Origin of the sequence: Neobacillus rhizosphaerae (assembly GCF_050477885.1) — a bacterium.
Taxonomy (GTDB): domain Bacteria; phylum Bacillota; class Bacilli; order Bacillales; family Cytobacillaceae; genus Neobacillus; species Neobacillus rhizosphaerae_A.
On record NZ_JBCNAC010000076.1, the window covers coordinates 1 to 57,671 of the forward strand.

The 57,671-nt window shown below is 39.6% G+C and carries 58 protein-coding genes and 2 pseudogenes (1 of these 60 running past the window's edge); 12 read left to right on the forward strand and 48 right to left on the reverse strand.

The annotated features are described in order from the left end of the window. Positions 1-190: 190 nt before the first annotated feature. Entirely contained in the window at positions 191-727 is a 537-nt protein-coding gene (locus tag ABES03_RS09945) for a ribonuclease H-like YkuK family protein (RefSeq protein WP_430117137.1), read from the forward strand. Positions 728-817: 90 nt separating this feature from the next. Here the strand turns inward: ABES03_RS09945 and ABES03_RS09950 are convergent, their stop codons facing one another. After that, entirely contained in the window at positions 818-2,284 is a 1,467-nt protein-coding gene (locus ABES03_RS09950) for a PAS domain-containing sensor histidine kinase (protein ID WP_430117138.1), read from the reverse strand. Positions 2,285-2,508: 224 nt separating this feature from the next. Here ABES03_RS09950 and ABES03_RS09955 point away from each other — a divergent pair, with 224 nt between their 5' ends. After that, positions 2,509-2,994 (forward strand): hypothetical protein, encoded by a 486-nt coding sequence (locus ABES03_RS09955; RefSeq protein ID WP_430117139.1) that lies wholly within the window; start codon positions 2,509-2,511, stop codon positions 2,992-2,994. A 72-nt stretch (positions 2,995-3,066) separates the two neighbouring features. On the opposite strand, the gene ABES03_RS09960 is transcribed toward ABES03_RS09955, so the two are convergent. The 6 genes from ABES03_RS09960 to ABES03_RS09985 are packed head-to-tail and all read right to left on the reverse strand — an operon-like array spanning position 3,067 to position 7,869. Then, on the reverse strand, positions 3,067-4,086 hold the full coding sequence (locus tag ABES03_RS09960) for a DUF418 domain-containing protein (protein ID WP_430117140.1): 1,020 nt from the start codon (positions 4,084-4,086) through the stop codon (positions 3,067-3,069). A gap of 46 nt (positions 4,087-4,132) precedes the next feature. Continuing rightward, positions 4,133-5,008 carry an aldo/keto reductase gene (locus ABES03_RS09965; RefSeq protein WP_430117141.1) on the reverse strand — a complete coding sequence of 292 codons (876 nt, stop codon included), beginning with the start codon at positions 5,006-5,008 and terminating at the stop codon, positions 4,133-4,135. Continuing rightward, positions 4,980-5,573 carry a histidine phosphatase family protein gene (locus ABES03_RS09970; RefSeq protein ID WP_430117142.1) on the reverse strand — a complete coding sequence of 198 codons (594 nt, stop codon included), beginning with the start codon at positions 5,571-5,573 and terminating at the stop codon, positions 4,980-4,982. The genes ABES03_RS09965 and ABES03_RS09970 overlap by 29 nt, the downstream gene beginning before the upstream one ends. Positions 5,574-5,592: 19 nt before the next feature. Next, the gene (locus ABES03_RS09975) at positions 5,593-6,690 is read right to left on the reverse strand and encodes a threonine aldolase family protein (protein ID WP_430117143.1); all 1,098 of its coding nucleotides are present in this window, start codon (positions 6,688-6,690) and stop codon (positions 5,593-5,595) included. 47 nt (positions 6,691-6,737) lie between these two features. Next, a complete protein-coding gene (locus ABES03_RS09980; RefSeq protein ID WP_430117144.1) occupies positions 6,738-7,238 on the reverse strand; it encodes a hypothetical protein in 501 nt (166 codons plus the stop codon). Positions 7,239-7,263: 25 nt separating this feature from the next. After that, positions 7,264-7,869, reverse strand: a complete 606-nt coding sequence (locus tag ABES03_RS09985) for a class I SAM-dependent methyltransferase (protein ID WP_430117145.1) — start codon at positions 7,867-7,869, stop codon at positions 7,264-7,266. Between the two features lie 120 nt (positions 7,870-7,989). Between ABES03_RS09985 and ABES03_RS09990 the strand changes: the two genes are divergently transcribed. After that, positions 7,990-8,808 (forward strand): PRD domain-containing protein, encoded by an 819-nt coding sequence (locus tag ABES03_RS09990; protein ID WP_430117146.1) that lies wholly within the window; start codon positions 7,990-7,992, stop codon positions 8,806-8,808. A 56-nt stretch (positions 8,809-8,864) separates the two neighbouring features. Here the strand turns inward: ABES03_RS09990 and nagE are convergent, their stop codons facing one another. From nagE to rlmD, 5 genes are all read right to left on the reverse strand, one after another. Further along, the gene (nagE, locus tag ABES03_RS09995; protein WP_430117147.1) at positions 8,865-10,310 is read right to left on the reverse strand and encodes an N-acetylglucosamine-specific PTS transporter subunit IIBC; all 1,446 of its coding nucleotides are present in this window, start codon (positions 10,308-10,310) and stop codon (positions 8,865-8,867) included. A gap of 143 nt (positions 10,311-10,453) precedes the next feature. Further along, positions 10,454-10,936, reverse strand: coding sequence for a PTS sugar transporter subunit IIA (locus ABES03_RS10000; RefSeq protein WP_430117148.1), 483 nt, complete (start codon positions 10,934-10,936; stop codon positions 10,454-10,456). Positions 10,937-11,545: 609 nt separating this feature from the next. Beyond that, positions 11,546-12,460 (reverse strand): Gfo/Idh/MocA family protein, encoded by a 915-nt coding sequence (locus ABES03_RS10005; protein ID WP_430117149.1) that lies wholly within the window; start codon positions 12,458-12,460, stop codon positions 11,546-11,548. A gap of 17 nt (positions 12,461-12,477) precedes the next feature. Then, positions 12,478-12,978: a DUF1456 family protein gene (locus ABES03_RS10010; RefSeq protein WP_430117150.1), complete on the reverse strand. Its 501-nt coding sequence runs from the start codon at positions 12,976-12,978 to the stop codon at positions 12,478-12,480. A gap of 26 nt (positions 12,979-13,004) precedes the next feature. Next, on the reverse strand, positions 13,005-14,375 hold the full coding sequence (gene rlmD, locus ABES03_RS10015) for a 23S rRNA (uracil(1939)-C(5))-methyltransferase RlmD (protein WP_430117151.1): 1,371 nt from the start codon (positions 14,373-14,375) through the stop codon (positions 13,005-13,007). A gap of 136 nt (positions 14,376-14,511) precedes the next feature. On the opposite strand from rlmD, the gene ABES03_RS10020 reads away from it, so the two are divergent. Next, positions 14,512-15,228, forward strand: a complete 717-nt coding sequence (locus tag ABES03_RS10020) for a hypothetical protein (protein ID WP_430117152.1) — start codon at positions 14,512-14,514, stop codon at positions 15,226-15,228. 39 nt (positions 15,229-15,267) lie between these two features. Here the strand turns inward: ABES03_RS10020 and ABES03_RS10025 are convergent, their stop codons facing one another. The 10 genes from ABES03_RS10025 to ABES03_RS10070 form a co-directional block, all read right to left on the reverse strand. Beyond that, entirely contained in the window at positions 15,268-15,417 is a 150-nt protein-coding gene (locus tag ABES03_RS10025) for a hypothetical protein (RefSeq protein WP_430117153.1), read from the reverse strand. Positions 15,418-15,553: 136 nt separating this feature from the next. Continuing rightward, positions 15,554-17,017, reverse strand: coding sequence for a nicotinate phosphoribosyltransferase (locus tag ABES03_RS10030; protein WP_430117154.1), 1,464 nt, complete (start codon positions 17,015-17,017; stop codon positions 15,554-15,556). Between the two features lie 63 nt (positions 17,018-17,080). After that, positions 17,081-17,626 carry a cysteine hydrolase family protein gene (locus tag ABES03_RS10035; RefSeq protein WP_430117155.1) on the reverse strand — a complete coding sequence of 182 codons (546 nt, stop codon included), beginning with the start codon at positions 17,624-17,626 and terminating at the stop codon, positions 17,081-17,083. Positions 17,627-17,763: 137 nt separating this feature from the next. After that, positions 17,764-18,705: a diacylglycerol kinase gene (locus ABES03_RS10040; protein WP_430117156.1), complete on the reverse strand. Its 942-nt coding sequence runs from the start codon at positions 18,703-18,705 to the stop codon at positions 17,764-17,766. A 175-nt stretch (positions 18,706-18,880) separates the two neighbouring features. Then, entirely contained in the window at positions 18,881-19,804 is a 924-nt protein-coding gene (locus ABES03_RS10045; RefSeq protein ID WP_430117157.1) for a hypothetical protein, read from the reverse strand. Then, positions 19,801-19,893, reverse strand: a complete 93-nt coding sequence (locus ABES03_RS10050) for an LPXTG cell wall anchor domain-containing protein (protein ID WP_430117158.1) — start codon at positions 19,891-19,893, stop codon at positions 19,801-19,803. The genes ABES03_RS10045 and ABES03_RS10050 overlap by 4 nt, the downstream gene beginning before the upstream one ends. Then, a complete protein-coding gene (locus tag ABES03_RS10055) occupies positions 19,886-20,968 on the reverse strand; it encodes a hypothetical protein (protein WP_430117159.1) in 1,083 nt (360 codons plus the stop codon). Before ABES03_RS10055 ends, ABES03_RS10050 begins: the two co-directional genes overlap by 8 nt. Continuing rightward, positions 20,965-21,444, reverse strand: coding sequence for a hypothetical protein (locus ABES03_RS10060; RefSeq protein ID WP_430117160.1), 480 nt, complete (start codon positions 21,442-21,444; stop codon positions 20,965-20,967). Before ABES03_RS10060 ends, ABES03_RS10055 begins: the two co-directional genes overlap by 4 nt. Further along, entirely contained in the window at positions 21,441-21,986 is a 546-nt protein-coding gene (locus tag ABES03_RS10065; protein WP_430117230.1) for an RNA polymerase sigma factor, read from the reverse strand. The genes ABES03_RS10060 and ABES03_RS10065 overlap by 4 nt, the downstream gene beginning before the upstream one ends. Positions 21,987-22,152: 166 nt before the next feature. Next, positions 22,153-22,932, reverse strand: coding sequence for a class I SAM-dependent methyltransferase (locus ABES03_RS10070; RefSeq protein ID WP_430117161.1), 780 nt, complete (start codon positions 22,930-22,932; stop codon positions 22,153-22,155). Between the two features lie 109 nt (positions 22,933-23,041). Here ABES03_RS10070 and plsY point away from each other — a divergent pair, with 109 nt between their 5' ends. Further along, entirely contained in the window at positions 23,042-23,671 is a 630-nt protein-coding gene (gene plsY, locus ABES03_RS10075) for a glycerol-3-phosphate 1-O-acyltransferase PlsY (RefSeq protein WP_430117231.1), read from the forward strand. A 41-nt stretch (positions 23,672-23,712) separates the two neighbouring features. Here the strand turns inward: plsY and ABES03_RS10080 are convergent, their stop codons facing one another. Beyond that, entirely contained in the window at positions 23,713-24,267 is a 555-nt protein-coding gene (locus ABES03_RS10080) for a thioredoxin family protein (RefSeq protein ID WP_430117162.1), read from the reverse strand. Between the two features lie 223 nt (positions 24,268-24,490). Between ABES03_RS10080 and putP the strand changes: the two genes are divergently transcribed. Then, entirely contained in the window at positions 24,491-25,984 is a 1,494-nt protein-coding gene (gene putP, locus ABES03_RS10085) for a sodium/proline symporter PutP (RefSeq protein ID WP_430117163.1), read from the forward strand. A gap of 42 nt (positions 25,985-26,026) precedes the next feature. On the opposite strand, the gene ABES03_RS10090 is transcribed toward putP, so the two are convergent. Next, entirely contained in the window at positions 26,027-26,569 is a 543-nt protein-coding gene (locus tag ABES03_RS10090; protein ID WP_430117164.1) for a DUF1697 domain-containing protein, read from the reverse strand. 127 nt (positions 26,570-26,696) lie between these two features. Between ABES03_RS10090 and ABES03_RS10095 the strand changes: the two genes are divergently transcribed. Continuing rightward, on the forward strand, positions 26,697-27,128 hold the full coding sequence (locus ABES03_RS10095; RefSeq protein ID WP_430117165.1) for a VOC family protein: 432 nt from the start codon (positions 26,697-26,699) through the stop codon (positions 27,126-27,128). Between the two features lie 245 nt (positions 27,129-27,373). Here ABES03_RS10095 and gatB read toward each other — a convergent pair whose 3' ends face one another. The 3 genes from gatB to gatC are packed head-to-tail and all read right to left on the reverse strand — an operon-like array spanning position 27,374 to position 30,576. Next, complete coding sequence (gene gatB / locus ABES03_RS10100) at positions 27,374-28,801, reverse strand: Asp-tRNA(Asn)/Glu-tRNA(Gln) amidotransferase subunit GatB (protein WP_430117166.1); 1,428 nt, start codon at positions 28,799-28,801, stop codon at positions 27,374-27,376. A gap of 11 nt (positions 28,802-28,812) precedes the next feature. Continuing rightward, positions 28,813-30,270, reverse strand: a complete 1,458-nt coding sequence (gatA, locus tag ABES03_RS10105) for an Asp-tRNA(Asn)/Glu-tRNA(Gln) amidotransferase subunit GatA (protein ID WP_430117167.1) — start codon at positions 30,268-30,270, stop codon at positions 28,813-28,815. 12 nt (positions 30,271-30,282) lie between these two features. Beyond that, on the reverse strand, positions 30,283-30,576 hold the full coding sequence (gene gatC / locus ABES03_RS10110) for an Asp-tRNA(Asn)/Glu-tRNA(Gln) amidotransferase subunit GatC (protein WP_430117168.1): 294 nt from the start codon (positions 30,574-30,576) through the stop codon (positions 30,283-30,285). Between the two features lie 218 nt (positions 30,577-30,794). Here gatC and ABES03_RS10115 point away from each other — a divergent pair, with 218 nt between their 5' ends. Continuing rightward, positions 30,795-31,457, forward strand: a complete 663-nt coding sequence (locus ABES03_RS10115) for a lysozyme family protein (protein WP_430117169.1) — start codon at positions 30,795-30,797, stop codon at positions 31,455-31,457. 5 nt (positions 31,458-31,462) lie between these two features. Here the strand turns inward: ABES03_RS10115 and ABES03_RS10120 are convergent, their stop codons facing one another. Then, complete coding sequence (locus ABES03_RS10120) at positions 31,463-31,945, reverse strand: VanZ family protein (RefSeq protein ID WP_430117170.1); 483 nt, start codon at positions 31,943-31,945, stop codon at positions 31,463-31,465. A 99-nt stretch (positions 31,946-32,044) separates the two neighbouring features. On the opposite strand from ABES03_RS10120, the pseudogene ABES03_RS10125 reads away from it, so the two are divergent. Continuing rightward, positions 32,045-32,494, forward strand: a pseudogene (locus ABES03_RS10125) (OsmC family protein); the annotation flags it as partial. Here the strand turns inward: ABES03_RS10125 and fosM are convergent. Beyond that, entirely contained in the window at positions 32,481-32,936 is a 456-nt protein-coding gene (gene fosM, locus ABES03_RS10130) for a FosM family fosfomycin resistance protein (protein WP_430117232.1), read from the reverse strand. The pseudogene ABES03_RS10125 and the gene fosM sit on opposite strands and share 14 nt — an antisense overlap. Positions 32,937-33,021: 85 nt before the next feature. Beyond that, entirely contained in the window at positions 33,022-33,453 is a 432-nt protein-coding gene (locus ABES03_RS10135; protein ID WP_430117171.1) for a YueI family protein, read from the reverse strand. A gap of 226 nt (positions 33,454-33,679) precedes the next feature. On the opposite strand from ABES03_RS10135, the gene ABES03_RS10140 reads away from it, so the two are divergent. Further along, a complete protein-coding gene (locus ABES03_RS10140) occupies positions 33,680-34,528 on the forward strand; it encodes a nuclease-related domain-containing protein (protein ID WP_430117172.1) in 849 nt (282 codons plus the stop codon). A gap of 458 nt (positions 34,529-34,986) precedes the next feature. Here the strand turns inward: ABES03_RS10140 and aceA are convergent, their stop codons facing one another. The 9 genes from aceA to ABES03_RS10185 form a co-directional block, all read right to left on the reverse strand. Beyond that, positions 34,987-36,270: an isocitrate lyase gene (gene aceA / locus ABES03_RS10145; RefSeq protein ID WP_430117173.1), complete on the reverse strand. Its 1,284-nt coding sequence runs from the start codon at positions 36,268-36,270 to the stop codon at positions 34,987-34,989. A 54-nt stretch (positions 36,271-36,324) separates the two neighbouring features. Continuing rightward, a complete protein-coding gene (aceB, locus tag ABES03_RS10150; protein WP_430117174.1) occupies positions 36,325-37,917 on the reverse strand; it encodes a malate synthase A in 1,593 nt (530 codons plus the stop codon). A gap of 187 nt (positions 37,918-38,104) precedes the next feature. Next, the gene (locus ABES03_RS10155; RefSeq protein ID WP_430117175.1) at positions 38,105-38,731 is read right to left on the reverse strand and encodes an NAD(P)-binding protein; all 627 of its coding nucleotides are present in this window, start codon (positions 38,729-38,731) and stop codon (positions 38,105-38,107) included. 11 nt (positions 38,732-38,742) lie between these two features. After that, positions 38,743-40,194 carry a uroporphyrinogen-III C-methyltransferase gene (cobA, locus tag ABES03_RS10160; RefSeq protein ID WP_430117176.1) on the reverse strand — a complete coding sequence of 484 codons (1,452 nt, stop codon included), beginning with the start codon at positions 40,192-40,194 and terminating at the stop codon, positions 38,743-38,745. Between the two features lie 81 nt (positions 40,195-40,275). Then, positions 40,276-40,596: a nitrite reductase small subunit NirD gene (gene nirD, locus ABES03_RS10165; RefSeq protein ID WP_430117177.1), complete on the reverse strand. Its 321-nt coding sequence runs from the start codon at positions 40,594-40,596 to the stop codon at positions 40,276-40,278. After that, positions 40,593-43,025, reverse strand: coding sequence for a nitrite reductase large subunit NirB (gene nirB, locus ABES03_RS10170; RefSeq protein WP_430117178.1), 2,433 nt, complete (start codon positions 43,023-43,025; stop codon positions 40,593-40,595). The genes nirD and nirB overlap by 4 nt, the downstream gene beginning before the upstream one ends. A gap of 292 nt (positions 43,026-43,317) precedes the next feature. After that, positions 43,318-43,623: a hypothetical protein gene (locus tag ABES03_RS10175; protein ID WP_430117179.1), complete on the reverse strand. Its 306-nt coding sequence runs from the start codon at positions 43,621-43,623 to the stop codon at positions 43,318-43,320. Between the two features lie 196 nt (positions 43,624-43,819). After that, positions 43,820-44,806: a hypothetical protein gene (locus ABES03_RS10180; RefSeq protein WP_430117180.1), complete on the reverse strand. Its 987-nt coding sequence runs from the start codon at positions 44,804-44,806 to the stop codon at positions 43,820-43,822. Between the two features lie 22 nt (positions 44,807-44,828). Beyond that, entirely contained in the window at positions 44,829-45,056 is a 228-nt protein-coding gene (locus ABES03_RS10185) for a hypothetical protein (RefSeq protein WP_430117181.1), read from the reverse strand. Positions 45,057-45,214: 158 nt separating this feature from the next. Here ABES03_RS10185 and ABES03_RS10190 point away from each other — a divergent pair, with 158 nt between their 5' ends. Next, positions 45,215-46,027, forward strand: a complete 813-nt coding sequence (locus ABES03_RS10190; RefSeq protein ID WP_430117182.1) for a hypothetical protein — start codon at positions 45,215-45,217, stop codon at positions 46,025-46,027. Between the two features lie 42 nt (positions 46,028-46,069). On the opposite strand, the gene pruA is transcribed toward ABES03_RS10190, so the two are convergent. The 7 genes from pruA to ABES03_RS10225 form a co-directional block, all read right to left on the reverse strand. Then, the gene (pruA, locus tag ABES03_RS10195; RefSeq protein WP_430117183.1) at positions 46,070-47,617 is read right to left on the reverse strand and encodes an L-glutamate gamma-semialdehyde dehydrogenase; all 1,548 of its coding nucleotides are present in this window, start codon (positions 47,615-47,617) and stop codon (positions 46,070-46,072) included. Between the two features lie 112 nt (positions 47,618-47,729). Continuing rightward, complete coding sequence (locus tag ABES03_RS10200) at positions 47,730-48,890, reverse strand: CamS family sex pheromone protein (protein WP_430117184.1); 1,161 nt, start codon at positions 48,888-48,890, stop codon at positions 47,730-47,732. A 14-nt stretch (positions 48,891-48,904) separates the two neighbouring features. Further along, a complete protein-coding gene (gene ligA / locus ABES03_RS10205) occupies positions 48,905-50,524 on the reverse strand; it encodes an NAD-dependent DNA ligase LigA (protein WP_430117185.1) in 1,620 nt (539 codons plus the stop codon). A gap of 585 nt (positions 50,525-51,109) precedes the next feature. After that, complete coding sequence (locus ABES03_RS10210; RefSeq protein WP_430117186.1) at positions 51,110-52,636, reverse strand: zinc-ribbon domain-containing protein; 1,527 nt, start codon at positions 52,634-52,636, stop codon at positions 51,110-51,112. Between the two features lie 858 nt (positions 52,637-53,494). Further along, positions 53,495-54,019: a hypothetical protein gene (locus ABES03_RS10215; RefSeq protein WP_430117187.1), complete on the reverse strand. Its 525-nt coding sequence runs from the start codon at positions 54,017-54,019 to the stop codon at positions 53,495-53,497. Next, positions 54,007-54,960: a tyrosine-type recombinase/integrase gene (locus ABES03_RS10220; protein ID WP_430117233.1), complete on the reverse strand. Its 954-nt coding sequence runs from the start codon at positions 54,958-54,960 to the stop codon at positions 54,007-54,009. The genes ABES03_RS10215 and ABES03_RS10220 overlap by 13 nt, the downstream gene beginning before the upstream one ends. A gap of 54 nt (positions 54,961-55,014) precedes the next feature. Next, complete coding sequence (locus ABES03_RS10225; RefSeq protein ID WP_430117188.1) at positions 55,015-55,236, reverse strand: GmrSD restriction endonuclease domain-containing protein; 222 nt, start codon at positions 55,234-55,236, stop codon at positions 55,015-55,017. 198 nt (positions 55,237-55,434) lie between these two features. Between ABES03_RS10225 and ABES03_RS10230 the strand changes: the two genes are divergently transcribed. Continuing rightward, positions 55,435-55,797, forward strand: coding sequence for a helix-turn-helix domain-containing protein (locus ABES03_RS10230; RefSeq protein ID WP_430117189.1), 363 nt, complete (start codon positions 55,435-55,437; stop codon positions 55,795-55,797). 202 nt (positions 55,798-55,999) lie between these two features. Here the strand turns inward: ABES03_RS10230 and ABES03_RS10235 are convergent. Both ABES03_RS10235 and ABES03_RS10240 read right to left on the reverse strand, forming a co-directional pair. Next, positions 56,000-56,821 (reverse strand): annotated as a pseudogene (locus ABES03_RS10235) (RNA ligase family protein). A gap of 239 nt (positions 56,822-57,060) precedes the next feature. Then, positions 57,061-57,671, reverse strand: the 3' portion of a protein-coding gene (locus tag ABES03_RS10240) for an HNH nuclease (protein WP_430117190.1). The gene runs 340 nt beyond the window's last position; only the last 611 of its 951 coding nucleotides appear in the window; the start codon falls outside the window, past its right edge; it ends in the stop codon at positions 57,061-57,063.

Genomic DNA, 57,671 nt, shown 5'->3' on the forward strand with positions numbered 1-57,671 from the left:
CTGTTCTTTAACACAGCCAATTAATAAAAAACCACCTATCAATAATTCGCTGCTGAATAGATGGATACCTGCCCATCCTTTCCACACAACCTCACTAAAGATGGCACGACAACACACCTCTTCCCATAAGATAGCAATAAGAGTTGAGTCTAAACTTTTCAAACGGAAAGGAAAGATGTGGTGCTTTTTTATGAAAAATTATTCAGTTCATTCCCCTACATTTCAGAACCTTCAAGAAACTGGAATGACATTTGAACAGGTATTTGAACGGATTATTACATTTATGCAGTTCGATCCCAACGGAAACTACCGCCTGATGGTGGGCACAGACTCACAGGTACACAAATCGAATACTGTCTTTATAACTGGAATTGTGATACAAAATGAGGGAAAAGGTGTATGGGCTTGTATTAGAAAAGTGATTGTTCCCCGAAAAATGACGCATCTTCATGAACGTATTTCACTGGAGTTGTCTTTAACAGAAGAGATCGTCTCGCTGTTCACGGAAGAAAGAAAAAATGAACTAATCTCTATTGTCCTTCCTCATTTGTACCATGGGGCTACTTTTACTATGGAAGGCCATATTGATATCGGGGCAGGAAAACGGAATAAAACGAGTGAATTTGTCAGGGAAATGGTCACTAGAATGGAATCCATGGGAGTCGAGCCTAAAATTAAGCCAGACGCCTTCGTCGCCTCAAGCTATGCAAACCGTTACACAAAATAAGGGTGTCAGGCACCACGCAAGGACACTTTGTCCATGAGCGGTGCCTGACACCCTTATTTATTTGCCCAGACCGTTTTATATAAATTTTAATTAAATATAGGTGAGTTGAACTTTTACTGTCGTTCCTTTGCCCAGTTCACTTTCAATTTTCATGATTCCGTTATGTTCTTGGATGATTTTGTTGCTGACGGTTAGGCCAAGCCCAATTCCCTTGTCCTTGGTTGTATAGAATGGCGTTCCTAAATAGCCCATTACATGCGTGTCAATTCCAATGCCTTCATCGGAAAAACTAATCTGAACTCTTTTCCCCGCTAATTTTTCTACATAAACATGGACATTCCCTCCACTCGGCATGGATTCGATGGCGTTTTTAAGAAAATTAACAAAGACTTGTTTCAGTTGATTAGGGCTACATAATAATTCAATATCATTTGCTTGATTATAATCATGGTTGATAATTTGAACATTATGCAATAACGCTTGAGGATGCAAAATATTCACCGTACTATCTAAAATGGAATGTAAGCCCATCCTTTCAAATTGAATGGCTTGGGGTTTTGCTAGAGACATAAACTCATTGACGATCATATCGATTCGGTCAAGCTCATTCATAATAATGGACAAATAATTATCCTGCTTCTCTTTATCAGGCGTACTTTTTAATAGCTTGGAAAATCCTTTTAATGAAGTCAAAGGATTACGAATCTCATGCGCTACCCCTGCTGCTAATTGGCCAATGATTGAAAGGCGGTCTAAATTCCGTAAAGCATCATCATTTTTTACCCTATCCGACACATCTCGTCCAACTGTAACATAGCATTCTACCTCATTTTGCTCATTAAAGATGGGTGTAATTGTAGTCTCGGAATCTATAACTTTATTATCCCCCGTCTTTAATTTCACTTGAAGTAGTTGAGGTTCACCTGTTTCAATTAACATTTGGTATACTTGTTCAAAGTTTTCCTTTTCCTCCGGAACGATGAGATCATACACATCTTGACCAATTAGCTGTTCTGGTTTTACGCCAATCCCTTTTTCATGAGAAGGGCTTGCATAGAGGATCCTTTTATCTTTGGAATAAAGTTTAATCATATCTGTAGTGTTCTCGGTAATTAATCGATACAACTCACGCGTTCTTTTTAATTCTCTTTCTGTATTTATATGCTCCGTTATATCTCTGTAAATAGCTATTACGGCAATAATTTCCCCCGCTACGTTTCGAAAAGGAGAATAGGACACAGCTATATCAAGAATTCGTCCATCTTTATGATAACGTTGTGTCACAATGTCATGAAAAAATTCCCCTTGTTTAACCGCGCTTATTATTCCACTTACGACGTCAGGGTTAGGGAATTCCTCAAATCTCCGCCCAAGGATCTCTTCCTCTGTATAACCGAAAATCTTCGTATACATGCCATTCACTCGAATAAACCGATTCTCCATATCAACAATACAGATTCCATCAGCCGTACAATTAAGAAAAAGATCGATTAATTCATCAGGATTATAGACAACAGACTCATTCTCTTCTCCAAAAATAGGGAAACTCTTAGCCACAAATATCTCTCCAAACACATTAATCTCTACCTTCCATTTTACAGAACTTTGCGACAAAGAAAAGAAGTATTTTTTGGTGGGTGTCAGGCACCACAGAAAGACACTTTAAACCACTTCGTCCATTCCACACGGACATTTTCTTTTAAATTACAATAATTAATTTTTTCTCCCTATCATATTGGACTTCCTTTCCCTCATAAATTTTGAATGAAGGGGGTGGCTAATTGAAAAAATGTCTATTGGCATTGATTTTATTACCATTTATTTTTTTATTATCAGGATGCGGCGGGGATCCTGTACATGATGATTTGCTTAATTATGTGAATAAAGAGATGAAAGAAGCAGGGAAATTGGAAAGTGCAGCCGTTTCTGCATATGAAGGCGTTTCTGGAGCAAATTATACCGATGATCAAACGATGTATGATGCTTTAACCAATGACGTTATACCTAATTACAACGAGTTTATTAAAGAGCTAGATTCTGTAAGCATCGAAACGGAGGAATTACAGGATATTCACGAGATTTACATCGAAGGTGCGGACATCCAATTTAAAGCCTTTACCACAATTAAACAAGCTTTAGAAGAACAGGATCCAGCCCTCATTCAAGAAGCGAACGATATGCTGGCAGATGCAAGAAAACATATTCGTGATTATCAGAATAAGCTTGATAAACTAGCAAAAGAACATGATGTAGAAATTAAAAGATAACAATAAGAAGAAAGGCCAGTCCTCCCCATTCAATGGGAGAACTGGCCTTTTATTCTGCCAAAACATTTCAAGCTAAGCTGTTTTACGGTTTCTAAATGGCAGGCGTTCGAAGTAAGTTGCCATTCTCCACAGCCATTCCAACGGGCCAAACCTATAGAACCTTAGCCAAATGGTGCTGAAAACTAACTGACTTGTTAGTATGGTTAAACAAAGGTACAGTGACTGAATGTAGGTTAGCTGCTGGAACAAATGAAACACTTTTCCCGCCAGTAACAGGAATACAGTTTGTAAAATATAGTTTGTTAACGCCATCCGGCCAAAGCTTTTTAATGGTGATAAGACTCTACGAACGAAAGATAATTGTAACAGCAACACCATCATTCCCACATAAAACGCAGAAACAATCGGTCCGATGGTAATTCCGAAGTTTATAAACTGCCGCATTTCGTAGGAATGACTATAACTAACTGGTTCAAACACCATCGGACTGAGTTGATATTGATACAAAAGGCTAACCATACTTAATACAAACATACTCCCTGTGAAAATAGCTACCTTCTTCCACTGTTGCGAGATCCACTCGAACACTCGGTACTGCCCAGCTGCGATACCTAGTAGCATTAGTGGAACTACCATAAAAATTTTCGCCAAAAAAAGACTTAAAGCTAGCAGCATAGCTAGACCAAATAGAAGATTGACCCACTTAGGTGCCCTATAAAAAGGTAAAATAATGAAGCCGCAAACGGCATAAATGGTCAACGCTTCTCCAGGATGAAACTTTATATGAATCAACCCAAAAAGAAAAAGTACAATCATGCGTCGTAAAAACAGCATGGTTCCCTTTTTTCCTTTCGCCTCGGCACGTGAAATAAAGATAAAAAACCCAACGCCAAATAAAAAAGTAAATATAGTATAAAAGCGACCTTCAACAAATAAATAAAGAAATCCCCAGTACGCAGCATTCACGGTGCCAGGCTCAGGGTTCTTAACAGACAACAACGGAATGATATTCACTAAAATAATCCCTAATAAAGCAAACCCCCGCAAATAATCGAGCACATCTAACCGCTTATTTAATCCCGTCGAATTCATCTCTTACTCCTAATGGTGCCTGACACCGTTCATACTTTTACCCCTCTTAAAACCTTTGTAAGGGTAAACCCTCTTTTGGTTTAGGAAACAGCCATTCTATCTGTTCTACATCTTCATCAGATAATTCCCAACCCAATGCTTCTAAATTACTTTTTATGTGAGTAATATCTCTTGCCTTCGGGATTGCCACAAGCCCATTTTTCCTGAGAATCCAGTTTAAAGCGACTTGGTAGGCGGTTTTCCCGTATTTGGCAGCCAAATCATCTAGTGCCATTCTCTCTTTTGATCCTGGTTGCGGAAATCCCTGGTTTCCAAAAAACTTTGGTGCATAACCAAAAGGAGAATAGGCCATAACAGTAATCCCTTTTGCCTGGCAGTAAGGCAGGACATTGTTTTCAATCCGCCGGTCATTTAAATGATAGCCCACTTGGTTGCATGCGAGCAAACGGTTACCCAACTCCGCCTGGGCTTCATCAATTAATTCCGGCGTAAAATTGCTCACTCCGATATATTTCACTAGTCCTTTTTCTACTAGGTAAGCCATCACTCGCATTGTTTCCGCTACCTCATGTTCAGCACTAGGCCAATGCTGCAGGTATAAATCAATATACGTTGTCTGCAGCCTCTCTAAGCTTGCTTCCACTGCGTCAATTACACCTTGAAAAGAGCAATGTTTCGCAGAAACCTTTGTCGTGAGGAAAACTTCCTTCCTGCAGTCTTGAATGGCCTCACCGACAATCCGTTCCGCACCACCCTGGGCATACTCTTCCGCTGTATCAATCAAAGTCATTCCATTTTCCATTCCGAATCGTAATGCTTTGATTTCTTCCTTTGCCTCATGCTTATTTTCTCCATATTTCCAAGTGCCCTGGCCTAGAACTGGTATGTTAACCTCAGTTTTTCCTAGTTTTTGATATATCATGAGAAGCCACGATCACCTCTTTATCCTGCCATAATCGCTTCAGCAAAACTTCATTTTCATCAAACTCCAAAAGAAAGACATCCGGATTACTAAGCTTTTGCCATTGTTCAAAACCAAAATCAGACTGATAGTTTTTCAGTAGTAAAGACATCAAATTCCCATGTGTGACGATGATGGTATTTTCAACTTCACCATTTAATACCTCTTCAACCACACTTACAACCCTCGCCATTGCTTCACGCGTCGACTCGCCTCCATCAAACTTTAAATCTAAATCATTGTAGGTCGCTTGTAGCTTTTCCAGCCAATCCTCTAATACCTTTGTACTTAAGATTCGCTCAGATAACCGTTCATCAGTTTCCACTTCGATCTGTTTCAATTCAGCTATCGAATTCACGGAATGAACCGTTCGTACAAATGGACTGGAAACAATTCGGTTGATTTCAATTTTCGAAAAAAATTCCGCTAACTCAGCTGCCTGCTGGACTCCTTTATCCGTCAAGCGAGCCTCCCTTGGCTGCCCCTCCGCCTCACAATGCCTGACCACATAAATCCTTCGAACCATCCATTCCTTCCCCCAAACTCTACTTTTTAATTGCTTTTATTTTTTCATCGAGGACTTCAAACGTCTTTCTGATTTTCTCTTTGGGAATGGCCGCATATCGATCGCCCATATTCACCTCGAAATAGCATTCCTCCGCGTGGATTTCTCGTAAATAGCTTGTCAATCCTAGCCCAGTTTCCTCATAAACAGCTAAAAGAACAAGCTCCAGTTCTTGTTTGGCAACACTCACATGTACATGAAACATATTAGAAACCGGTACGGCCGGCTTGGTTGAAACGGAATGGCACTGATTATAAAGAGATGCCAGCTCCTTCGCTTCCTCAAAATACTGGGCCATTTTTGGAATCCTTTGATCAAAATAATAATCGGCACTGATTATGTATGGGTAAAGACTAATTAAATCTCCACCATGACGTCTTTTCCACACTTTTGATTCCTCTGTAAAGTCCTTTCCACCTGCAAGAATGGCTCCAGCAATACCTCCAAGCCCCTTATAAAAAGATACATACACACTATCAAAAAGAGAACATATTTCCTCAGCGGACTTTTGATAGTAAGGGATAATTTCAAAGAGTCTTGCCCCATCTAGATGCAATTTAATGCCCTTTTCACGACAATAAGCTGATATTGCCTCAAGCGTTCGATAATCCGGCAATTGACCGCCAATCTCACGCTGTGGTAATTCTAGCAATAAACAAGCAATATCCTCATCCATACCATGGACATCTTCCAAACTAATAACTCTACTTTTATCTGCCAGCAATACTGGCTCGATATGATGCAATTCCTTTAAACCATCTTCTTCATGGATTTCCAAATGACTCAATGGATGATAAGCAACCTTTTTGATGCCCTTTTGATCACACCAAATCCGTAAAGCAATTTGCTGTGCCATCGTTCCACTTGGAAAAAAAACAGCCGCTTCCTTCCCTAAATAGGCGGCCATTTTCACTTGAAAATCCTCGATGAGTTTGCCTTTCCCATACATATCACTATCCATATCCCCATCCACATTCGCGAAAGCCTCTTTTAGGACCTGAATGTCTCTATTTCCGTGACCCGGTAATTGATATTCCGTCTGTTTAAAAGCATCTAATAATGTCTTCTTTTCATTCATAGTCAGTGTTCCTCCCCACTTTTTCCCCTTTAATAAAATACATTCACTTAAGTTAATACAAACATATGAAGCACAAAGGCTGCAAGGAAAATCATCGCAGATATAAGGTGGAATTTCCGCCTGAATCCTGAAGCTTTTTTATGTCGCAAATACCCGGCAGCTAGAGTAATACCTAGGAATACCAACGCCAGGTATCCGCTTAACAATTTCACATGATTGAACCCAAGTATTCGGCCAAACTCATACAGGTTAATCCAAGCGTGTCCCAAAATGATCGTAGTGGCTAACAAAGCAATTTTAATATGCCATTTCATTAAGTATCGGGAAAACTTTGCAAGGCGTATTTTTACCATACGGATGGATGTATTCCTGATAACTAGAAATATGAAATACATGTTGATATTAATCAAAAACAAGATGACACCCAGCTGTGCTAATGTTTGACCTGTTATAACTAATGTGCTATCATGCGGGCGGAAGAACCATATATACACAACCGATAGAACAATTAATAAAATGTTGGCTACCGTCCAGATACGGTGATACATGAAAGTGCCTCACTCCTTTCGCCCACTATCCTAATCGATAAATTAAAAAACGTTCATTCGGATTCTTTTCATAAACATATGGGAGAACCACTTCCTCAATCATTTCAAAAGCTGTTTCCTTTTCTAAAAAATATATATAATCTTCCGCTGGATAATATAATACCAACTCTATTTCCCTTGATGACTGTTCGAAAGAATGCAAAATATTATTAATAATTTTTCTGAAAACTTGGACAGAAAAAGGGTTAAAGAAGTAAAATCGATTGTCTTCTGGCTGCACCTCATATTCTTCTGCTAAGCAGCATAGGAAATGTATCTTTTCCTTATTGCTCTTTGCCTTTTTCAAATAACTTTTTTGATTTTGAACAGCATCGTGATAGAGTTCATCATCCATTTCTACCCCGACCACCGAGGCACCGAAGAAATAGTGGATATAAAAATTAAGACGTCCTTTTCCACAGCCAAAGTCCACAATATGATCCTTGTTTTTTATCTTATATTTTTCAAATAACACCTCAAGCGCACTATAGGGTGTTGGTTCATAGCGATGATAATGCAAAGATTTATGAAATCCCTGTTGTACCTCTTTTGTTTTTATGTTTAGTAATTTATCATAATAATGTTCCTTCATGATTTCTCCTACCTATTTAAAAATCGAACCTCTTTTCATATTATCCCATATCAAAGAAGGAAAAAGGAGAACCCTGTAGAATTGTAGAATAAATCGGATCAATAAGGAGCTGACGCCCTTTTGAAAATTAAAAAAATCTTAAATAATAATGCCGTTGTGGTTTCAGATAACAATGAAGAGAAAATTGCGATCGGGGCAGGCATCGCTTTTCAAAAGAAAAGAAATGACATTATTAATCCAAACAAGATAGAAAAGCTATTTATTATGAAAGAAAATGAGAAGTTCCAGCAGCTGCTGCTTAAAATTCCTGAAGAACACTTCGCCCTATCTGAAGAAATCATCACATATGCAGAGGAAACCCTGGGATCTAAATTAAATGACCATGTGCACATTGCTCTTACCGATCACTTATCCTTTGCAATTGAAAGGGTAAGTCAAGGCATTCAGCTGAAAAATAAACTATTTCATGAAATAAAATCGCTCTATAGAAAAGAGTTCGATATCGGAATGTGGGCCATCAAACATATTGAGAATAGGACCAATATCAAAATGCCTATTGATGAGGCAGCCTACTTGGCGCTTCACATTCATACAGCTAAGCTGCATGGTGGAGATATGAAGCAAACACTGCGGCTCACGGCGATTATTGGTGAAATGATACAGACGATTAAAGAGTGCCTTCACGTATCCATAGAGGAGGACGATCTATCGTATCAACGATTACTGACTCATCTCCGTTTTACACTTTCTAGAAGCAGCCATCCTGTGCAGCCGATTATGGATGATGAGATGCTGACAATGATTAAAAAGAAGTTCGCAGACTCCTATCAATGTGCCAAAAACGTTGCGAAGCTTCTCACAGAACAATACAGCATTCACCTTCCAGAACATGAGCTTGGATACATTACCATCCATATTGAAAGATTAAGAAATCTATAATGACAAAAAAACGCTTAGACTATTCGTTCGTCTAAGCGTTTTTCCATACCCTATGATTATTTCTTGCGAATCTTCATGATTTCATCCGCTACGAATTGGACATTTGTTCCCACAATGACTTGAATGCTTTGTTTTCCAACAATATTAATCCCTGGAACACCAGTTGCCTTTATTTTCTTTTGGTCCACCACATCCATGTCTTTTACTTCTAAACGTAAGCGTGTTACACAGTTATCGACAGAAACCACATTGGCGTCGCCGCCCAATCCTTCATAAATCTGAGCTGCCATCACTGCAAATTTGCTTTCACCTGTAGCAACACTCACTTCTTCAGCTTCGTCCTCATCTTCCTCACGACCAGGAGTCATTAGGTTGAACTTAACGATAATGCAGCGGAATAAGAAGTAGTAGATCACTGCAAATACGAGACCCTGCACAAGTAACATATATGGCTGATTGGCAATTGGAATTCTTAAGCTTAGTACAAAGTCGACTAGACCCGCACTAAAACCGAAACCAGCAGTCCAATGGAACGCTGCTGCAATTGCTAATGATAGACCTGTCAAAATCGCATGGACAAGGTAAAGCATTGGTGCAACAAACATGAAGGCAAATTCAATTGGTTCTGTTACGCCCGTAAAGAACGCTGCGAAGCCCGCAGCTAACATCAAGGAAGCTACTTGTTTTTTCTTCTTTGTTTTTGCTGTATGAACCATAGCTAACGCTGCAGCCGGAAGGCCAAACATCATAACAGGGAAGAATCCTGCTTGGTACATGCCTGTTACGCCTTTTTCCCCTTTGCTTGCCCAGAAATTTGTAATATCACTAATTCCCGCCACATCAAACCAGAATACTGAGTTTAACGCATGGTGTAAACCTGTTGGGATTAGGAGTCGGTTAAAGAAACCATATAGACCCGCACCAAGTGCACCTAATTTAGCAATTCCTTCACCAAAAGAAACTAATCCTGTAAAAATGACAGGCCATACGAAGAATAGGATGGCGGAAGCTACTAACATCGATACGGCAGTCATAATTGGTACTAATCGTTTACCGCTAAAGAACGCCAGTGCATCCGGTAATTTCACATGACTGAAACGATTGAACATTGTCGACGCGACTATACCTGAAAGGATCCCGACAAACGCATTTCCAATTTTTCCAAACGCAGGGTCGACCTTTGCTGGATCAATGCCTTGTAATAAAGCCACTGTGTTTGTTGAAAGTAAGGTAGTAACAACTAGATAGGCAACTAAACCACTGAGCGCTGCCGACCCATCCTTTTCCTTTGCCATCCCCAGCGCTACCCCAACTGCGAATAGGATTGGGATATTATCAATAATTGAACCCCCGGCTTTAATTAAGAAAGCTGCTAGTGGGCTGTCAGCTCCCCATCCTGTAGGGTCAATCCAATAACCGATACCCATTAAAATCGCTGCAGCAGGTAATACGGCTACAGGCAGCATCAATGAACGACCAATTCTCTGTAAATATTTCTTCATTATCTTACCTCCTCTTAAAATGACGACCTACTAACAAAACAACTAATCATACAAAATACGAACAACTAAAAATGAAATAATTTCCCAAAAAAATGTATAATAGCCGCCGTTTTGTCAGTCTACTACCCCCACCATCACCTCCTTTAAGCCTCTGTAATAATAGCGGTTTCCCCTTTAATGCCTTTTTTTTCTTGTGAAAAGCGGTACTGTTTACCATTTTCATTACTATTTGTAATAACAATAGGTGTTATGATACTTTTTGCACGTTTTTTTATCGTATCCAAATCCATTTCCATCAACAGCTGCCCGGTCGTCACTTTATCCCCCACATTGACCGCTATCGTAAATCCTTCCCCGTTTAAAGATACGGTTTCGAGACCGACATGAATGAGAATTTCGGTTCCATCTACCGCACGAATACCAATCGCATGCTTAGTCTCTGCAATGAGAATGACGCTCCCCTTTACAGGTGAAAAAACTTTCCCCTCTTCAGGTATCATAGCAATCCCTTCGCCCATCATCTTTTGACTAAAAACCGGATCTGGAACCTCGCTCAACGAAAGGATTTCTCCATTTACTGGTGCAAATATAGAAGTTTTCTCTTTTTTAAATATGTTGAATCTCATGTTCTTTTCCCCTTTTTTTCTTGGTTAAATTTCCATCTAACCCTATTATTATCTTACGGCCTTGTATTAACTCCTAGTACTAAGAAAAGCGCAGAGCTGGACAAAATCGAAAAGCGGAGGCGCCTTGGTCAGCCCCGACAGGCAAATGTTCTTCGGCAAGAAAAGTCCGCCTTTTGACTTTTATTGCCGAAGGTTATTTGACCCGAGGGGCTAGGCGCCAGAGCTGGACAATTCTCGAAGTCAAACCTATTCTTTAACAAATAAAAAAGGCATGGGGGTATAATAAAAGGACATGAAAATGCCTTTCATTTTACCACCATGCCTGATCGAATCAGTAACATGTGATCATTATTAATTAATAACTTTATCATATCACTTTTCTGCAAGATTACAATATGTAAGCGCAAACATTTTCGTAACGCTATGATTTTTTCAATGGCTCAGTTAAACTTGCCTGTTGATTTCCGCTCCAGGCACTTCACTTTCCGTGGGTGTTTCGGGGAGCCTCCTCGGCGCATACGCCTGCGGGGTCTCCCCTGAACCATACTCCCACAGGAGTCTTCGTGCCTTCCGCTCCAATCAACAGGGTGTAAAAATCAACACTGTTCTTTAACAATGCCTTTTCAATAACTCATGGATGATTTTTTCACAGATTTCATGAGATTCCAGTGCATCCCTAGCAGTGATTCCAGGGTTTGAATTTGTTTGTACCGATTGGACAAAATCTGCTACCATCTGCTCAAATCCACGTCTTAACAAGGTTGGCTCCCAATCGCTGCTCCGGACATCAACTGTTTCCATATTCTTTGAAATGGTCAGTTTGGACACATTGTGGACCGTTCTTTTCTCAAGCGGCCCCATCACCTCGGCTATTTCTTCGTTCGTCCCATTATCACGATTCATGATTCCGATCGCAGTAGCGCCCTCCGATAAAAATTGAACCACTACATGATAAAGAATGCCACCAACCATTCTACCGTTGACGATCAAATCTTTAATGGGGTACGGAAATAGATATCTCATTGTATCTACTACATGAATAAAATCATCATAAATAAACGTCCGCGGTTCTCCCGGTAGACTTTTGCGGTTCTTCTGAACCACAACCATATTTGGCTCCGCCACTTCTTTTAATTTTGTATAGGAAGGTGCATATCTCCGATTAAACCCCGTCATAAGAATGAGTCCCTTTTCCTCTGCCAGTTCGACAAGCCTTTTAGCTCCATCATAGTGATCGGAAATGGGCTTATCAACAAACACATGAATACCACGTGTTAAGAGTGCCTCCACAATTCCCTCATGGGAAGCAGTAGAGGAATGAACAAATGCCCCGTTAATGCCGCTATTCATTAAGGAATCCAAGTCAGAATGAAGATGTTCAAACCGGTACTGACTTCCTAGAGACCTAAGCTTGTCTTGATTTCTTGTATAGAAATGAAATTCAATCTCTTTCATACTACTGTAAACAGGCAGATACGCTTTTTGCGCAATATCCCCAAGACCAATGACACCCAATTTAAGCATTTTGTTCCCCTCCAAACTTAATCCCGGTATTGTATAGCTAGTCCTTTTAAGAAGTTTCTAGCGTATTTGTCACCGCACTCTTTATAATTTTTATGGCCTACTTTTCTTAATAAAGCACTTAATTCCCCTTTTGTGATCGTAATCCCTGCACTATCAAATATATCAATCATATCTTCACTAGTTAGAGTTAGTGCTATTTTCAATTTCTTTAAAAGAATATTATTCACACTTTCCTTAGAGAATTGCGGTCTATCAGGTTGGCCGGGTCTTGGCTCTTGCTTGCCTCGCTTAAAGGTAATAAGGCCATTTAAAAATGACTCAAACATCTTATTATTGCATTTTATTACGTCTTCCTCATTGTCTTCCTCATAATCTACATCGTCATTTGATTTTGTAAGGATTTTAAGGACTTCCTCTTTTGTTACTTCAACGCCACCAAGCTTAAAGATCTCAACCATATCCGTGTTTTTTATATCCAAAGCATATCTTAATCGTATTAATATATCATTATTTTCCATCTAGAATAGAACCCTCCATACTTCTTCTACTTTCTCTCAAGCCACGCACAGCACTCTACGTGCGTCGTCATTGGAAACATATCAACCGGTTGGACTTCTACTGTCCTGTAGCCTCCGTCTTCTAAAATCCGCAGATCCCTTGCTAATGTTCCTGGGTTGCAAGAAACATAGACAACCTTCTTCGGCTTCATTTCAATAATCGTTTGCAGCAATGCTTCATCGCAACCTTTGCGCGGTGGGTCCACTACTAAAACATCCGCCGTATTTCCTTCCTTGTACCACTTCGGAATGACAACTTCTGCTTCCCCAGCTGCAAATTCCGCGTTCGTTATTTCATTCAATTCAGCATTTCGCTTCGCATCTTCAATTGCCTCAGGCACCACTTCTACACCAAATACTTTTTTGGCCTTTTGTGCTAAAAATAAAGAAATCGTTCCAATGCCACAATAGGCATCAATGACATTCTCTTCTCCACTTAGATTCGCATATTCCAATGCTTTGTCATATAAGACCTTTGTTTGTACTGGATTCACCTGGTAAAACGAAAGAGTTGATATCGCAAACTTTACATCACCAATATAGTCATAGATGACCTCATTCCCCCATAAAACATTGGTTTTTTCCCCTATGATTACATTGGTTCGTTTGGAATTTACATTGTGAACGATTGATTTTAACTTAGGCAATCGAGCGACCATTTCCTCAACCAGTTTGTTTTTCTGTGGTAGGTCCGTGGTTCTTGTAATGATGACAACCATAAGTTCTTCCGTTTGTTTACCATAACGCGCCATAATATGCCTAAGTACACCTTTATGGCTTTCCTCCTGATAGGCAGGGATGCCAAGCTCGCTGCAAATTTCCTTTACTACCTTGACCGCTTCATTCACCTCAGGCAACTGAATCAAGCTCTCATTGGTATCAACAATTTCGTGGCTTCTTTGCTTAAAAAATCCAGCAATCAGTTTACCATCTTTCTCTCCGACTGGTACCTGTGCTTTGTTACGGTAATGAAAAGGTTCCTCCATACCAAGAATCGGATGCACGACGACATCCTCTAATTTACCGATGCGGGTTAGTACTTGGCGAACCTGATTTTCTTTATATTTCAGCTGACCTTTATAGCTAATGTGCTCCAGCTGACAACCGCCGTATTTATGTTTTTCTTCACTGGGAATATCGACACGGTACGGGCTTTTTTCATAAATTTCGATTAACCGGCCAATTCCGTATCCTTTACCGGTCTTGATTACCTTAATCTTCGCTTTTTCACCCGGCAGACCATTGGGGATGAATAACGGATAACCCTCAACCTTTGCAACCCCTGCCCCGTCATGGGTGATATCTTCAAAAACCACATCTATATAATCGTTCTTGTTAACAGGTAATGTTCTGCTCATTTATTTCGTCCTTTACTCCGTTTTTGACTAGAAGAATTGTATCACATTATGAAGGAGAATACGAAACAAGACCCCATACGATATCATTTTATGCTAAAATTTTCCTATGCCTTTATTTTGATTGAGAGGAGCCATTATGAAAAAAAGAAATTGGCTTTACCTTTGCATTATTGTTCTATTATTTACAGCAGGCTGGTATGGTTATCAAACTGCAACAGACGATACCTATGAAGGTATGTCTATTATTCCTGAAAAAACAAAAGACATTCCCTTTTATCCTGGCTTAGAACCCACGAGAAGTAATTATGTAATGGAAGGCGATTCTTGGAGAGAGGTTTTTGCTTTTTATGAAAAACAGCTACCTAAGCATGGCTGGGTTTTAAGTACTAAAGGCTCTTCACTCGATGATAAGGATCCTGAAAACGATTGGTCGGGAGCGTATTCTGAGTGGACTAAAAAAGGATTCGATGGTGTATTATGGGTTTCGGCAAGCTATAATCAAGGGGAAAATCAGACAGAGGTCATGTTTGATCAAACGCCTATTCTACATTCTGCAACTTGGATTGAGAAAGCACCTGAAAGCCTATGCATTCATGCCGATGCGTTACGGTCAGACTGTGAGAAGGTTACTGACCCTGATGAAATAAAGGCAATTATTCATTTTATTAACAATGCATATGATTCAAAAGAAAAAGCACCTGCGCATAAAAATGAAGGCAGAATAGACTTTGGAACCTTTGATGTTTACTTCAATTATAAAAAGGATGAGGAAATTATTCTTTGGTCAGAGAAGGGGACAAAAACAATGAAACCCGAGCCGGAGTTTTTGGCGCTTTTGAAGATTTCATCCTAAAGGGGTATTTTTATCTACCCTTTTTTTAGTGTACGGTCTTTAAGAATCGGCCTTATCGACCATACCCACTCTTTTCCTTGCTCCACGGGCGTTATGAACCTCTCTTTTCGACCGTACCCACTCTTTCCCTTGCTCCACAGGCGTTATGAACCTCTCTTTTCGACCGTACCCACTTTTTTCCTTGCTCACAGGCGTTATGAACCTCTCTTATTGACCGTACCCACTCTTTTCCCTGCTTCACGGGCGTTATGAACTCTTTAATCATCCTTCCTTCTACCTTTCTCTAATACAAAAAGACGCCCCTCTCAGGACGCCCTACTTTTTGTTACTCTTTCATTGCAGCTACTTTTTCTTTTACCTCTTCAATATTCTTCATTTTGTTATCCCAGCACTTTTGACTTAAGTCGACTGGGTATTCTTCCGGGTTCATAATCCGCTTGTATTCTTCCCATAACGAATCCAAATTCGCCTTCAGGTAATCTCGTGATTCTTCCAAACAAGGAAGCTCATATACAAGCTCACCATCAACAAAAATATCTTCATGAAGTGATTTCGCCGTAAAATTTGTAACCACCTTATTAATGTACGTATGAGTAGGATGGAACATCCTCAGACGCTTTTCAGGGAGCTTCTCATCCTCCATCGCAATATAATCACCCTCTGCATGGTGATTCGTATTATTAATAATGCGATAGATCTTTTTCAGACCTGGAGTCGTTACTTTCTCCGGATTAGAGGAAATTTTAATCGTATCCTCCAGCTCCCCCTTGTCGTTTTCAATACAAACAATTTTATAAACAGCCCCAAGCGCAGCTTGATCATAGGCAGTAATCAGCTTTGTACCAATTCCCCAGCTATCAATTTTTGCACCCTGTGCCTTCAAGTTAATAATCGTATACTCATCTAAATCGCTGGAAGCGTAAATTTTTGCATTCTTAAATCCAGCTTCATCCAATAACTTACGTGCTTCTTTAGAAAGATACGCAAGGTCTCCGCTATCTAAGCGAATTCCAATAAAGTTAATTTGATCGCCCATCTCTTTTGCGACTTTAATCGCATTCGGCACGCCAAGACGGAGTGTATCATACGTATCTACTAAGAAAACACAATCCTTATGGGACTCCGCATACTTACGAAAAGCTGTATATTCATCTTTATATGCTTGGACCATGGAATGAGCATGGGTACCAGCGACTGGAATCCCAAACAATTTACCTGCTCTTACGTTACTTGTTGCTTCAAAACCAGCAAGGTAAGCCGCTCTCGTTCCCCAAATAGCTGCGTCCATCTCCTGAGCACGTCTTGTCCCAAATTCCATTGCAACCTCATTGCCAACAACTTGTTTGATTCTTGTAGCTTTCGTCGCAATTAATGTTTGGTAATTCACAATGTTAAGCAAAGCTGTTTCAATTAACTGTGCTTCAGCCAGAGGCGCTTCTACTCGTAAAATCGGCTCATTGCCAAAAACGAGTTCGCCCTCTTTCATGGCACGAATGGTTCCAGTGAACCTTATATTTTTTAGATATTCAAGAAAATCATCTTGATACCCAACTTCATTTTTCAAATACTCAAGGTCGTCTTCCGTAAAGCGGAAATTTTGGATGTACTGAATGACCTTTTCAAGACCAGCGAAAACAGCATAGCCATTCCCGAACGGTAGTTTGCGGAAAAATAATTCGAAGACCGCACGTTTATTATGTATACCATCTCTCCAATATGTCTCTGTCATATTAATCTGGTAAAGATCGGTATGAAGAGTATAACTATCATCTTGATAAATGTGTTTCATAATCGCCCTCCGGAATACTATTACAGCTTTTCACCATTACAAACAATAATATCATTAAATAGACTATTTCACCATAGCACCCAGCGATTGTTCAAAATGTCCGAGGGCCCATTCATGTCCCGCTTGGTTAAATGAGGCAACAGCATCCTTGTAAACAATGATTTTGAATCCTGTATTGTACGCATCTACCGCCGTATGGAGCACGCAAATATCCGTACAAACTCCCACCAAATGTACCTCTGTAATGCCGCGCTCCCTTAATTTGATTTCCAAATCTGTACCTGCAAAGGCAGAGTACCGTGTTTTATCCATAAAAACAACATTTTCCTGGCCCTGGTTTTTCTCATATACACCCTTTAATGCTCCAAATAAGTCTCTTCCTGATGTGCCGCGAAGATTATGCGGTGGGAATAATTTGGTTTCCGGATGGAATTCATCCCCTTGGTCATGGACATCAATAGCAAAGACCACATAATCGCCATTCTCAATAAACTCGTTCGTAAGTTGAGTGATTTTCTCCTCGATGACCTGACCTGGTTTCCCACAGGTTAGGGCCCCACTATCTGCAACAAAATCAAATGTATAGTCAATGTTGATCAATGCCTTCATATCCCACACCCCTTATTTGTCTTGACTGCTGTCTACAAATCATTATATACCTAATTCTAGAGCTGATTCGGATTTTCCTTCTATAGTAAAATCCACTCTACTAAAAAAAGCTCGCTCCATATGGAACGAACTTTTTGTTAGCTATATCTTTTACCCGATTCCCAGTCAGTTGGTCTGTCTTGCGGGCGAATATTGTCAAGTGGCACAAACACTTCTAAATGGCGGTATAGGTTTTCAAACTCTGCTGGCAGCAGTCCGCCAAATTCACCATCTAAATTTAACTGCACCCTGTCATCAGAATACACTTTAATGCGATTTGCCTGTGTGTAAATGACATTGGGGTCATTCACATGCTCTCCGCGAACAGCTAAGGTTGAAATTCGAATAAACTCTGCCAAATTCACTTTTTTCACAATTAACAACGAGAATAGTCCATCATTGATCGAGGCATCAGGCGCAAGCCTTTCAAATCCTCCAATGGAATTCGTCAGGCCAACAAGGAACATCATGGCTTCTCCTTCAAACAGCTTCCCATCATATTCAAGCTTTAGATGTGAGGCTTTAATTGAAGGAATCATTTCCATTCCTTTTAAGTAGTAGGCAAGCTGACCAAGCATCGTTTTTAATTTGCTAGGGACCTCATATGTAAGCTCAGTAAGCCTTCCGCCACCTGCGATATTTATAAAATACTTTTCATTAATCCGACCAATATCGACGGGAATTAATTCCCCTTTTGTGATTATATCGACAGCGGCTCCAATATCCCTTGGTATTTGAAGGGCACGAGCAAAATCATTCGTTGTTCCAGCTGGAATAATGCCTAATTTCGGACGATATTCCTGTTCAGCTAAGCCGTTAACCACTTCATGTATGGTTCCATCTCCACCTGCTGCAATGACTACGTCGTATTGGCGCTCGACAGCGATGCGTGCTGCATTCGTTGCATCACCTGCTCCAGTTGTGGCATGACAAGAAGCTTCATAGCCGGCCGCTTCTAATTTCATAAGAATCTCCGGCAGTTGGCGCTTAATCAATTCACGTCCTGAAGTTGGGTTATAAATTAGTCTTGCTCTTTTCATTATCATCATCCTAATTTTTTTAAATAACACCGACTCTGTCAATTCTATATTCTACCAATTATTATCCTCGCTTACAAACTTAACGCGAAGCCATACGTACTATTCTCTCTCCAGAGTCCACCTTCTATCATAATCCTTTTATTTTTTTTTGCAAAAAATAAGATGATTTTTTCTACTAATTGCTATTAAGACTTACATTATACGCATTAACTATATTGATACGGTGTTTGCCTTCTCCTGCTTGATAAACCGCATTTTTCAACACAGATGAATTCTCTATGCCTTCAGAAGCCGTATCCTCCGATACCTTCCATTCGCCGTCTTTTCCACGTATATCTTCGACTCCGACTGCCGCTACCTTCAAATCACTATTTTTTGCAACATCGACCATAACCGATGAAGCACTCTCAATATTCCAATCATTCGCCAGCGTCCTAGGCTTTAAGGTAAGCTCGTTCCCGTTACCGATCACCTCAAGTTTCACGTCACTTGGTACAAGAAGCGTTGCTGCAACATTTCCTTGTAAATCAAACGGTCCTACCTCATTTGGTAAGGTCTTCACATTCAGATATAACGTATCGCCTCTTTTGTTAGCTGAAATCAAATCTTCTGCTGTTTTTAAAAGCTTATCTTTCTTCGCTGTTTGGACCCGATACGTCCCAAACATAGAAACCTCTTTTTCTTCTGTCGCCTCAATCGTCATATCATAACCGACAGTTCTGACTACCACTCGTTTGATACTATCATCCATTGGATAGGAATATGCAGGAAGCTCAAACGAACGCTCTTCCCTCGTAATTAACTCCTCCACCTTGTCCATCAGACCTGTCGAGCTAATGACCGCAAACGCTATTCCCGTCGTCCCCATCAGTCCGACAAAGAAAATACTAAGAAAATCATATTTTAAAATCGGCTTTTCTTGCCGTGACAAAAATAGGTAGAGTAAAATTTCGACACCCAGAACGATTAATAAAATCGGCCACCACGCACTCATCACCTGAACCATACTAAACCCAAGAAACCTTGAAAAAAAGAGGAAAAGGCCAAGAAATAGGAGCGATCCTCCCATTGAAAATGTACCCACACGCCAGGTTCTCATACCTCTTCCTCCTTCCTTTTTCTAAAAAGGAACCCAATTCCGGCTCCGATTAGGACCACCCCTGTTATCGTTTTCCCCCAACTACTCATGGTTTTCTATCCCCCGCTTCTTTTTACTACCAGATAATAACTTGATCCCCCCGCCGATTAATAGAAGGCAAACAAGACCTGTCTGTAAATAAGGCTGGAAGTAACCCTGAACCCAGTACATCACATCAATATCCAATAGTCTCGAGAACATCGGTGAAAAGGCTGGAAGCAGAACATTCATGATTAAGTAGTAAACACCCATGATTACAAGCCCAATCCCCACCCATTTCTGATGATTAAGGAAATAAGCAATGATTGGCACATCTTCAATCGTTTCCTCACCGTACCTTGACGCTTTTTGCAGTCCATCAAAAAAGCTGTAAAACCAGATAATCGGTATTAAGAACAAGAAGATTCCTAATCGTAAAACATCTAAAATATAAATGGAAAATAGAAATGCTGCCATTAACTGAATCCCTCGGCGCTGAAGACCTAGATAGAGGTGGCCTGCTCCAGGGAAGATCGATAAAAAGGTCGCAATGGATTTACTCTTCTTTCCGTCTTCTTTACGCATTTCAAAGTCCTCTAAGATACTTCGATCTATTAGCTCCTCACCTCGTTGCTTCTTATTGACCTGTTGGACCGCATCGAAAAATCCGTACACCCAGATCACCGGTAATCCTGCTAAGAACACCATAAACTCGCCACGATTAGACATGGCTGTTACAAAAATAACCATGACGGCAAGACCCAAAAACGCTGCTAGAAGGGTTAATCCTCTATTCATCAGACCTATCTGCAAGTGGCCAAGACCAGGGACAAAGGATAAGACAATCGTATAGAATCGTTCGGAATCTTGATTTTGGATATCATCCGGATTAGCGGCCTTTAACGCTGCCTTATACTTTGAGATCTGAAGTCCCATATCTATAAAGCTAATAATGTAGAAGACAGCCCCTCCCAAAAAGGCTAAGACGGCTTCCCCTCCTGCATTATTAATTGCACCAATCAGTGTTGCAAACGCTGCTATACCGACAGCAATAAGATAAAATAAGCCACGAAAAACTTTACCGTTATAAATATGACCCAGACCAGGAATAAGATTTAATGTTAACGCCTTTGTCGGATTTTTCATTTCTTATTTGCCTCCTTCTTTTCTAGTGAATCCATCCATGCGAATGTTTTATTCATCATCCCTTCCGTCATAGATGGCCTTTTTTCCTGAACCTGTTTTGTTTCTAATGAATTTGCATAAGTTGCAAGCGATTGGAAAGCTCCAGTAAAAGTTAGCAAGATTGTCGCAGCTGCGGCCAATAAATAATGAAACGCAGCCTGCTTATAAAACGGCTTTTTCTTGTTGGATTTTTGTTTATCCAGCTTGGTGTCAGTCACCATACCTTGTTTCTTGGAGACTTCTGCCATTACGGCATCAGTAAAACTTGTTTCATTTGATAGAATTGGGAGAGATGATTCATTTGCTGTTACTGCTTGCAAGTAGACTTCAAGGCATTGGTCACATGTATATAGATGATTTTCAAACTCTTCACAAGTCTTACCAGTGATTTCATTTCTTACATATTGCAGCCATTCATCGTAGGTGTAATGCTTCATGAAAAATCGTCCTCCTTCCAATTCTTTTTCATCCAGCTTCGGGCTCGGTACAGCTTTGTTTCAATCGTCTTCACCTGTACTTTTTGTTCCTCAGCCATTTGTTGATAGCTTTTTTCCGCTATGTAGAACCCATAAATGACTTCGCGGTAATTCTCTGGCAACTCATCAAGCCTTTTCCTAACAAGTTTGCGTTGATCATTTTCAATGATTTCTTTTTCTATACTATCCCTCGGTGTCCCTAAGGCCTGTTGTTCGAGGGCATCCACAACTTCCTCTCTTCTTCTGGCCTGTTTTCGTTTTACATCTATTGCATGATTGACAGCAATTCGTGTCATCCACGTTTTAAACCCTTGATTTTCATATTGGGAGAGAGAAGTATAGATTTTCATGAACACTTCTTGTGCGGCATCTTCTGCTTCCTTTTGGTCACGAAGAACAGCAAAGACAGTCCGGAACACGTCATTGCTGTACTTCTCAACCAAAAGGCGAAAGGCATGTTCATTGCCTTCCAGCACTTTTTCTATTAATGCAGTGTCGCTAATGATTCTCTCCCCCTTTCTCTCTGTACTTTCACATCAATAGACGAATAGTTTTACAAAAACCCCTACACTTTTTAAATAAATATTTTTCTTTTTTCATCTTATCATGCTCTCTTGAAGACCATCATAAAAAAACGCGCGAAACTAGTCGCACGTCTAAAAAGATTGCTTATACTAATCGTAAGATACAAACATTACAGTCATGAGGGACCTCAAAGGATTCGTCCGCCGATAAAGAGTCCGTTAATTCCTTTAATGGTTCCTTTCGAACCGACTCGTCTAACCCCGCAAGCCAGGAGGTAGACTCTACTCGTTCCACCCACTCCTCTTTCGAAAAGGTAACCGAGTAATTTAGCTTGTAGAAGTCTCTAATTTCAAATCCTTCCTTTTTCCACTCTTCAAACCACTCAACTGGAAAGCCGTTAATTCGCATTTTTGAGTCCGCTTTTGAACCAGCCGGTGTTAAACCGCCCACTACGAATTTCCCAATAACCTTTAAGGTCTTTTCCACCACAGCCGGGCCTGAGAGAAATCCAGAATCGATGATAATTAACGTCCCTTTTGCTTTTAAAATCCTTTTAATTTCTTGGATAGCCTTCGCACGATCGAACCAGTGCCACGCTCTCATTACCGTCACAATATCAAACTGAGAATCTTCTAAACCCGTCGCTTCTGCCGTACCCAGTTGATAGGGAATGTTAAAATTCTTCATTTGATTCAATAAAACTGCCTGATTTATCAATCCCTGTGAAGGTTCAATTCCAACTACATTTGCTTTTCTCATCGCCATTTTTCTTGCAAGTACACCTGTGCCTGAACCAAGGTCAGCGATCGTTTTTCCATCAAAAAAAATATTGCGCAGCTGCAGGCTTTCCATTAAAGTGACGGGAATATCTTCTCTTGATCGGGCATAGCTATTAGCAACTTGGCCAAAATCAATTTCACTCATGTTAGTTTCTCCCTCTGTTTCCGAATATTGAGATATTAACAAAATAATACCATCTAAATGTGATAGAATGCTATTAGAATTAAAAATTATATGTGAGGGACTGATGCATATGGTTTGGTTATTGCTTCTTGCTTCCTATTTAATTGGAAGTATTCCCACCGCTTTGATTGTGGGAAGACTAATCTTTGGTGTCGATATCCGAGAACTTGGAAGTAAAAATCCGGGAGCAACAAATACATTACGGGTTCTTGGAAAAAAGTCTGCAATTTTCGTCCTTCTTATCGATCTTGCCAAGGGCGCTTTAGCCACTTATCTGCCTATCCACTTTCAAGTGGATGTAGACCCTATCTACTTTGGATTACTCGCTGTGGTCGGCCATTGCTTTCCCATTTTTGCAGGGTTTAGAGGCGGTAAAGCCATTGCTACAACAGCCGGTGCCTTATTAATAGCCAATCTCCCATTATTGGTAGTGGCGTATCTTTCCTTTTTTTCCATTATTTTCTTAACCAAGTATGTGTTTTTTGGATCTATTTCTGTTGGATTAAGTATGCTTGCCTATTCTTTCTTTTCACCTGAATTAGAATTAGAACTTATTTTTTTATTCTTTTCATTCTTTTTAATTTATCTTCACCGTTCCAATATCCGTAATTTCATTCTCGGTATTGAGCCAAAGATTAATGATAAGAATTTGATTAATGACCGTATCCCCCCAAAGGGTGGCGGCAATTATAAGCTATAAAAAGCTGAGGCTGACTCCAATGCCTGGAGTCAGCCTCAGTTTTATTTTAATAATGTACCTATTATACTGCTTGCTACTATTTGCCAAATGGCTTCGTCCTGTTGATAGGAGGTTCTCAGCCGTTTATACAATTCCATTTGCCTTTCCTGAAAATCAACTGCATCCTTTTCAGGCAGGGCTGCACGTTCCTTTTCCACCAGAGCCTGCATTTCTGGTGCTCTAGGGCCCCAAACCCCCACTTCATTTCCCTCTTGGTCAATAAAAATGAAAATGGGAATCGCCCTTGATGTGCCATTTGTTAAGTATTGGTCCATTAACTCTAGATTTTGGTCTCTGAGAACAAACCGAACCTCCATCCCGCTGGCTTCAGCAATCTTGAGTAAAATCGGATTGTTCAAGAGCGCATCCCCACACCAATCCTCTGATATAACGATGACTCGTAACGGCTTCTCCTTTAATTCCTCAAGCTGCTTGCTGTGTTCAGCAGATAGGGTGAACTGCTCATAAATGGATAGCATCTCTTCTTTATTACTAGTCATTGCATTTATATATTCATCCACTGTCATTCCTTTTTGAAACCAAGCGTTTAAACGCATCCCAACTACACCCCTTCCAATTTTCTTCTATAATAGTCGTTTTAGTCAGTCGTTACAATTGAACTGCATTCAGGCGTTTTCCTATAGTATTCTACAAGCACTTATTACTATTTTCATAAAGCAATAAATTAGTACTAGAAATGAGTTTAATAAGTTGATAGAATATTTTATATATAGGAAATATTATTATAAATATTTTCCAATATAATAAAGGGGGAAAAGTATGTCGAACGAAACTCTACAATTAGTTTCGATTGGAATCTACATCGCCATGATGTTATTCATTGGTTGGTATTCTTATCGTAAAACTAGCAATCTGACGGACTACATGCTCGGGGGAAGGTCTTTAGGACCTGCAGTAACCGCCTTGAGTGCTGGCGCAGCTGATATGAGTGGATGGCTATTAATGGGCTTACCTGGCGGAATTTATGTAAGCGGTTTAGCGGACGCTTGGATCGCTGTCGGTTTAACAATTGGAGCCTATTTAAACTGGTTATTGGTAGCACCTCGTCTTCGCTCCTATACGCAGGTAGCCAACGACTCTATTACTATTCCAAGCTATTTAGAAAATCGCTTTAAAGACAAAACGAAACTACTCCGCATTGTATCAGGTATTGTTATACTTATTTTCTTTACTTTCTATGTGTCTTCAGGAATGGTTTCGGGAGCAGTATTTTTTGAAAGTTCATTTGGAACAGACTACCATACAGGTCTATATATCGTTGGTGGCGTTGTTGTTGCCTACACCTTATTTGGTGGATTCTTGGCAGTGAGTTATACAGACTTCATTCAAGGGTTAATGATGCTGATTGCCTTACTTTTAGTTCCTGCGATTGGTATTTTCAAAACAGGGGGGCCTGTTGAAACATTTGATACGATTCGTGCAATTGACCCTGCCTTACTAGATTTATTTAAAGGAACTACTTTTATTGGAATTGTATCTGCAATGGCTTGGGGCCTTGGATACTTTGGACAACCACATATCGTAGTTCGCTTTATGGCCATTAAAACAATCAAAGAAACAAAAAGTGCCCGTCGCATTGGAATGGGCTGGATGATTATATCTTTAATTGGTACTATTCTAACTGGATTTATCGGACTGGCATTCTTCCATAATAATGCTGATTTTTCACTAAAGAATCCAGAAGCAGTCTTTATTTCCTTAAGTCAAATCTTCTTTCATCCTTTATTTGCGGGATTTGCATTAGCTGCTATTCTTGCTGCTATCATGAGCACAATCTCTTCTCAGCTGATCGTAACCTCAAGTGCGCTTGTTGAGGATCTGTATAAAGTAGTAATGAACAAAAACGCAAAGGATAAACAGTTAGTTTTCTTAGGCAGAATGGCCGTTCTCCTCGTTGCTGTTGTTGCAGCTGCACTTGCTTTCAAACAAAACAACACAATTTTAGACCTTGTCGCCTATGCGTGGGCAGGTTTCGGAGCATCATTTGGTCCTATCATTCTATTAAGCTTATTCTGGAAAAAGACAACCAACTGGGGAGCCCTGTTCGGAATGATCGTCGGTGCTGTTACCGTTATCGTTTGGAAGAACGGAGATCTTGGCAAAACCTTCTTTGGCGAATCTCTTTATGAAATTGTTCCAGGTTTTGTTCTTAACTTGTTGGTTGCTATTATCGTCAGCTTAATCACTTATAAAAAGAATGATGAAATTGAAAAAGAATTCACTGAAAGCGTTCGTTTACTAAAACAAGAATAGACTATTGGAAAAGCCCGGATGATTCATAATCCGGGCTTTCTTTCATTTTGCCGACTCTTCTGCCATAGCAGCTAGCTTAAGCACCGTTTTCCAGTTTCGTACTGTTGCCAGAACCCCTAGCTTTGGAAGCTGAGTCGCCAGCTTCGAATCACGGATACTTTGGCGGAAAAATAAATAAATATCCTTCCCAACAATTTGGCATTCATCGAGTTCACTTTTAAAACCTTGCAAATAGTCGATTTTTTCCCGAGAGGGTTCATCTGCCAAAAAAGCCAGTTGAATACTTTCCCCCTCGTTTAATGAATCCGGCGAGTAAGGACAATCCTGAATGATTTGATTCAACGCTTCAGCAGTCCTTAAGATAACGGGAACAGGAAAACCAAACGTAGTTCTGATTTCTTCTTCTATTCGTTGGATGAGCGGTATTGCCCCCTCCTCCGATTCAAACAAAACATTCCCACTTTGAATATAGGTCTTCACTTTTTGTAATCCCATCTTTTCTAGCAACTTTCTTAAATCGGCCATTTTTATAATGTTATGACCGCCAACATTAATCCCTCTTAATAGTGCAATATATATTGTCAAGTGAGTTCCCTCTCTTCCTCTTCTCTAAATCTTACCATTTTCTAGTTGAACTAAACTACCAGATTGAAGGAGAAGGCAATTGATTTGTAGAAATAAAGGTACAGACATTTTATTGGAGGGATAAATAATGGTTCCACAACGAGTTAGTTTAATTACGATAGGCGCTTATGATTTACCAACACTTCGGTCTTTTTATCAGTCATTAGGATGGGAAGAAACCAGTATTAGTTCAGATAACTATGCCGTTTTTAAAACAGCCGGTGTGCTGCTTTCATTGTTTCCAATTGAGGAGTTGGCAAAGGATGCGAATATTGAAATCACACATTCGACCGAAGTCTTTCGGGGTGTGACTTTTGCTATTAACGTGGAGGAGCCAGGATATGTTGACTCAGTTACTGAGGAAATTCGCAAAGCTGGTGGAAAAATCGTAAGGGAGCCTAGTGATGCCCTCTGGGGTGGACGCATAGCCTATTTTGCCGACCCCGAAAATAATCTTTGGGAAGTGGCATGGAATCCTACCTCCGTATTCGATGAAAGCGGGGCAATGAGTTCTTTCTAATTTCCAAGTATGGCGCTAGGCGATTGCCTAGCGTTTTTTTATTGGATATTGTTCTTTCGTGTCAAAAAAAGCACACTTCGACATATTCCCCTATTTTCCCTTATTAACCAAACGTTTGGTTAAAACTGCTATTAACCTTTTTCATTACTGACTTTTTTCCCGGGAAATGAAGCGAGCATTGTCGAAATTCGTATCGACATAAATCGTATAAAAAAGCTGGCAGAGTAGTTCTGCCAGCCTTCGTTTTATCTTTTTTGCAATTCCTGCTGTAACAATTGATTGACCAGTTGTGGGTTAGCCTGTCCCTTTGTCGCTTTCATCAGCTGTCCTACTAGGAAACCAACTGCTTTGCTTTTTCCATCTTTGAAATCTTCAACAGATTTTGGATTGGCATCAAGTACTTCTGCAATAATCTTTAGAAGAGTGCCCTCATCGGAAATTTGCACAAGCCCTTTGTCCTTTACGATTTGCTCCGCATCACCACCGTTTTCAATTAGCTCTTTAAAAACAGTTTTCGCGATTTTGGATGAAATCGTGCCATTTTCAATCAGTTTGATCATACTCGCTAATCCTTCTGGAGTTAACGCAACTTGATCAAGTTCTTTCCCTTCCGCATTCAGATAAGCAGAAACATCTCCCATTACCCAGTTCGAAGCAAGCTTGGCATCTGCGCCACCAGCTACGGTCGCTTCAAAGAAATCAGCCATTTCTTTAGTCATTGTTAATACCTTGGCATCGTAAACAGGCAGACCTAGTTCTTCTATATATCGTTTCTGACGCTGATCTGGCAGTTCAGGGATTTCAGCACGGATCCGTGCTTTCCACTCCTCGTCAATATATAAATCCAATAGATCCGGTTCTGGGAAGTAACGATAGTCATCGGATCCTTCTTTTACACGCATTAGAAGGGTTGCGCCCGTCGCCTCGTCAAAGCGGCGTGTTTCCTGATCAATTGTCCCACCTGATGAAACCACTTCTCGCTGACGCTTCTCTTCGTATTCAAGACCTTTTCGAACAAAATTGAATGAGTTTAAGTTCTTTAACTCCGCCTTTGTTCCAAATTCCTCTTGGCCTACAGGACGAATGGAGATATTCGCATCACACCGAAGTGAGCCTTCCTCCATTTTACAGTCGGAAACACCTGTATATTGAATAATTGACTTTAATTTTTCCAAATAGGCATACGCTTCATCAGGAGTGCGGATATCCGGCTCAGAAACGATTTCTACAAGCGGTGTTCCCTGGCGATTATAATCGCAAAGTGAATAGCCTTTTTCATGATTCAGCTTACCTGCATCCTCTTCCAGATGGATTCTCGTAATACCAATCTTTTTCGTATAGCCGTTTACCTCAATTTCAATCCAGCCATGCTCTCCAATTGGTTTGTCAAATTGGGAGATTTGGTAGGCTTTCGGATTGTCTGGGTAAAAGTAGTTTTTTCGGTCAAACTTCGTATGAGTAGCTACCTCACAGTTCAAGGCCATAGCTGCCTTCATACCGAATTCAACCGCCTTTTTATTTAAGACAGGAAGAACTCCAGGATAGCCTAGATCAATAACACTTGTATTTGTATTTGGTTCCGCACCAAAATGGTTTGGACTTGCTGAGAAAATTTTTGATTCCGTTTTTAACTCTACATGGACTTCAAGTCCAATGACTGTTTCAAATTCCATCGTTTCACCCCCTACAATTCTGGCTTTTGTTTATGAAAGTTGGTTGCTTGCTCAAATGCGTGAGCCACACGATAAATGGTTGTTTCATCAAAATGCTTACCGATGATCTGCAAGCCTAATGGCAGACCCGCATCGAATCCACATGGAACGGAGATTCCTGGAACACCCGCAAGGTTAACCGGAATGGTTAAAATGTCGTTCACATACATCGTTAGTGGGTCGTCGATATTTTCACCCATTTTAAAAGCAGGTGTTGGTGTAGTTGGTCCGATAATGACATCATAGTTTGCAAACACATCTTCAAAATCCTTCTTGATGAGTGTTCGAACCTGCTGCGCCTTTTTATAATACGCATCATAATAGCCAGAGCTTAACGCAAACGTTCCAAGCATGATCCGGCGTTTGACTTCATCACCAAATCCTTCTGCCCGCGTCTTTTTATATAAATCGATTAAGCTTTCTGCATCCTGTGCTCGATAGCCATAACGAACACCATCGAATCTGGCAAGGTTGGCGGATGCTTCAGAAGATGAAAGCAAGTAATAGGCTGCAAGTGCGTATTTAGAATGTGGAAGTGAAACCTCTTCCCAAACAGCCCCAAGACCTTCAAGCACCTTTAATGCGTCTAGTACCGATTGACGGACAGATTCACTGACACCTTCACCGAGATATTCTTTTGGAACCGCAATTTTCAGACCCTTTACGTCACCAGTTAAGGAAGCCGCGAAGTTTGGTACATCCACATTTGCTGAAGTAGAGTCCATCGGGTCTAACCCAGAAATTGCTTGCAGGAGAAAGGCATTGTCTTCCACCGTTCTAGTAATTGGTCCAATCTGGTCAAGTGAGGAGGCAAATGCCACAAGACCGAATCGGGACACACGACCATAGGTTGGCTTCATACCAACTACTCCACAAAAAGAAGCAGGCTGGCGGATCGAACCACCAGTATCAGATCCTAAAGAAAAGAGAACCTCTCCGGAAGCAACTGATGCCGCTGAACCACCTGATGATCCTCCTGGAACTGTATCAAGATTCCATGGATTACGTGTTTTTTTGTAGTAAGAGTTTTCGTTCGAGGAACCCATGGCAAACTCGTCCATGTTTAATTTACCGATTGTCACAGTTTCCACTTGCTGCAGCTTCTGAACAACGGTCGCATCATAGATAGGATCAAAGTTTTCTAGTATTTTACTCGCACAAGTGGTGCGGAGTCCTTTTGTCACCATGTTATCTTTTAAACCGATCGGCATGCCAAAAAGCAGCCCTTTTTCGGCTCCGGAGTTTAGCTTATCATCCAGTATTTTGGCGGTTGCTCTTGCCCGCTCTTCGTCCAATGTTAAAAAAGCTTGTACCTTATCCTCCACCTGGCTAATTCGTGTGAACGATTCATTGACGAGTTCGGAAACTTTTAGTTCTTTTTTATGTAAAAGCTCATGCAAATCTGAAACTTTATAATCAAATAAACTCACTTTTTTCCCTCCTTACTCTCCCAAAATCGATGGCACCTTAATCTGCCCATCTTGATGTTCCGGTGCATTTTTTAGCACTTCTTCACGCGGCAGTCCTGGTTGCGGGACATCCTCACGCAATACATTTTTCATATCAAGCACGTGATATGTTGGCTTCACATTTGTTGTATCTAATTCATTCAGCTGCTCAGCAAAAGAAATAATGGCATCCAACTGCTTTGTAAACTTTTCCGCTTCTTCTTCGGTGATCGCTAACCGCGCTAGGTTCGCCACATGCTTCACCTGCTCATTTGAAATTCGTGACATCTCAGATTACCTCCAATCCCAATTGTCGTTATTATTTTAATATTGATGATACCAAACTTTTCCGCTTTACCGCAATGATTCCTTCATCATTATTAACAAAAGAATAGAGTTTTAGATTGGTTCCGCAAATAATCTTTGTTTTTCATACTTATGACACTGACAGGTAATACCGTATCCTTTATAATGTTCTCAGAAGAAAGAACTGGGAGAGTTATGGAATGAAGAAGCGAAGACGGAAGAAGTTCAAAACCTTTTTCGTACTATTTTTAGTTTTTTGCGCCTTAGCGATGTTTCAAAATTATTTTCAAAAACCAATTTTACCACCTAAAGATAAAAACGATCCATTTGCTAATGTAAAAAAATATAGTCCCTTGATTCAACAAGAACTAGCAAAATATCATCTTGAAAGTCAGACCCACGTTCTTGTTGCTCTCATGCAGCAGGAAAGCCATGGGAAGGGCGGGGATCCGATGCAGGCCTCTGAATCAGTCGGTTTAGCCAGAAACTCAATTACCGACCCGAAGCAAAGTATTCAAGTCGGGGTGAAGCATTTTCAACGGGTGTTCACTTATGGTAATCAGAAAAAAGTAGATTTTCCTACTATTATACAAGCCTACAATATGGGCATTGGGTATGTGGATTACGTGGCGCAGCACGGCGGCAAACATAGTGAAGAGTTAGCCAAACAATTTTCTCTTCTTCAAGTAAAAAAGAAGCCAACTCTTTATACGTGTGGGGGAAATAAAAGTAATTTCCGCTATCCTTACTGCTATGGTGATTTTACCTATAGCACAAAGGTTACAAAAAACATTCAATTATTGGCTGATCGTATTCCAGTCTCCGGCTCAGGAAGCGAAAAACCAACCAATGGATCTTTTTAATCGATTCATTGGTTGGTTTTTTTTCTCAAATTCATAATACGTAAGAGGAGTTTAGCTGGGATGTATCCCAGCATTCCGCCAAATGTATTTAAAATTAGGTCATCTACATCGAAGCTGCCAAATTCAAATAATAATTGTAGAATCTCGAAGGTCAAACTCAAGCAAAAGGTACCTAGTATCACAGCGCTAAGACTTTGAAACTTTTTCATCAGCAATGGTAAGATAAAACCAAACGGGATAAAACCAATCACATTCCCTGCTAAGTTCTCAATACGAATATTCAAGTTAACATCGGCTATGTAGAGATAAAAAAAGATCGTTTTAAACGGGACAAAATTATTTGAACGCCAGTGATATTCGTTATAAGTGAAATTGAAATGATGGATGATTTCCGTTAAAGAGATATATTTAAATAATACTAATTTTGTCAGGACGGCTAGATATAGACAAAGGATGATTGTTAATAATAGTTTAAAGATAATTTTCATTCATTTAATACTCCCTAAAAATTTACAACACCACTTAACGGTACCATATTTTTTTAAGAGAGTGTACCGTTAATTTTAATAAAGTAGGAGGAATTTCGAATGGCTGAACACCGGTTCCATTTACACGCAAGTTGGCCAGGCTTACGCAATGACGTTGGAGATATTGAAGCAGGTAATTTAAAAACCAAAGTGTCGATTCCACCAGAAATGGATGGTCCGGGAGTAGGCACCAACCCTGATGAAATGCTCTTGGGCGCCGCAGCCACTTGTTATATCATTACCCTTGCCGCGATGATGGAACGCAGTAAGCTGCAAAAGGAAAATCTCACGATGGAATCTGAGGGAATTGTCGATGTAACAAGGGGCGTCATTACCTATAATAAGATTATTCACCGACCACTGATTGTACTGAACCACGATGCTACTGAAAAAGACATTAAATTGGCTCATACACTTGCTAAAAAAGCAGAATCGTCCTGTATGATCAGCCGCGCCATCCAAGGAAATGTGGAGATTGAACTTCATGCCTCAGTAATCAGAGGTGGGGACAGTCCCCCACTGCCGGGGGACTGTCCCCAAACTCCATATGTGGTTTTTCCTTTTTATAATAATCCAGCCGATCCTGCAGTGTACCTGTGTGGAATTCAAATTTGTGACCATCCGGATCGGTAAAATAAATCGACTTTTTATCCTTTTCGTCTCTCGGACGACTTGGAAGAATGGTTACATTTAATTTTGTAAGCTTTTTGTACATGTTTGTAAAATCCTTGTCTTCAATGGAAAAAGCAATATGGGTATAGGACTGGTTAATTTCATTTCTGGGAACATCCTTTTCAAGGTTAAGAGCGAGCCAAAGACCATTCAAGTCAAAATAAGCCGTACTTCTTCCCTTCACAAGCAGCTTAGCATCAAAAACGTTTTGATAGAATTCAATTGATTTCTCTAAGTTTGAAACTGAAAATAGCAAATGGTTGATTCCTTTTATTGACATACAATCACCGTTTTTTATTTTTACCATGATTATACAACAAAAAGAGCCCCTAGTATCGTGGAGTGACTACGAGCCATTATAATTGCTATCTTTTAAAGAGTTTGGCAAAAAACCCCTTACTTTTTTTAACCTCTTGTTGTACCGCTATCATCTTTGTTATATAAATTTCTTCCTTATCGATGGCATGATCCATCGCTAACACTAACCCTATTTCTGAATCGTGCTCTTTATTAGTCACGATCGTGTGCTCTATTTTCTGCTTGTTCGCCATTTTTACATACTTTGAAAGGTCCTCATAGCTCATGTTCCCATTTAAAAATAAATGTGCCTGTGAATTTTCTTTCATTAATTGTTCTATCTGTGGATAAATTTCCGTTTCGGCTACTTGGCTCTTTTTCATGGCGACAATAATCCTTTCACGTAAAGTTCCTAAGTATTTGCGCCGCTCATCCGGTTTTGTCTCCATCGCTCCATAAATCCCCTGTTGCAACACTTCATCAACCGTAGGCTTTTTCAAATAAATCAACTCCATTTAAAAGGCTATTACTATGTATGATAATACCCTATAAAACGTTACTTACCAAAAATATGGGGGTTGCCCATGAAATTAACAAAATGTTCATACTCCTCGCTCGCTATTTTATATAAGATGGACTTAAGAATAGGAAAGGTTGTGGCGTATGCCCTATAAAGCTAGAATTGAATCAGATGAGATAAAGATTTGGAGGAGTTTAAGCACTCGAATGAATCTAACAGATGATGAGCAGAAGAATTTTTTATATCTTGAAAAAGGTTTTGCCGGTGAAGTCCAGTTTGATTTATACACTGAAAAAATCCAAAGTAAGCCCTTGATACTAAACGATTTGCTCCTCAAAAGTAATAACTCTAATCTTCAGATTGATTCCACCTTGATGTTTCCAAAGACCATTTATCTTTTTGAAGTAAAAAATTTTGAAGGGGACCATATTTACGAAAACGGAAATTTCTACACTCTTAACGGAAAGGGCAAGGAAATTAAAAATCCTCTAGACCAGCTAAAGCGAATCAAATTCTTATTCCGACAATTACTTCAAAACCTAGGGTATCGCTATAACGTTGAGGGATATGTTGTTTTTATTAACCCCGAGTTTAACCTTTACCAATCCCCTAAAGATGAACCCATTATCTATTTATCACAATTGCCACGTTTTATGAAAAAACTAAACAAACTCCCGTGCCAATTAACTAAACAGGATCAAGCACTCGCTAACAAGCTTGTGGCGCTGCACCAAACAGAATCGCCATATACTCGAATTCGTCCCTATAAGTATGAGGAGCTAAAAAAGGGACCAACATGCAAAACGTGCAACTCTTCTTCGCTCTCCGTTTGTGGAAAGAAGCTGGTGTGTGATGATTGCGGGTGCGAAGAGTTGGTTGAGTCGGCGATTTTGCGTGGTGTCGGAGAATTGCGGTTGCTGTTTCCGGATATGAAAATCACGACGAATATAATTTTTGAATGGTGTGGGAGTGCTGGGTCGAAAAAAATGATTGGAAGGATCCTAAAGGAGAATTTACAAAAGATGGGGAATAAAAAATATACGTATTATGAATAATGCTATACTTTTTAGTTAAAACGGGAGCACAATAAATTCAATTGTTTTATGATTGGAATTTTATTGAGTGCTCCCTTTTTATTTGTACCATGCTTATCTACCCGACCTCTTTCTTTCCCCTTTCCATGGGCGTTATGAACCGCTCTTATCTACCCATCTTCTCTCTTTCCCCTTTCCACGGGCGTTATGAACCGCTCTTATCTACCCATCCTCTCTCTTTCCCCTTTCCACGGGCGTTATGAACCGCTCTTATCTACCCATCCTCTTTCTTTCCCCTTTCCATGGGCGTTATGAACCGCTCTTATCTACCCATCCTCTTTCTTTCCCCTTTCCTTGGGCGTTATGAACCGCTCTTATCTACCCGACCTTCCTCGTTTTCCATTCGACGGTCGTTATGAAGTCCATAAACAACAAAAACCCCTCCCCCAAAAAATCGGAGAGAAGGGTAACGACACAACTTATTTCTTTCCAGTAAACTGCTCTTCCTCAGTAGACCCCTTCAACGCCGTTGTCGAAGATGTTCCACCTGAAATCACCATAGATACCTGATCAAAGTACCCAGTACCAACCTCACGTTGGTGACGAGTTGCAGTATAGCCGTATTGCTCGCTGTCGAACTCAGCTTGTTGCAATTCAGAGTAAGCTGCCATGCCTCGCTCTTTGTAGCCGCGCGCAAGCTCGAACATACTGTGGTTCAGAGCATGGAAACCAGCAAGCGTTACGAACTGGAACTTGTAGCCCATTTTTCCAAGCTCCACTTGGAACTTAGCAATCGTTTCTTGATCCAATTTCTTTTTCCAGTTAAACGACGGTGAACAGTTGTAAGCTAGAAGTTTGCCAGGGAATTGCTCATGAATCGCTTCCGCAAACTGTCTTGCTTCTTCAATGTTCGGCTCAGAAGTCTCGCACCAGATCAAGTCTGCATATGGCGCGTAAGCTAAACCGCGGGCAATCGCCTGATCAATCCCGGCTTTCACTCGGAAAAAGCCTTCTGGTGTACGGTCCCCCGTAATAAACGGTGCATCATTCATATCAATATCACTTGTAATTAAATCCGCTGCATTCGCATCCGTACGGGCAACCAATACAGTTGGAACGCCCATAACATCTGCCGCCAAACGAGCAGCAATTAAGTTGCGAACCGCTGTTTGAGTTGGAAGCAATACTTTACCACCTAAGTGACCGCATTTTTTATCGGAGGAAAGCTGATCTTCAAAGTGTACGCCAGACGCCCCCGCCTCAATCATACCCTTCATCAACTCGAAACAGTTTAACTGACCGCCGAAGCCTGCTTCAGCATCTGCCACAATTGGAGCAAACCAATCAATCGAGTTATCTCCTTCCGAATGAGTAATTTGGTCCGCACGCTGTAACGCCTGGTTAATTCGCTTAACTACACTTGGAACACTGTTCGCTGGATATAAGCTTTGGTCCGGATACATATGTCCGGAAAGGTTTGCATCGGCCGCTACCTGCCAGCCGCTTAAGTAGATGGCTTTTAGCCCTGCTTTTACTTGCTGTACTGCCTGATTTCCCGTTAAGGCTCCTAGTGCATTCACATAATCCTCTTCATGTAAAAGATTCCATAGCTTCTCAGACCCTTTGCGAGCCAAAGTATGTTCGATATCAACAGAACCGCGCAGTTTGATAACATCTTCTGCTGTGTACGGTCTCGTAATTCCTTTCCAACGGCTATCCATTTCCCAGCTTTCTTGTAATTTAGCAACTCTTTGATCTGTCATTTTCATTTCCTCCTAGTAATCTATTATTTTTTTTGTAAAAATAAACACAACAATCTATAACAGTTCATATCCAGGGAGTGTTAAAAATTCTGCAAAGTCTTCATTGAAAATCAGCCCATCAAACAATTTCACTGCTTCATCAAATCGGCCATTCTCAAAAGCAGCTGTACCAATTTCTTGTTTGATTTTTTCTAATTCTTCGACCTTCAGTTCCTCATACATTTCAAAGGTTACTTTTCTTCCATCCTTCAATATCCCTTTTGGATGGCGAATCCATTGCCAAAGCTGGGCCCGTGAAATCTCTGCTGTAGCCGCATCCTCCATTAAGTTGTAAATGGGAGCTGCACCTCTGCCTGATAACCAGGAAGCCACATATTGAATGCCCACATTGATGTTCGTGCGTACCCCTTCTTCTGTAATGGTTCCGCCCGGTACCTCTAATAAATCTTGGGCATGGATCGTTATTTTTTGCTGCTTCGATGTATGGATTTGATTAGGTGTCGGCATTTCACGATTGAACACTTCCATTGCCACCGGAACAAGTCCTGGGTGTGCAACCCATGTACCATCGTGTCCGTCACGTGCTTCACGTTCTTTATCTGCTCTCACCTTCGCAAAAGCCTCTTCGTTGGCCTGCTGGTTATTCTTAACCGGTATTTGCGCTGCCATTCCTCCCATTGCCGGCGCTTTCCGACGATGACAAGTTTGAATCGTAAGTAAGGAGTACGAACGCATAAATGGTACGGTCATCGTCACTTGTGAACGCTCAGGAAGAATAACATCCTTCTGATGGCGAAGCTTTTTAATATAGCTGAAAATATAGTCCCATCTTCCACAGTTTAAGCCGGCTGAGTGTTCTTTTAATTCATAAAGGATTTCATCCATCTCAAAGGCAGCCATAATCGTTTCAATTAACACAGTGGCTTTGATGGTTCCTTGATCGACACCCAGGTTTTCTTGAGCAAACACAAATACATCGTTCCAAAGCCTTGCTTCTAAATGACTTTCGAGCTTAGGTAGGTAAAAATAGGGTCCTGAGCCTCGTGCAAGTAATTCCTTCACATTATGGTAAAAGTACAAGCCAAAGTCGAAAAAGCTTCCTGAGATAGGCTTGCCATCTAATAGCACATGCTTCTCCTCTAAGTGAAGTCCTCGAGGTCTGACAATTAGGACGGCTGTTTCCTTATTCAGTTCGTATCTCTTCCCATTCGGGTTTTCAAATGAAATGGTCCGCTTTACTGCATCTCTAAGGTTGATTTGTCCTTCGACGGCATTTTCCCAAGTGGGTGAAGTGGCATCCTCGAAATCTGCCATAAATAGTTTTGCACCAGAGTTCAAAGCATTAATAACCATTTTTCGGTCAGTTGGTCCTGTAATTTCCACCCTTCGATCTTGAAGGTCTTTTGGCAGTGGAGCGATAGTCCAGTCTCCGTTGCGGATATGTTTGGTTTCAGCTAAGAAGCCTGGCAATTTTCCATTGTCAATTTCCTCTTGGCGTTTTGTCCTGTACTGCAACAGTTCTACTCTTCTTCCGCCAAACTTTCTTTCTAACTCTTCAATAAAATTCAATGCCCCAGGTGTTAAAATCTCATCATATTGGGCTTTTAGGGCCCCGACCACTTCAATACCAGTCGTTTGCGTCGACATAAACTTGATCACCTCTTTGTTATAATACAGTATCTATCCTCGTTTTGTATTATATAACACGATTTCTAAAAAGGGAACTACTTTTCAGAAAATTTTATAAAAATAGGTAAATTATCCCTTACATTCTATTTTTTTAACGCAAAAAAAGCCTGAATGACAATTCAGACTTGTTTTTAACGATATACTTTTAGGTATTTTTACCTAGAAACCATAATAAATGCTGGAAATCTTCTTCCTTATTTTCACTTTTTAAAAATTCCTCACTTACAATGGCTGTTAACAGCTTCTTTTTTAGAGAGGAGTCTTTCACCTCTTTTAAAATCCATTGTCTTTTTGAAAAAAGAAATTCGAGATATTCACTGTATTTTTCATCAAATTGCCGTTCCAGCTGTTCCCGAATTTTCCCTGCAAGGATGGGGCTGGATCCACCTGTTGACACAGTTATACTCAATCGGCCTCTTTGTACCTGCGCTGGGACATGAAAATCAGAACCTTCAGGATCATCTGCAATCATGACGAGTTGATGGTCTTTTGCTACACTTCTCACAAACTGATTTACACCTTCATCACTTGTAGCAACAAAGATCAGAAACGCCTCTTGAATATCCTCAGGAGAAAAAGACTTCTGCTTCCAGATAATGTCCCCATTACCTACAAGCCTAGTAAGTTCAGAAGTTAGCTCAGGACTCACCACGGAAACAAGAGCACCAGTGCCAAGAAGCCCCTTCACTTTGCGCTCTGCTACTTTTCCTCCGCCAACAGCCACTATTTTTTTCCCTTTTAAGCGCAGCATAATCGGATAATTAGTACTCATCTTCTTACGCTTCACACCCCTTTATCAACCGGCAATGCCAGATAGGCAACCAAGCCTTCTTTAGTCGCATGACCCGGCATCCCGGTTGTTGGGAGACCCGCTTTTATGACTGCCGCTTGAGTTTGTACTCCCATGCTGACAACCTGCATTTCTTTTAAAAGAGATACAGCGTTAAACCCGCATTCACATAAAGCATCGACAAAAGGTTCAACCGATGAACTGCTCGGGAACACCATTGTATTTACATCTGCTTCTTCAAGCATTCGTTTAAAAATAGGCAGGAACTGCACGTCTAATTCTTTTTGGCTTGTAACCATCAATTCAGCCTTTACAAAGCCTTTCTTCAAGATACTCTCATCACCGACAATAAGTATATCTTCCGAATCGACCATCTCTTCTGTAAGTTTAGCCAAAAATCCACGATCCTTTAATGCCTTCATCGATTTAATGGAAGCACCGAAAAAGTCTGCTCGAATGCTCCGAATGTCAATTTCCTGTTCTACCACAGCCTTAAAAAATTCGCTTACACTTTCAGGTGAAGCAAATACGATTTTTTCATATGCTGTAACATTTGCCATGGCTAGCGGCAAGGGCGTCTTTTTCCATTTCGGAAACTCAATGACATCTGCTCCCTGATTCATTAATTCCTTTGCTAATTCACTAGGAGGATTGGCACTCGTTCTTGCAAGCAGAATTTGTCGTCCGTATAATGGCTTTTTTTCGAACCAGTTTATTTTTTCACGAAGAGAAATGACTTCCCCCACTAAAATGATTGCTGGGTTACTAAATTTGGCTTCCAAGACCTTTTCCGAAATATCTGTTAGTGTTCCTTGCAGGGTCTTTTGACGGCCGAATGTTCCCCATTGGATCAATATAACAGGTGTCGTAGCTGGCTTTCCATGGTTCATGAGATTCTCACAAATAAATGGTAAATTCCCAACTCCCATGTAAAAAGCGATCGTATCCACACCCCGGGCAAGACCTTCCCAGTCAAGCTTAGGCTTGCCATTTTGAGACTTATCGTGGGCAGTGACAACAGCAAAGGATTCTGCATGTTCACGGTGTGTGACAGGAATTCCAGCATATAAGGGGGCTGCAATCCCTGATGAAATGCCAGGGACGATTTCAAAGGGTATTTGATATTGGGCCAGGGCTGCCGCTTCTTCTCCGACTCTTCCAAACACACCAGGGTCGCCGCCTTTTAAGCGGACTACTATTTTACCTTCTAGCGCCTTTTCCACTAGAAGATCATTGATGTTCTCTTGGCGCAAAATATGGCGATCTGGTAATTTCCCACAATAAATGAGCTCGCAATCTCCCAGTGCAAACTCTAATAGTTTAGGATTAGCAAGACGGTCATATAGAATAACCTCGGCTTGTTTAATTGCTTCTAACCCCTTAACCGTTATTAAGCCAACATCCCCCGGCCCTGCTCCTACTAAAAACACTTTCCCCTTCTTCATCCTGCAGCCACCCTTCCGCTTTGCTTTGCTGGGGACAGTCCCCTGCTGCTTTAAAGCAGCGGGGGACTGTCCCCCCCCTTTTTATATTACGATAAACACAATATCTTCTTTTATTTCTACTTTAAAAGTTTTTACTTGACCTTCGTCTGGTGCTTGAACCTTTCCATCTATTAATGATATTTTCCAATCGTAAACCGGACAATATACATAGTCCCCGCTGACCATTCCTTCGGAAAGGACTCCGCCCTTCGGATGGGGACTGCGGTTTTCAAGTGCATAAACCCCGCCATTTGTTACTTTAAATAGGGCAATTTCTTGATTATCAATTTTTATGGAATACCCTGTTCTACCCTTCAGATTGGAGTAGTGTACGACTGGAATGCGAGTTAGTGTTTCAATCATTTGGATTCACTCCCAACTGTGATCATACGTTTTGAATAATATTTATCTTGGATTTCTTCACTTTGAATTGCTTCGTTCCAAGGCTCAATATACTTTTTCAATGTCAGATCCATTCGCTCATTTAAGGCTTTACGTGTCGCCTTATCAGCCAATACTTCCTTCACATGCTCTAAGCCCATTCGCTCTACCCATTTAGACGTCCGCTCAAGGTAGTTGGCTGTTTCACGGTAGTATTGCAGGTAAGCACCAGTCATTTCCATAACCTCTTCCTGCGTTTTCACAGTACAAAGCAGGTCACCTGGGCGAAGGTCAACACCGCCATTTCCAGCCACATAAATCTCCCAGCCGCCATCGATTCCTACGAAACCAATATCCTTGATTCCTGCTTCGGAACAGTTTCTTGGGCAGGCTGACACACCCATTTTCACTTTATGAGGGGTATCAAGACGTTCGAATTTCTTCTCCAATTCAATGCCAAGGGCCATGGAATCTTGGGTACCATAACGGCAGAACTGTGCACCCACACAGGTCTTAACGGTTCGCAATGTTTTTCCATACGCATACCCTGATGGCATATCAAGCTCTTCCCACATTTGTGGCAGGTCTTCTTTTTTTACACCGAACAATCCAATTCGCTGTCCACCCGTTAATTTCACTAATGGTACATTGTATTTTTCAGCTACTTCAGCAATTTTTTTCAAATCTGCCGCTGTTGTGACCCCACCATACATTCTTGGAACAACAGAGTAGGTTCCATCCTTTTGAATATTCGCATGCATTTTCTCATTCACCAGTCGGGAATCACGGTCATCCTTATATTCATCCATATGAATCATGCCAAGGTAATAGTTAATGGCTGGGCGACATTTTGTACAGCCTTCTTCATTGTTCAATTCCAGCACGTTCATAACTTCTTTCACGCTAGTTAAGCCTTTAGCCTTAATCTCTTCCACCAATTCCTCACGGCTTATGGTTGTACAGCCGCAAATGCTTGTCTTTTGGGCAGCCGCCGCATCGAATTGGTCACCGAGTGTATAGGCAAGAATGTTGCTGACCATTGGTTTACAGCGTCCGCAAGAGCGGCCGGCATTTGTACAATGACTCACTTGATCCAGTGTGGTTAACCCTTGGGTTTTGATGGCTTCCACAATCGCACCTTTTGTGACACCGTTACAGCCGCAAACCAATTCATCATTTGGCATGGAAGCAACATCATCGCTTCCTCCTTCACCAGTGCATTCCGATTGCAACACCGAAATGCTCGTCATTCCGCTGATATCTTCTTTTTTCGTTAACATTCGGTACAGCTTCGTACTATCCTTCGTATCTCCATATAATACCACACCAACAATGACGTTGTTTCTTGTTAAAATCTTTTTATAGACGCCGTCATATTCGTTGTATACCATAATGGATTTGGTCGATCCATCTTCAAAAATCTCTCCGGCAGAGAATAGATCCACACCGGCAACCTTTAATTGTGTTCCTGTAACAGACCCTTGATATGGTTCACCTACATTTCCACAAATCCGGCTTGCCAGTACTTTTCCTTGTTCATAGAGTGGCGCAACCAATCCATAAACAATTTCTCTATGCTCGGCACACTCACCAACCGCGTACACATGTGGCACGCTAGTTTCCATGAAATCATTCACGACAATTCCGCGGTTCACGTAAATGCCGCTGTCCCTAGCTACCTGTGTATTCGATTTAATCCCAATGGCCATAACGACAAGGTCTGCTTCTACTTCAGAGCCATCTTTAAAACGAATGCCTTTGACATGTTCATCCCCAAGGATTTCGACAGTTTCTTTTTCCATTAAGAAGTTCATACCTTGTGATTCCAGCTCCGTTTTCAGTAGGGAGGAAGCTATGGGATCCAGCTGGCGTTCCATTAGGTTCGGCATAAGATGAACCACATCCACTTGCATGCCTAAGTTAAGTAGTCCTCTTGCAGCTTCCAGTCCGAGCAGCCCACCTCCAATGACAACTGCCTTTTTGTACTGCTGCGCCGATTTGATCATCATTTCACAATCTTTGATATCACGAAATCCGGTGACACCGATTTTGTCTGTACCTGGAATCGGTAGAATGAAAGAATTCGATCCCGTTGCAATAATTAACTCGTCATATTCTACTATTCTTCCTTGTTCGGAAATTACTCGTTTTCCTTCCACATCAATTTTTGTTACGGCATCACCTGTAAATAATTGAATATGATTTTCTTTATACCAATCTAGCGGATTGATAATAATATCTTCAAAATTGGTATCGCCCTGAAGGATATTGGATAGCTTAATCCGATTGTAGTTTGGGTATGGCTCTTGTCCAAAAATAGTTATCTCAAATGGCTCAGGTGCTACTTTGAGAATTTCTTCTATCGTTCTTACACCAGCCATTCCGTTTCCGATCATCACTAATTTTTTCATCGTGCGTCGCTCCCTATATATTGATTTCTTAATGTTAGTAAGTAAGGTTTTCTTTATAGCTAAATTGTAAATCCCTCACCCTAAAAAAATTGTGACGTTCGTCACTTTTAAAACCATATATGTGAATGTTTTCACATTATTGTCATAAACACCATTTCACACTTGGTTCAAAACTAGAGATGATTAGGAAATTACTTATTGGTAAAAATCAAATAGCACAGTTGGATAGAACTGTGCTATTCCCTGTATTTATTATGAACCTTCTTCAACTAGTGACTCTCAATAAGCATACTTAAAGAGTTATGGTCACATGAGGTTTGCTGAAGTGACTCGTTCCCCCGCTACCCACTAGTACGTAACCATTTTTCGGAAACACTACAAGTCTACTTGAACTATCAGAAAGTAAAAGTTCCACTTCTGAATTATCTTCCGAAGCGGTATATTTAACATAGCCTGTTGAGGTAATAGTAGTCTTCCAGTTATTATCAAACTCTGCCCTTAAAACACGGTTTGAATAAGTTTGATTTGATTTTGTTATTGAATGCGTTTTTGGTTGTTTTTTTGATTGTGTTTTAGATTTCGTTTTTGGTTTTTTCATTACATCTCCCCCCTTTGTTGTACGTAAGCATTATGATGCTCTCCATATTTTATTCACTATTGATAACTTGGACATGGACAAGAATCACACTTTAAAAAATTGTATATGTGAATAAACAATTACCTCTGACATCCACAGCCCCATATGCCAAAAAGACACTTACCATAATTAGTAAGTGCCTAAACAATCGCCTTTTTTAGATTACTTGCTTTTCTTTTTTAGGAATAGATGAGTCCTTAACCATTGAATTTAAGGTTGGAACAAGTGCACCAATAATAGCAACAGGAGCTAGCTCCCAAAGTTCTAAAGGCGGTGTAATTAGAATCCCTGACTTATGAATGGCGAATAGGCCAAGGAAATAGGCAACACTACCAATTAGGCCCGACCACCAACTGATATTTTTAAACAATAAAAACACAAGAGGAAGAAATAATAGCGTGATTGGAACATAGGATGTCGGATACTCAACTGCTGCAAAAATACCTTTACCCAAGAATCGCAAGCCAATATACAGAGTTGCTGCCATAAACGGAATCGTATAATCCCGACAAAATCGAATGATAAAAACAGTTAGCAACACGACCATTAACACAGAATAGATGGGATACACCCATTCCGGAATGCCCCCGAATATTTGTGAGGCAGGGTCGGATATCAAATCTAATATTTCCTGTGAAGCAATGGATTTCCCTTGAATGTACTGGTTATAGGAAATTGCTCCATTTTCCTGTTGCATGTTCGGAAACATGAAGCATTCGAGGAGAAACATCGCAAACCAGGTGTGCATCGATTTCCAGGTTGGGGTAATATCTTGAGTTAATATATAATATCCGCGCCAAACACCAAATATCATAATATCTGTTGCAATATAATAAACAAAATGCGTGGGACTCCATGTTGTTAAGTCAATCCCATATGCGATATGATACGTAAAATCTAATGGGATTCCAATCAGGAATAACACATAGCCAATTGTAATTAAGTTCCTTGAAAAGTGGTCCATGTAGTGTGAGCGTCGCCACTCTTTTATTAACAATAACGCCCCTAAAGCAAAGCCAATTGTGTTAACTATATGGGGAATGGAATATTCCTCAAATAAATACTTGAAATGATACGAAGCATCCCAAGCAGAGCCAATAAATTTCAGTAAAAAAGCAATCACCCATAAACGGTAATATTTCAACTACATCATCTCCTTTCTCACCCTATCCAAGCAAATCAAATATATCCCCGAAGATGGCAATAAGGATATAATTAATTAGCAAAGCCACGCCAAATGCTAATCCTGCTACCCGGACATTTTTCTGAGTAAATAATCTGTACATAAATATAATTCCAGATGAAACAACGAAGATGTTGCAAATAATAAAAGTCCAAAGTGTGCTTTCGCTGTGCTCTACCGTAGTTACATGAAATAAATATAACGGTACCAAATGCTTAATACCTCCATAGTGGATTTTTAACATAGTCCTTTCTATCTTATCATTTTATTAGATCTTTTTGACTAATTAATTTACATAAAATTCTTGCAATGGGTCAAATAGGTAATGTAGAGTAAGTGAATAAATAGGGCTTGAAAGGAGAACTCCCTTTGAAATATTATATTAGTGCTTTTCTTCTATTATCCTTATTTCTATCTGCCTGTAATCCGCTTAAAGTCCCAAAATCAACGATGGGGCATAAAATGAGTGCTGTACCGACAGATGTGGTGCCCACGACATCTGAATGGCTGGTGGGAGTTAATCATCCACAAGCCAAAAATCAGATTCCCATCTCGCTATTAATTAAGGACTCTTCTAATCAACCCGTTACAACTTTTGAAACCGTACATGAGAAAAAAATGCATTTATTTATTGTTAGCAAGGATTTAGCTTATTTTGCCCACCTCCATCCAACTTATAAAGAGAATGGTCTTTTTGAATTTACTGCATCCCTCCCAAGCAGTGGTGAGTATAAGCTTATTTCTGAATTTACACCTAAAGGTGGGGGCGACAGTAGTGTTGAAAATCATTGGCTTCATGTTGAGGGGGAGGAAGGAAAGGCTGTTCCTCTTGTAGTTGATAAGAAATTGACCCATACTGTGAATGGAAAAAAAGTGGCGCTTTCCTTTGACCAGCTTATCGCAGGAAAGACGGTACACCTGACGTTTTCGATTAAAGATGCAAAAACAAATAAACCGATAAAAGATTTGCAACCCTACTTAGGAGCACTGGGTCATACTGTTGCCATGAGTGCGGATGCGGAAAAGTACTTGCATATTCATCCAATGACCCTGGATGGAAACGGACCAGAGGTTACATTTATGACCATCTTTCCTGAAAAAGGAATCTATAAACTTTGGGGGCAATTTAAGCACGAAGGTAAGGTTTTCACCGTTCCATTTGTAATTAACGTACCAAAATAGCAAAAACCCCTTCTCGAATGGAGAAGGGGTTTTATACGTTAATTAGTACATTTCAGAAGTAGTCTTCGCTTGCATGTGAAGTAATAGGTAGTCAGGTCCGCCTGCTTTTGAGTCAGTTCCAGACATGTTGAAGCCGCCAAATGGTTGGTAGCCAACAATTGCGCCTGTACAAGAACGGTTGAAGTACAGGTTACCTACATGGAAATCTTCACGAGCCTGCTCTAAGTGAGCACGGTTCTTCGTGATAACAGCTCCTGTTAAGCCATACTCTGTGTTGTTAGCAATTTCAATCGCTTCAGTGAAATCTTTTGCCTTTGTGAGACCAACCACTGGTCCAAAAATTTCTTCCTGCATAATGCGTGAAGTTGGAGAAAGGTCTGCAAATACAGTTGGTTGGATAAAGTAACCTTTAGAGTTATCTCCCTCGCCGCCGGCCATTAACTTACCTTCACTCTTACCGATTTCAATATACTCCATGATTTTCTTAAATGCATTATTATCGTTCACTGGACCCATGAAAGTACCTTGCTCTGTAGGGTCACCAACAGTTAATTCTTTTGTTAATTCAACCACACGGTTCAATACTTGATCGTATACATCTTCTACGATGACAGCACGTGAACATGCAGAACATTTTTGACCAGAGAATCCGAACGCACCTGCAACAATTGATTGTGCGGCAAGCTCAAGGTCTGCTTCTGAGTCAACAACAATCGTATCTTTTCCGCCCATTTCTGCAATCAAACGCTTCATCCATACTTGACCAGGGTTCACCTTTGAAGAACGGTCGAAAATACGAAGACCGACATCACGTGAACCTGTAAAGCTGATGAAACGAGTATCTTTATGATCTACTAAATAGTCTCCCACTTCAGAGCCGTTACCTGGTACAAAGTTCAAGACGCCTTTAGGAAGACCTGCTTCCTCCATAACTTCTACAAACTTTGCAGCAACAACTGGAGTCGTTGATGCTGGTTTTAATAGTACAGTATTACCTGAAACAATGGCAGCAACAGTTGTACCTGCCATAATCGCTAATGGGAAATTCCATGGGGAAATGATAATTCCCACCCCTAGTGGAATATAGTCATAACGGTTAAATTCATTTGGACGGCTGTTAACTGGTACACCATTTTTAAGTGCCAGCATTTGGCGTCCATAATATTCAAGGAAATCGATTGCTTCTGCTGTATCAGCATCTGCTTCTCTCCACGGTTTACCCGCTTCTTTTGTTAAAAGCGCAGAAAACTCATGCTTGCGGCGGCGAATAATGGTCGCTGCTTTAAATAAAACGTCTGCACGTACTTCTGGCTTTACTTTTTTCCAAGTTTTAAATGCTTCTACCGCTGCTTGCATAGCTTGTTCAGCAAGCTCTTGGCTAGCTTTAGAAACGCGACCGATTACTTCTTCTTTATTTGCAGGATTATAGGAAACGATTTTATCTTCCGTTGTGATTCTTTCCCCACCGATTACAAGAGCATAATCTTGGCCTAAATAACCTTCAACGGTCTTAAGTCCTTGAAGATATGCTTGGCGGTTTTCATCAATCGTAAAATCTGTAAATGGCTCGTGCTTATAAGGTTGTACCATTTCTTAAACCCTCCTATGTATTAAAACGTTTACATCCACTGTTCATTCTAACATGTTTCATTTAAGGGCTCAATGATTTGAGAACTAGAAAAAAGAGGCTTTTAAAAGCCTCTTATTGGTAAATATAAACAAATGGTTCTGTGTCATCTGCCTTTTTGACAATGAGTGCTTCTGGACCGTCAACTGAAGTTACACTAACAGAGACTGATAGGTACTTAGGAAAATGCTCCATTACCAAGCCTGTTACATATTGGGTAAAACCAATCCCTTCTGTTTTACCGTAAAACTGAATAGGAATGGTAATATCTAGATCCTGAAGCTGATCACCATTATAATAGGCTCTTCCAATGACCCCATTAAAGTTTGGAAAATAATTTTCTACGTCCTGCTTGAAGTTGAGGAAGGCGATCGAATCATCCCGATGATCCTCTTGGGCATCGCTTGAAGGAAATAGATAATATTTTTCATTAACCTTTTCCCAATCATTCACATTCGCGCTTCCCTTATCAACCGTTGTATAGGTGAAAAACGTACCTGGAACCACCGCAGATTTACTATTTTGTTCAAATAAAGCGATGGTAATAGGAACATCTTTTAAACTCTTAATAGTTCGAGTCCGCTTCACCACTTCCGCCGCTAACTTCTTCCCTTCCTTTTCCATTTCAGCAAAAGGAATCTTCTTCTCTAAGGTATCTCCACCTTCTGTTAATTTGTAATAGTAGATGGAGTTTAGCGCAAGACCAATCGTAACACCAGCAAGTGTTACATTCCCCTTATCATCCTTTGTTAAATAATCATGTTCTAAAATATGAGCCAAATAGATAGGCGATGATGGCTCAGCACCAGGGGCAGCCGTATTGACAGGATTTAAGCCAATATTATCTGCCTGCTTCATTTTGTTTTCTTTTAGCTGCGCATCTGTATACTGTCGGTTCAACCACCCTCTGATGGTCTTCCCTTTAATTTCCTGACCTTCACGAAAGTAATACTTCTCTGTATCAAAGCTGTTTTGAGCAATTCTCATCAAGCCCATTTCAAATTCGTTTAAGTCGTATCTTGTATTTATATTATTAACTACCAATCCACGCGCTTCCCCAGGAACAAATGGCAGGATGGTCCGATAATATTTATTTGAAATATTATACTTTGGTATAATCGCTTTCCCTTTGTCTTTCTCCTTTGTTTGGACCTCTTCATTTTGCTTCTGAAAATTTGGTGCACAAGCACTCAGCAAAAAGACAAGGGAGAGAGCGACTATTGAGAGCTTTCTCATTTCCGAAACACCTCTTACTTATTTAATTCTTCTAACAGCTTCTCCTCATCCCATACTTCAATTCCTAGTTCTTGTGCCTTGGTTAGTTTGCTACCGGCATCATCACCTGCTATCACGAGATGTGTCTTTTTACTTACACTGCCTGCCACATTTCCACCAAGCGCTTCAATCTTTTCCTTCGCTTCATTCCGTGACAACTGTTCAAGCTTTCCTGTAAGAACGACGGTTTTTCCAGCAAAAACACTATCAAATTCCTCTGCAGAAACTGGCTTCGCCCCTTTGTATTCCAAATTGACACCTACAGCAGTTAACTCTTCCATTAACTCCTTCGCTTCTTCTTGTTCAAAATAGGCAACAATCGAGTCAGCCATTTTATCTCCAATTTCGTTAATCGCAATTAACTCCTCTTTTGAAACATCTGCTAATTTGTTCATGGAACCAAAAACCTGGGCTAGCGTTTTGGCTGCTTTCGCCCCAACATGACGAATACCGAGACCGAATAAAAGTTTTTCAAGAGAATTCCTTTTAGAAGTTTCGATTGCCTTCAACAGGTTGGAAACAGATTTTTCCCCCATTCGTTCGAGGGCTAATAGCTGTTCCCTGGTAAGTTTATAAATATCAGCCACATCGCTGATTAATTTTTCCGCAAACAACTGACTTATCACTTTTTCCCCAAGACCATCAATATTCATCGCATCACGAGAAACAAAGTGGATTAACCCTTCGCGAATTTGCGCCGGACATTTTGGATTAATACAGCGTAAAGCTACTTCACCTTCCAAACGGACTAATTCACTTTCACACTCCGGACAATGCGTCGGCATATGGAAGTCCACTTCATTTCCTGTTCGTAGATCTGCCAAAACGTTGACCACTTCAGGAATAATGTCACCTGCTTTTTTCACTACCACTTGATCGCCGATTTTAATATCCTTTTCACGAATTAAATCTTCATTATGGAGTGAAGCACGCTGTACAGTTGTGCCCGCTACTTTAACAGGTGCAAGGATAGCCGTCGGTGTTACTACCCCTGTTCTACCGATGCTTAACTCAATATCTAGCAGAGTGGTGACTACTTCCTCAGCAGGAAACTTGTAAGCTATTGCCCATCGTGGACTTTTTGCTGTTGTTCCAAGCTCAGCCTGCTGCTCGAGAGAATCTACTTTTATGACAATCCCATCGATTTCATAAGGAAGATGAGGCCGTTTTTCTACCCAGCTGTTCACAAACTCTATTACTTCATCAATTGTGGCACATTTTCTTCGCTCTTTATTTGTTTTAAAGCCAAGATGGTCTAAATAATCAAGGCCTTCACTATGGGAAACAACCCCGCTTTCGCCGACATTGCCAATTCCGTATAAAAACACATCCAGCTTTCTTGAGGCAGCAATTTTGGGATCCAACTGTCTTAATGAGCCTGCAGCAGCATTTCTGGGATTAGCGAATAACTCCTCGCTGCGCTCCGCCCTTTTCTCATTCAAAGCCTCAAACGAACGCTTCGGCATATAGGCTTCCCCGCGGACCTCAAGTGAAATATTTTCTCGTATTCGAAGCGGAATCGATTGAATCGTCTTTAAATTAGCGGTGATATCCTCGCACAATTTCGCCTTATAGGTAAAACCTTTTTTGTACAACTTGACATAAAACCATTAATATTATCATAAGTAACGATAAATTTCAGGTAATCTTTTAATTTTGAATTTAGACAACCACAGATATATATTATGCACTATTTTATTCAAAAAAACGACAGTTTTAATTATAAATTACCCAACCAAACATTATCAGTAAAACAAAATATGTCCAAAAAGACCATTAATAATCAACAAAGTTGTATTTTGGTATTTTTCATGTGGCTTCTCAAATTGTAACTCTTATTAACGAAATAAAAATGTACTGAAAGAAAGACAATCGGTTCAGCAATTTTATGACAAGTGGTCTTGTCTCCTTTAACCACTTTTTATTAAGGCACTGGTACCACCATTAACAGCCCATTTTTGATGGACTAATGGAAGATTTGTATGAGCAGTTCTAACCAACCAAGGACCTGATAAAACAGAAGAACTAAATCAAAAAAATGATTAGATGAGTTGATACGGGGATTCTTGGAGACTTAATCAATAGGCTAAACACTCATACAAATTTCAGATGCATTAAGCTTGAGGAATTCCTTAATACCTATGAGCATTTAAGACAAATTAGGCATGCCACTGTTCCTGTTACTGTAGGAATAGTTTTTCATAATCCTTTTTAAACATCCATTTGAATCCGCAAGTTGTTGCTGTTGCATATTTGCCGTTACAAGCTTTCGATATGGTCGCAGGACTTATGTGTAATTCGCTGGCCGCCTTTCTGGCTGACGGCCATTCCTTTATTAGTTTGTCGCCCAACGAGAGTTGCACGATAGGCTTCCCGCTTGCCGTTCCGTTTGTTTTTCCGTTTTTTCGTTGCACTTCTTTTGGATCGTAATCAACCAACCCCAATTCTTTTCCTTGTCGGAGATACCGATGTGCGGTTGAATGGTGAAGCCCCATTATATATGCAATTTCTACTGTACTTTTTATTCCATCATTCCAATGTTCACAGGCAACCTTTACCCACGAACTTACAGAATGATTATGAGCTTCCGTCCAATCGATGTTTGATAAGTCAAAAAACAAATTTAGCGGACTTTTTAGGACTTCGTCTTTGATATACGACAATATAGATTTAGAGCAATCTATGATGATATAATGCTCAACATTTCCCTTTTCCTTAATTGCCAAGTCTTTTTTATCTTGGTCATTCTCTTGTATTTCTTTCGCAGTAGAAGACCATCCCCCGATTTCATGCTGCCCCCCATGTGTTTCAATAATGCATTTTAATTGTTTAATATAGAAATCAAATCGTTTGCCTTTTGACCAACTAAACACCTTTTGAAATTCAAACTCCATGAGTTGTTTTAAATCTTGTAGTTGTTTCAAAACATTGAATATCAGCTTTTCAGGATAGCTAATACCGTCCCCACATTTGGAACAAGAAAAACCATTTCTAACGACGAGGCAGATTTTTTTTGGGGGTGAAATATGGTCACAATTGGGACAAAGAAACTCTTCCCTTTCATGGCTTCCAGCACTTAACTCTTTCCCTTTATCCGGATTTACCAATAATTGGGCAATTTGGGGGTGAGTAGTCCATAAATCATTATAACCCGCTAAAACCTTATGTCCGCCATGATAAGGGCAACAGGTCTTATTGGGTCCTGTCCTATTATGTACCGTCGCTTGATAGGGTTTGTTGCATATGGGACAATTCCATAAGACATTCTTGCTATACGAATACGGGATTTTACTGGGTGGCAGAGAGTTTTCATCGCTATATTCTTGTACCAAATAATCCAAATTATTATTTTTCGCAAAGAATTCTAACGATTTTTCATAAGCAAGGTTTAACAATCTTTTCTGATGAGCTGCTACAGCTGCATGACTTCTGCACCTGTCTATCCCACCATTCTTTTCCCTGCTCGTCGAGACAACTAGATAGGTTTGAGGTTCAGGAGTAGGTATTTCACACTCATCACAAATTTTTGTAACCATTACACTGCATTTAGGCAGCAAATCCTCCACTTTCACTAAAACGGGAACACTATAATCAACAACCAGCCCGGATTTACCTTTTTTTTTAGGTATTTCATACTTTTTGCTTTCATAATATCCAACAGTGCGACCTGTTAATGTTACCCAAACTTCTAGTTCTTTAATAGCCAAGTAATTTCCTCCAAACTCAGGAATTGATGAGGTGTACATAAAATTCGAATCAAAGCAGTAAACAATGCAATTTTTATTCATTTACACCCTCGTGGTAAAAGAAGTATAAAACTGGTAAATTCAAGTTTTTTAACAAACCAGGACGGGAACTCCTAAAAAAACGGAACATGAAATATTCTAAAATAACACAAAATATACACAGTATTAATATGTAATATATTTCCACTACACATACATTAAATTGAATAAATATTACAAAAAAATATATATCACCAATAATCTTTATGCGATTGATAAGTTCGTTAACCCTTAGACATATTGCGTCAAAATAATTTTAAGAAGGTACAAAAGAAATTCTCTACTCGTGAGATTCTATAAATAGACTTTTTTATAAGGCTTAAACACGTAAAAGGAAAAAAATAAAAATAATTGAATGTGTCATGGTTAAGATAATAGAAAGTAGCATAAAGGGTGCTGAAAGACGGATAATCAAGAGCGGCTCGGAATTTATTTCCCTTCTAATTAAATGACCAATTGCGAGATATACAGGACGAGCCGGGCTACTCATTGATTCAGTTAAGCTTATTGTTGATTTCAGACTTGTATCACAGTGTGTTGAAAATGGTGGAGCTATTTTTGAAGAGTTGAAGTAGATTAAAAACGAAGTAAATGAACGATTGAAATTAAAGTAGAGGAAAATATATAATCATCTTAATCAAGAGTACGAAAAGCCACCTTTTAATAGGTGGCTTAGTTTTATAATATTAACCTAGCAATTTGTAACGTTTTTAATTATGCGTTTCTATGCGTTCCTTCCTATGCTCAATTAAGTAATAACCCCAAACAATCCTTTTTAGGTTATTTTATAATAGGAATTACTTCAGCTTTTTGAATATTATTCTCCCCAGATACTATTTTACGTCTCACATTATTATACCTTTGCTGTAGTTCCTCCTTTTCCTCTTTTAAATGTTTTAACTCCTTTTCAACTAATGAAACTTTTCTTCTCATTAGTTCAATCTGAACGTCTCTCTCCCCCATCTGTTTTATTCTTTTTTCAAGCTTTGAGATGTCTTCAGAAAGTTTTTCATTCCTTTTAACAGGATCTTGTTGATTGTAATTATCCATTCTAAGTTGGGTATAATTTTTTAATAAATTGTTATTGTAAATAGTTTGCCGAGCTACTTTAGACTCTTTTGCAATACCATTTATTGACGGTCTGTTCTTTGTTATTTCATTTTGAATTACTTCTTGTTTTGCAAGCTTTTCACTGAGGACTGCCTCCATTTTTTTTAAGTATTCCATAATTTTAGGTTCTACTAATTCGTTTTTAATGCCCAATTTTTCTAAAGTGAGATTAATAGTCTCAATTAATTCATCCATTTCCTAACCTCATCATATATAGTTTTAAAATTGTCTATAAAAAAAGAAACCTGGGGGTACTTTTCTATTACTGCTGCTACGCCCTTTACTTTTGTTTCCTTTTCTAATTCATCAAGCTCTGGAATTAGATATTTTTTAACAATCATTTTTAACTTACTAGTTTCCTTATCAGCAGCCTTTATTAATCCTCTGTCCTGATTGTATTTAATGGTTTTTAATAAAGTAGTATATTTCTCGTAATTAATATCGATCATGAAAAAAGAATGGAAGAGGTTTATACACATACCATACGCACAATAGAATGAATCAGTAGAATCGCTTTTGCTGCATTCCCTAATCGGGCCGCTCTTAATACAAATACCACCACTTTTAGCCCGAATCGGCACTTTTTTAGTTAGACCTTTGATGATTTCATCTAAGTCAGTTGCTACATTCAACTTAGAATACTGTACATACTCATTAATATGTAACATTAGGGTATCCTTGCCTTCACCCATAATTTCTGTCTCCCCTGTAACTAGCATTTTCATTACAGACTCAGAAAGTTCCTTTTCTTTTTCTAAGTCTTTCTCTTTCCTATAATAGCCTTCCGTTATTTCCTTTGTTAGATGATTCATATGTCTTTGAATATATAGTATAGGAACATTTTGATTAATGAGGTCGGTACATAATTTAACCCTAAACTGATGTGGCCGAGGAAGACTTATAGTATCCGTTGGTTTATGTTCTTCAAAATAACTACGGCTTATAACGTTTCGTTCCATTAATATACCTATATTTTGATGATGCAACTTCGGGTGCTCATTTTGGATGTTAATACAGCTTATTTCTTTTGCATGTTTCAATGAAATGGCAGTTAACATTCTGTATAAAGTATTTTCAGTTACAGGTAACGTCCTTGCCTTAAGTGGGACGTTCCTTGTCAGTTTTCTCCGCGAGATCTCTAATTACAATTAGCAGAATTAAAATGGAGGTAGTACGCTGCTGGCCATCGACTATTTCAAAGTAACTAAACCCGTTTTGCGTTCTACACTTATTGCTATTACAGAACCTAAATAATGAGTTTCTCCTGCTTCAAGATTAATCAAATCCTCCCATAAATCGTTCCATTGGTCTTTACCCCAGTTGTAGGTTCTTTGATAAAGAGGAATTCTGTAAACTTCGTTAACACTTCCAAGCAGCTTTCCGATATTTAGGTTTTTTGCATCTATTGACATAATATTTCTCACTCCTAAAACTCGCACCACTATCAATAATTCAATTATGTGCATTTACGCACAAAATTATACGTTATGTATAGTTTTTTTAGAATATCCGTGCATTTACGCACTTTATATTTTCTTTTTAAAAAAATTTGTTATGATAATTTATAAATAGGAAAATAAATTCTATTTCACATAGTGGGGTTTATAATTATGACAAATGTTGGGGAAAAATTAAAAAAAATAAGAGAAGATAAGGGCTTTTCACCACTTGATTTAGAAGCGATATCCGGTGTTAATAGAACAACTATTTCTAGAATAGAAAATAATTTACAATCTCCAACAGTTAAAACCTTATTAAAGCTTTGTAAATCATTACATACTTCAATTAATGATTTGTTTGAGGACAGTGAAAATAAACAGGATTGCGAAGACGTACAGGACAATGAAAGTATAGGGTCCAGTGAAGACAAGTCGGAAGAAATGATTAACTTAGTTGAAACGGCGAAAAAATTAACACCCAACCAAAAACAAAAAATAACAGAAATGATTGAATCCTTTATAACGGAAAAGTAATTTATAATAGAGACTTTGGGCTTTTGATTAAAAAAATTATTACCAGAAAAAGCTGATTCCCCTTAATTAGGAAATCAGCTTTTTTATTACCTTGTGAAGAAGTGTACTTAAGTAAAATGCCCTATAGTTTAGTACAAACCTTCACAATGTAAAAATAAAAGGATAGAGCAAATCGCTCAATCCATACAATTCCTTTCATTATTTAAGACCATTTTACAAATGACGGGATTCGAAGGTACCCAGCTTTGGTTAGGTTCCTATACTTCACTCCACACTGGGTTGGCTTAATAAATTTAAATTTATCATCCTCGGAAATAACTTGATACTTCCGGTACAGGTTTTTAATTTCATTCTGCGGCATAAATTCCATAACTCCAGCTGGCTTGCCATCAAGAAAGGTTAGTAGGAGCCCGAATTCACCTTTTCTAATTCCGGTAATAAGAACGTCATCATAGTGATAATTAATGACCTTTAGCCACGATTGGCTTCGTTTACCTACCTCGTAGCGAGAATCCTTACGCTTAAGGACAATTCCTTCTAGGCCCTGTTGACGGACCAAATCAAAGTATGCGGAGCCATAACCTTCTAAATATCTCACCTTCACTACTAAACTTGTGTCCTGGGGTATAATTTCGTCTAGAAGCTGTTTTCTATCCATTAATGGCAGCCGGGTAACGGACTTACCTTTATATTGAATTACGTCAAATACTACATAACTTAACGTGCCATTTTCTATGATTTTTCGCTTTGATTGGAACCGAGAAATCATGGCTTCAAAATCCGGTTTTCAGGCTGAATCAGTAACAATAATCTCTCCATCCAATACCGTACCATTGGGGATATCTATAGTTAATAGCTCCGGGAACCGGGCTGTAACCTCATTGTTGTGGCGAGTATATAGCTTTACTTTATTATTAATCTTAGTAAATATTAATCTAATGCCATCTAGCTTTAATTCCGTAATAAATGAATCATCATCAAATGGATGATCTATTGTCTGTAAAAGCATTGGTGCAAAAAACACTTATACCACCTCAACGTAATTGTAAGACATAAACACAATCGAATCATTGGTTTTTTGTTGTCATTTATGGAATTTCTAACTTAAATCCATAATTTTTAATAAAAATGAACAATGTATGATGGTCAAGATGGTAAGAAATTTCTTCTCAATCTTTCCAAATAGAGCTGACTTTTTAATAATGAATCACCAAAAGGAAATTTTTAAATTGGAAGACGTTTCAAGTAATATAATTGTTTTACTTATACTTTATTGAGGTCTAATTTGTTAGGAAATATATTGAATTCTTCATAAATATCATGTGTTACCTTTGATAGAGGACGATTACCCCAACTTTCCTTATTAATGTAACTCATAAATATTGAATTAATTACTTCGTCTTTTGACCCAAACAAATCCGGAAACTGTTCTAATAATTCATCTATTCTACTATCATTATAAATAACTACCTTCCGAATAATTTCCCGTATATAGTCGTTATGTTCTTTATATAATAGTTCAATTTTTAAATGCTCTTTTATATTCTTAACCTTACAATTTTGTTTTTCATCTCTACTAATCAACTTTATATCAAAATTGTTACTGACCCCTGTCCAATACAGGAAATCATTATTAATAGGTGATGTTTGAAAAACTACATCATGACTAAATTCATCATCATATGGATAATACAAATCATTTATTTTATCGTATGTATTTAAATTTTTCTTTTTTGAATTACATATACTACAACTTGGTATTAAGTTATATAAGGATACTGAAAGATAAGAAAATAAGCTTTTGGGAAAATAATGATCAAATTGCGGGCGTATTCCTTCATTTTCTAAAGTAAAAGTATACAGTCTATTACAAT

Coding starts and splice junctions, on each gene's coding strand:
- ABES03_RS09945 (WP_430117137.1), top strand. CDS start 191: ATGAAAAATTATTCAGTTCATTCCCCTACATTTCAGAACCTTCAAGAA.
- ABES03_RS09960 (WP_430117140.1), bottom strand. CDS start 4,086: ATGAATTCGACGGGATTAAATAAGCGGTTAGATGTGCTCGATTATTTG.
- ABES03_RS09965 (WP_430117141.1), bottom strand. CDS start 5,008: ATGATATATCAAAAACTAGGAAAAACTGAGGTTAACATACCAGTTCTA.
- ABES03_RS09970 (WP_430117142.1), bottom strand. CDS start 5,573: ATGGTTCGAAGGATTTATGTGGTCAGGCATTGTGAGGCGGAGGGGCAG.
- ABES03_RS09975 (WP_430117143.1), bottom strand. CDS start 6,690: ATGAATGAAAAGAAGACATTATTAGATGCTTTTAAACAGACGGAATAT.
- ABES03_RS09980 (WP_430117144.1), bottom strand. CDS start 7,238: ATGTATCACCGTATCTGGACGGTAGCCAACATTTTATTAATTGTTCTA.
- ABES03_RS09985 (WP_430117145.1), bottom strand. CDS start 7,869: ATGAAGGAACATTATTATGATAAATTACTAAACATAAAAACAAAAGAG.
- nagE (WP_430117147.1), bottom strand. CDS start 10,310: ATGAAGAAATATTTACAGAGAATTGGTCGTTCATTGATGCTGCCTGTA.
- ABES03_RS10000 (WP_430117148.1), bottom strand. CDS start 10,936: ATGAGATTCAACATATTTAAAAAAGAGAAAACTTCTATATTTGCACCA.
- ABES03_RS10005 (WP_430117149.1), bottom strand. CDS start 12,460: ATGCTTAAATTGGGTGTCATTGGTCTTGGGGATATTGCGCAAAAAGCG.
- ABES03_RS10010 (WP_430117150.1), bottom strand. CDS start 12,978: ATGGAAAATAATGATATATTAATACGATTAAGATATGCTTTGGATATA.
- rlmD (WP_430117151.1), bottom strand. CDS start 14,375: ATGAGCAGAACATTACCTGTTAACAAGAACGATTATATAGATGTGGTT.
- ABES03_RS10020 (WP_430117152.1), top strand. CDS start 14,512: ATGAAAAAAAGAAATTGGCTTTACCTTTGCATTATTGTTCTATTATTT.
- ABES03_RS10030 (WP_430117154.1), bottom strand. CDS start 17,017: ATGAAACACATTTATCAAGATGATAGTTATACTCTTCATACCGATCTT.
- ABES03_RS10035 (WP_430117155.1), bottom strand. CDS start 17,626: ATGAAGGCATTGATCAACATTGACTATACATTTGATTTTGTTGCAGAT.
- ABES03_RS10040 (WP_430117156.1), bottom strand. CDS start 18,705: ATGAAAAGAGCAAGACTAATTTATAACCCAACTTCAGGACGTGAATTG.
- ABES03_RS10045 (WP_430117157.1), bottom strand. CDS start 19,804: ATGAGAACCTGGCGTGTGGGTACATTTTCAATGGGAGGATCGCTCCTA.
- ABES03_RS10050 (WP_430117158.1), bottom strand. CDS start 19,893: ATGAGTAGTTGGGGGAAAACGATAACAGGGGTGGTCCTAATCGGAGCC.
- ABES03_RS10055 (WP_430117159.1), bottom strand. CDS start 20,968: ATGAAAAATCCGACAAAGGCGTTAACATTAAATCTTATTCCTGGTCTG.
- ABES03_RS10060 (WP_430117160.1), bottom strand. CDS start 21,444: ATGAAGCATTACACCTACGATGAATGGCTGCAATATGTAAGAAATGAA.
- ABES03_RS10070 (WP_430117161.1), bottom strand. CDS start 22,932: ATGAGTGAAATTGATTTTGGCCAAGTTGCTAATAGCTATGCCCGATCA.
- plsY (WP_430117231.1), top strand. CDS start 23,042: ATGGTTTGGTTATTGCTTCTTGCTTCCTATTTAATTGGAAGTATTCCC.
- ABES03_RS10080 (WP_430117162.1), bottom strand. CDS start 24,267: ATGCGTTTAAACGCTTGGTTTCAAAAAGGAATGACAGTGGATGAATAT.
- putP (WP_430117163.1), top strand. CDS start 24,491: ATGTCGAACGAAACTCTACAATTAGTTTCGATTGGAATCTACATCGCC.
- ABES03_RS10095 (WP_430117165.1), top strand. CDS start 26,697: ATGGTTCCACAACGAGTTAGTTTAATTACGATAGGCGCTTATGATTTA.
- gatB (WP_430117166.1), bottom strand. CDS start 28,801: ATGGAATTTGAAACAGTCATTGGACTTGAAGTCCATGTAGAGTTAAAA.
- gatC (WP_430117168.1), bottom strand. CDS start 30,576: ATGTCACGAATTTCAAATGAGCAGGTGAAGCATGTGGCGAACCTAGCG.
- ABES03_RS10115 (WP_430117169.1), top strand. CDS start 30,795: ATGAAGAAGCGAAGACGGAAGAAGTTCAAAACCTTTTTCGTACTATTT.
- ABES03_RS10120 (WP_430117170.1), bottom strand. CDS start 31,945: ATGAAAATTATCTTTAAACTATTATTAACAATCATCCTTTGTCTATAT.
- fosM (WP_430117232.1), bottom strand. CDS start 32,936: ATGTCAATAAAAGGAATCAACCATTTGCTATTTTCAGTTTCAAACTTA.
- ABES03_RS10140 (WP_430117172.1), top strand. CDS start 33,680: ATGAATCTAACAGATGATGAGCAGAAGAATTTTTTATATCTTGAAAAA.
- aceA (WP_430117173.1), bottom strand. CDS start 36,270: ATGACAGATCAAAGAGTTGCTAAATTACAAGAAAGCTGGGAAATGGAT.
- aceB (WP_430117174.1), bottom strand. CDS start 37,917: ATGTCGACGCAAACGACTGGTATTGAAGTGGTCGGGGCCCTAAAAGCC.
- ABES03_RS10155 (WP_430117175.1), bottom strand. CDS start 38,731: ATGAGTACTAATTATCCGATTATGCTGCGCTTAAAAGGGAAAAAAATA.
- cobA (WP_430117176.1), bottom strand. CDS start 40,194: ATGAAGAAGGGGAAAGTGTTTTTAGTAGGAGCAGGGCCGGGGGATGTT.
- nirD (WP_430117177.1), bottom strand. CDS start 40,596: ATGATTGAAACACTAACTCGCATTCCAGTCGTACACTACTCCAATCTG.
- nirB (WP_430117178.1), bottom strand. CDS start 43,025: ATGAAAAAATTAGTGATGATCGGAAACGGAATGGCTGGTGTAAGAACG.
- ABES03_RS10175 (WP_430117179.1), bottom strand. CDS start 43,623: ATGAAAAAACCAAAAACGAAATCTAAAACACAATCAAAAAAACAACCA.
- pruA (WP_430117183.1), bottom strand. CDS start 47,617: ATGGTACAACCTTATAAGCACGAGCCATTTACAGATTTTACGATTGAT.
- ABES03_RS10200 (WP_430117184.1), bottom strand. CDS start 48,890: ATGAGAAAGCTCTCAATAGTCGCTCTCTCCCTTGTCTTTTTGCTGAGT.
- ABES03_RS10215 (WP_430117187.1), bottom strand. CDS start 54,019: ATGGATGAATTAATTGAGACTATTAATCTCACTTTAGAAAAATTGGGC.
- ABES03_RS10225 (WP_430117188.1), bottom strand. CDS start 55,236: ATGTCAATAGATGCAAAAAACCTAAATATCGGAAAGCTGCTTGGAAGT.
- ABES03_RS10230 (WP_430117189.1), top strand. CDS start 55,435: ATGACAAATGTTGGGGAAAAATTAAAAAAAATAAGAGAAGATAAGGGC.